This window comes from Janthinobacterium sp. EB271-G4-3-2 (assembly GCF_020858035.1).
Classification (GTDB): domain Bacteria; phylum Pseudomonadota; class Gammaproteobacteria; order Burkholderiales; family Burkholderiaceae_D; genus Janthinobacterium; species Janthinobacterium aestuarii.
Genome location: NZ_JACYMG010000003.1, coordinates 288358 through 344807 on the forward strand (window position 1 = coordinate 288358; position 56450 = coordinate 344807).

Sequence of the window (56450 nt, forward strand, 5' to 3'; positions counted from 1 at the left end):
CCGCGAATCGTTCAAGACCCCGCGCATGGACGCCTACGAGCGTTTGCTGCTCGACGTCCTGCGCGGCCAGCTGACCCTGTTCATGCGCGGCGACGAACTGGAAGCGGCCTGGGAATGGGTCGAGCCGATTCTCGACAACTGGGAACAGAACGACAGCGCGCCGATTCCGTACACGGCAGGCACCTGGGGCCCCGCGGCCGCCAGCGCACTGATCGGCCGCGATGGCTTGCAGTGGCGTGAAGAAGCATTACCCGAGGATTAACAGGCAAAACAGGGGCCTGCCCGCAGATGGGCAGGCCCTTTACCTATTATCCCCACATTCCTGAACACCTACCAGAAGACTACCCTGATGCTGCTTGATTCCATTCGCACCCAGCTCGATTCGCTCTCCAAGTCGGAGAAAAAGGTCGCGCTGGCCGTGCTTGACCAGCCTAACCAGACGGTCAGCCAGAACATCACGGCGCTGGCGAAAAGCGCGCAGGTGTCGGAACCGACCGTGGTGCGCTTTTGCCGCACCCTGGGCTATGACGGCTGGCATGAATTCAAGCTGAAGCTGGCGCAGGGCCTGGCCCTGGCCATGCCCGGCGCGAACGAGCAGCCGGCGCAGGACGACCTGGCGGCCGACCTGGTGAACAAAATCTGCAGCCGCTCGATCAACACCCTGCTCGACCTGCGCAACAACCTGAATCCGGAAGCGATCCAGCGCGCGCTCGACATCCTGTCGCGCGCCAGCAAGATCGAATTCTATGGCCAGGGCACGTCGGGCATCGTGGCGGCCGACGCGCAACACAAGTTCTTCCGCTCGGGCGTGCCGACGGTCGCCTACAGCGATCCGAACATCCACAGCATCGCCGCGGCCCTGCTGCGCGGCGGCGACTGCCTGGTGGCCATCTCGCAGCGCGGCAACAGCCCCGCCCTCGTGCGTTCCGTGAAACTGGCGCGCCGCGGCGGCGCCGACGTCGTCGTGCTGGCCCCATCGGGCACGCCGCTGGCCGACCTGGCAACCGTGCTGATCCCGATCGACCTGGTCTTCAACACCGACCCCTACACCCCGATTTCCGCGCGCCTGGCCTACCTGGTCGTGATCGACGTGCTGGCCGTGGGCCTGGCCCTGCAACGGGGACCGGAATTCCGCAAGAAGATGCAGAATGCGCAGAAAGCGCTGCAGGAATTCGACATGCAGTTCGATTCCTTCATCGGCTGATACCCTGCCGGCTCCCGCCTTGCCGGAGCCGCTCCTTTACGAACCTTTCCATCGGACCATGGTGGCATATGGGATGCGTTTTGCTACGTCCTCCTGCATTTGGCACAACAACTCTCACCTCGGATCAGCTTGACCTACACCGTCTTCGCCTCCTCCACCGCATCGGCAGACCTGTGATGGGTCATCGCGATAACGCGCTGTTCCGTATGCAAGGCAGGCGGCATTCCCGCGTACTGAGCCCCCGCAGGCTTGAAACTATCCGATCCCATGTAAACCCGCCGGAAACGCAAATAACCACCGCCCATGAGTTTACTCTCGCGTCCGCCCTTGTCCGGCTCGATCGCATCCATTTCATTTTCAGTGCCTTTGACGGCTTTGTATCGCAGCAATTGCTCTTTTTCCTTATTGCTCAAGCTATAGGGATTTGGTTTGCCAGGATCGGCATTCGTTCCGTTCTCCCAGTCACGAGCTCGCTCTTCCTGAGCCACCAGCAATTCCAGCGCATACCACAAGTCTGGAATGTCTTTCCCCAGCGGTTTGAACCACGCGCGGGAATCATGCACGAACTGCTCGAAAAAGTTGCTTACTTCGACGGGTGGCACCGGCTTGTCCCAAAATTCGGCGATAGGTTTCCATTCAGGATTACGGGGCTGCGCTCTACTGCTGTTCGTGCGCTGATCGGCGCACCACTTCTCAAAACTCGCAACCTCTTCCTCCAGCTCCTTGTCCGCCATCGTGAGATCAGTAAAATCAAATTTCCCGCTTTTATAGCTTGTTGCCAGATTCTTGACATTCGGCAAATCTCCCATCTTGCCAAGCACTTTCTTGCGCCATTGTACGTACAGCATGTGCTGGAATTCCATGACCCTATGTAGCCGCAATGATGGCTCGGCTCCTTGCTGCGCATGGCAAAAGCCGATATACGCATTGAAGGTGGCTATTGTGCGCGGATCGATGCGAAAGGCCCGCTTTGTCGCTTCACTGGCCTCTTCCAGCTTCAGCGGCACCCCGGCCAGGCGCGCAGCCCGATACATCGTGGCCAAGGTAATGCGCGACATCAAGTCGCCTCCGCTTGGATCTGTACCGCGCCCTTGTTCCTGCGGCAGATAACCACCTCCGATGTCCGAATGAACGCCAGGGAAAACAATTTCCGTGCAATTAGGGGGAATATTGCCCAGGTGAGCAACGGAGTCCAAGGGAAAAGACCGGCGCACTTCATGCGCCGACACCAGATGCAGGCACTTGCTTGGTCCCGGTGATGTAGGTATTCTGAGCGACACTTCGGTGTCGGCCCAGCCGCCATGTCCGTCCACCACCACGTTCAGGATGGGCGCTGAAGCTGCCAGGCCAACCGAAGCGACGGTATCGAACAGGCCCATAAAGTCGAACGTTACCTCGATCGTGCCAATACTTAACTGGCGAGCCTTGACGCCCTTGCTTGCGGTCAGTTGCGCATCGAGCTTGCATAACCAGATGAACCAGTTGGCAAACGAGCGCGCTTCGGCCGCGCCACGCGAGAAACCGAACATCGACACGAAGATATTGAGCACCTTGCCTTTATTGACGCTTTTCGCCGGCCCATCGGTTGGCACAAATGGCCGCAAATTGCTGTGCAACTTTTGCAAGGCCTGCGTGAAAGCGTTCGCCAGCGCCTGTGAAGGCTGCACTTTGCTGGGCAAATTGAGCGTATTGAAGTCCTTCTTAAACGTCTTGTCATCCACCAAGGGAGCATCCGTATAATATCTGTGCACATTATTGAGTGCCTCCACCAATGCCCATATGATGCGATTTTCTCCCTTGTAGGCAAAGGCCAGGCCACGCGCCCGGTCGCTGGTGAGAGCGCTAAATCCCTCTCCCGTATCGCCCACCTCGTCGAAACGTGTGCCCACTCCGGGTACGTAAGTGCGGAAATAACTCTTGTGGTATTTTGCCTCCAAGTCCGGCCAGGCCTCGCTGCCATGCGTATCTTTACCGCCGGGAAATGCACGATACAAACGCGCCACGTTGCTGTGCGAATGAAACGGCACATCCCGCTGCATATTATTGTTGGTGCCGTCGAAGAAGAAGCCGAAAAACAGATTCGCATCGCATGAGGGAGGAAAACCTGGGGCAGGGCATTCACGAGCTTTGGTAAATTTAACAATTTCTTTCATCTCACCAATTCCGTCAAAAAAACGGTCATGATCAGATGGGTCAATTTTTTCAATGGAATAGATTTTTGACAAGAAGGCAGTCATGGATTTCCTTCCAGACTTTGGATGAGCTTTCTTTGGAATTCAATGATTTCTTGAGTCTCCTTTATGTCATCAACTGACATAACATTGACGTCACGCAACAATCCCCTTTCCAGCGTAAGTAAGGTCGCCTTTTCCCTCTTCAATTTCTGCCTACGGCGCTCGTCCCGATACTCCTTCGTCGGCACCGGATACCCTTTGATTTTCCCCGGCCACTCCGGCAGGCTCGGTCCGTAATGCGACACCACGGCCCCCACGCTGCCATCTGCATAGACGATCAGCCAGATATCGCCCGCCTTCCCATTCGGATACGGCGGGATGCTGACCGTCTCGCGGTGCAGGGTGGGGTCGGGATAAAACTGATAGGCCACCACGACCTTCAAATCCGCATGCCACTTCTCCGGCACGCTGAAACAGCATATCGTGCCGCCTTGGCCATAAGGATCGATCGCATCGCCACCGCCGCCGCTGTTGGTATTACCCGGATTTTCAACCGCGATGTAATTGACTTCGCGCGAAGAATAATTCAGCGCCTGAATGCTCGCAGCCATGGCGACGCCGGGTAAACATGCGGCCAGCAAGATACCTCGCCGCAGCCACTGCCTGAACAGGATAATCATGACTTTGTCTCCACTGATAACGTCGGCACCTCGGCAGAGGATCGCTCAGCCATCCATCGTTCAAACAATGCGGCTGGCACTTGTACCCGTGCAGGTTCGGCTAGCCAGGACGCAAGTTGCGGCCGCGCTTCCAGGCCCGGGTTTTCGAGGCCAAATAGGCATACGTCAAAGCGATCTGGCGGTGCTTCGAGCCGCGCATGATCGGCACAAGCGAGCCAATATTCGACCAAGGCATGGGCATGCCCGGCAGGATGTGGTTTTAACAAGCGAGGGCTGGTCGCGCGCACTTGAAACAGGATGCCGTCGGCTTCCGCTGTACGCATCAGTTGAGCGCATTGCTGCTCGCTGAACGATATGCCAACCGCCGCCGGGAGCGCTTCGCCAGGCAAGGCCAAATCACTCCAGTCGGCTTTACGCGTGACATATTGCCAATGGTGTGCCGGTCCGCAAAACTGGCCCAACTGCTGCGCCGTCAAGGTCTTGAAAAGCTGCGGCAAAACGCGGGTATCGGCAAACGACAACGCCACCGTATAGTCTGCGGCATCGACGATGCACCATGGTGCCAAGCGAGCAGCCAGTTGGTTCAACGGCTCCGGCGTGACAATCAAACTGAGCGCCGGATGGCCATTCGTTTTCTCAAGTAGTCGTTCCCAAGTAAAACGACCTGCATCGTCAAATTCAACCAGAAGCGGCGAGATGGACAAAGTTTCTTCATTCGCACCTGGCGTACCGGAAAACAACGCCTCATATCGCAGATGCTGCGTGCGCTTAAGCAATGGATAACACGACTCGTCAAAAACACCATCGATCAACGCATAAATGTGCGCCTCGGGAAACTGACAGCGAAACGCCTGCAAGCACATGTGCAATGACACTTTCCAGCCAGAAGGAAACATATTGATACCCACTTGATCATGCTCCTCTAACTGTTGTTTTTGGCTATTCACTCTTCCACCATGGAAAAAGGCGAACCTGATTCGGCGGCGCTACGCCTGCATCGTTTACATATGGAACGGGAAAATCTGGGCAATGGATAAGCCAGCCGTTCAGGACCAATAAAACTCTTCTTGCCGGCATGTACCGTGATCTTGCCCGGACACTGCACGGTGATGTTGCCGCCCTCGATGGTGATATTCGCCCCGCCCGCCGTCGACAGGCGGATGCTTTTCGCCGCCGCCCAGTCGATGTGCGCGGCGGCGCTGACGATGTTGACTTCCTCGCGCGCCTGCACGTTGAGCACGTCGGCCTGCGCCTCGAACTCGATCGCCTGTTTCGCGGCGATCAGTTGCAGGCCGGTATTGTTCTCGCCCGCCTTGACCACGCCGGCCAGCGCGCCGATGGCCTGGCCGCTGTGCACGCGCAGCTGGCCGCCGCCGACGAACTGGGTGTCCTGGCCGCTCATCAGGGAGGTTGTTTCGCCATTCGCCAGCTGGATATCCTGGCCCGCCAGCACGCCCAGGCCGGCGCGGGCGGCGATGGCGATGATGGCGTCGCTGCTGTGCGGCAGCTTGTCGTCGCCGGGACTGGTCGGCTTGCCCGCCGCGTCGCGCCGCGCGGCCGCCGTACTGTCCCGGCTCAGCATGCCGGAGACGCTGGTCAGGAACGCCGGCAAGGGCGCCGCCTTTTCGTCGAGCACGCTGGCATTCGCCTTGGCCACGCCCAGGTGGCCGGCATACGCGACCGTCTTGTGCGTGACGGCGGCGGCGCTGAAGGTTGCGCCCAGCTTGGCCGCCTGCTTGAGCAAGACCATGCCCGGCGCATTGTCGCCGGCCGGATCGCGCGCCTGCGCGTCGTGGTTGACGAGGTAGCTGGAAATCAATAGCCCGGCCCCGCCCCGCACGGCGCCGTAATCGTCGGTGCGCAGTTCCGCGCCCATGCCGCGCAGGCTGCCCCGGTAATTGTCGGCCGCATGGATCAGGTGGCCAAGACCGAGCGCGCTGGCCGCATGGCTGCTCTTGAGCTCGATGCGCCCCTGCTGGTCCGTATCGTCGAACAGCAACTGGTTGTAGCCGGCGGCGCCGAATTCCTTGCTGCGGATGCCCCATTGCGCCGCGCCGTTGCGGTGGCCGGCGCTGCCGCCGGCCGCGCCATGCCAGAGCGGGCTGTTGCCGCCCGCCACGTTACCCTGCGCCGAGGGCGCATGGTCGCGCGCCGGCGCGAATACGCTGGCGTCCGCGGGCTTGTCCGTGACGCCGCCCGGCGTGGGCGCGACACCGCCCTCGCCCTGCCCGTTGTACAGGGCGCCGACGATGAGGGGCCGGTCGATGTCGTTTTCGAGGAATTGCACCAGCACTTCCTGGCCGATGCGCGGCAGGAACTGGCTGCCCATGCCGCCGCCGGCCGCGCGCTGCGCCACGCGCACCCAGCAGGTGGCGCTGCCCTCAAGTTGCCAGTGGAAACGGATGCGCACCCGGCCCAGCCTGTCGCAATGGAGCTCGCTGCCGCCGCCGGCGCTGGCGCCGCCATCGGCACCGACGACGATGGCGCTCTGGCTGCCGCGGGCCGTCGGATTCGGATGGTGGCGCGCATCGTTGTCGCCATGCACTGGACGCCATGGCGTTGCAGCGGCAATCATCTCGATGCAATTGGCGTAACCGCTGGCTTGCGCCTGCGCGATCGCGGCAGCAAAATCGGAAAAGCCGCCGCCCAGCTCCGGCATGGCTTCGTCCAGCAATTCGTGCACTGGGCCGAACAGTTCTGCCAGCGCCTGCGAGGCGGGCGCCGGCAGGTTGTTGATGCCGATGCTGGCCACCCGGAGCACGACATATTCCGGCGCGGCACCATCAGCCTGCGGCAACGGCCCCTGCGTCAGGGTAAACCGCGTGCCGGCGCGCAAGGTGCGCACGGTCGAACGCGCCTGCCACAACTGGGCGCGCGCTTCGTGGGCCTGCATCAGCAAGGCGGCATAGCGCTGTGCCTGCGCACCATTCGCATACCAGTACTGGCCCGGCGTATCGTAACTTTCCAGCACGGGGGCATGCGTGCCACCGATGGCCATATTCGTCGGCACGCTGGCGGAGACCGCCTTTTTGGCCTTGTAATCGTAGCTCAGCACGCTACTCAGCCCGACGTGCAGGCTGCGCCGAGCGCACAGCGCCTGCACGCTGTCACTCGCTTCGCCGGCCCTGGCGCCATGAAAGCGCAAACCGCCCCCTTGCGCGCTGCTGGCGTCCTCGGGCGTGGCGCACGGCTGACTGCTGTCGGCGAAAAAAATCAGTGTGTGCACCTCGAAGCGCCAGGCGATGCCCTCTTCCGTCAGCAGCCGGCGCACGAAATCGAAGTCCGACTCCCGGTACTGGCAGCAATAGCTGCGCTCGCCCGCCTGTTGCATGCACTGCACCATCTCGTCGCTCCATTGCCACAAGGCATGCGGCGCATAGGCTTGCAATACCTCGTCGACGATGGCCGTCACGCTCCGATCTTGCCAGACGCGGCTGTTACGCACTTGCGTCAGCAGCCACAGCCAGGGCGTGATGCGCAGCCGGTAGCGTGCCAGGCCGCCGTTGCTGCCCAGCATGGCCGCTGCGCTGATATAGCCGGAAAACTGCGTGCGCTTGCCATCGGCCAGGCTGATATGCAGGCTGGCCGGCTGGCCCAGCAGAGATGCCAGCGCAACATGGGCGCTGGTGGACAAGGCGATAATCTCGCGCGCGCCAAGCTCCTGCAGCCTTTCGTCGGCGGCAAAGGCCTCGACCAGCAAGCCGCTGTCCTGGCCACCGTTGCCGATGGACAAGGCATACAGGCGTGTCGCGCCGTTGAAGGCGGCTACCGCGCTAACGATATCTTGTGTCAAAGGATATGCTCTTCATCTGGAAATGGCATCGCACATTGCTTATCAAAACAATGTGCAAAATAAACAAGTCCAGGCAATTATGCGCGAGTTCTCAAAAAAGCAAGATTCAATTGGGCAAGTAGTGCGCGGGCAAGCCAATAGTCAGTGCTTCAGGCAGTGAATTCGGTACAATACCCCGGCAAGCCCATTCACTCTTTCCCGTGCAGCCATGAACCAACTCGAACAACTGAAGCAATTTACTACCGTGGTGGCCGACACCGGCGACTTCCAATCGATCCAGGCCTACACGCCGCGCGATGCGACGACGAATCCGTCGCTGATCCTGAAGGCCGTGCAGAAGGATGAATACAAGCCGCTGCTGGAAAAGGCCGTGCGCGACCATCCGAACGCCTCGACCGCCGAAATCATCGACCGCCTGCTGATCGCGTTTGGCGTGGAAATCCTGCAAACCATCCCCGGCCGCGTCTCCACCGAAGTCGATGCGCGCCTGTCGTTCGACACGGAAGGCACGGTCGCCAAGGGCCGCGACCTGATCGCCCTGTATTCGAACGCGGGCATTCCACGCGAGCGCGTGCTGATCAAGATCGCCTCCACCTGGGAAGGCATCCGCGCCGCCGCCATCCTGGAAAAGGAAGGCGTCCGCTGCAACATGACCCTGCTGTTCTCGCTGGCCCAGGCCATCGCCTGCGCCGAAGCGGGCGCCCAGCTCATTTCGCCGTTCGTCGGACGCATCTACGACTGGTACAAGAAATCGACAGGCATCGACTACATGGGCGCGGAAGATCCGGGCGTGCAATCGGTCCGCCGCATCTACAATTACTACCGCAAGTTCGGCTACAAGACCGAGGTGATGGGTGCGAGCTTCCGCAACACGTCGCAAATTCTCGAACTGGCCGGCTGCGACCTGCTCACCATCAGTCCCGACCTGCTGCAAAAGCTGGCCGACAGCGATGCGCCGGTGGAACGCAAGCTGAGCGCCGAGGCGGCGCCATCGACCAACGTCGTGCAAATGTCGCTGAACGAAGAAGCGTTCCGCTTCATGATGAATGAAGACGCGATGGCGACGGAAAAACTGGCAGAAGGCATCCGCGCTTTCTGCGTCGATTCCGGCAAGCTGAAACAGATGATCTCGGCACTGCGTTAATTCCGGCTCACGAAAAAAAGCGGCGTCCGTGCATTGCACGGACGCCGCTTTTTTCATGCCCGTGCGATCAAGAACAGCGGAAGGTGGCCACGCCCTGGTAATTGGTGCCATTTGCCAAGACCACCTTGTAGCCGCCCGTGACGAGGTAGCTCCCCGTACCGCCGTCGCCCAGCGCCAGCAGCATGCCCGAGCTGCCGCCCAGGAAGCCGCCGCTGATGACCGTCATGTCCGGCGTGTTGATCGTGCCCGTGCCGCTGGCCTTGCCGGCGCTGCCGCCGGCCGTGGCATCGACCGTCATGGCCAGTGTGGCGCCTGCCGCGCCGAAGGACAAGGTGGCGCTGCCGCTGGCCGTGCCGAAATAGCCGCCCTGCTGCACGCTGGCGCCGCCCGTATAGCTGGGCGCCGTGAACTTGCCCGCATCGCATTGGAAGGCGCCGGTGAAGGGCAAGGCCGCCACCGTGTTGTAGACGCTGTAATGGGCGCTGGCATTATTGCCGCTCATGACCGTGCTGCCGCCGCTGCGCGTGATGGTGCCGGTGAACCAGCGTCCCTGCGCAAATGCCGCGTCGCCGCTGATGTCGCGCGTGATGGCGGGTGTGCCGCTGAAGCTGGCGCCGGAGATCTCGCTCAGGGCGCCGGAACCGTCTTGCGCAACGCTGCCCAAGGTGCCGTAGGCCTGGCTGGCAACGGCCAGCAGCAGGTAGCGCGGGCTCAGTCCCTTCGCAAACGGTGCGCTGACGCCGCCCGTGTCGCTGCCGGCGGACGGCGGGGTGACCGGTGTCACCGGGGGCACTGGATTGACAGGCTGGGACGGATTCGCGGAGACCTGGGCATCGGAAGAGGAAGAGCCGCCGCCGCAGGCGCTGAGAGTGGCGGCCAGCAAAACTGGCAGAACAAGGCAGGAGGCGCAGATTGGTTTTTTCATGTATCTCTTATCAGTCAAAAAAGGCAAGGACGGCACGCTTGCAAAAGCATCTTTAGTTTTTAAATAATATTGCTTTTTCCTCTCAACTGTCGCACGCCTGCCACCGCCCTTTGGCGCGGCATGACGCTACAATCGCTACAATAAGCAACCGCCACCAGCCTCCACGCGCATGTCCTTCCCCCTGCCGCTTTCATCCGCCATCACCATCCGCCTGGGCCGCCGCGCCCGGGCGCGCATCGCCGACAACGGGGTGCGCGCCAGCGATATCGCCATCGTCCCTGCCGCCGCAGGCGGGCCGAAAGGCTTGATCCTGCACCAGCTCGATTGCTGGCTGTTCGGCGACTTCCTGCCGCAGGCGCCGCGCCCGCGCCACTTCGTCGGCGCCTCGATCGGCGCCTGGCGCATGGCCGCAGCCGTGTTCCCCGACCCTGTCGCCGCGCAGCGGCGCCTGGTGCGCGAATACGTGGGCCAGCGCTATCCCGACAAACCCGAGGCGGCGCACGTCAGCCGCACCTGCCGCGCCCTGCTCGACGCCGTCCTCGATGGCCAGGATGCGCAGCTGCTGCGGCACGAGCGCCACAGCCTGTCGGTGCTGGCCGTGCGCGGCGTCGGCGCGCTGGCGCAGCCGGGCAAATGGCGCGACCGGCGCGGCTTCCTGCTGGCCGCCGCCGGCAACGCCGTGGCGCGCGCGCGCCTGGCCGCCTCGCTGGAACGCGCCGTGTTCCATGCCGGACCGGACGGCGCCAGTTGGCTGCGCTCGCGCTTCGACGCCTTTCATTCCCATTTCGTGCCGCTGGCGCAAGACAACCTGCGCGACGCACTGCTGGCCTCCGGCTCCATCCCGCTGGTGCTCGACGCGGTCACGGACATCGCCGGCGCGCCGCCCGGGCGCTACTGGGACGGCGGCCTGGTCGACTACCATCTGCACCTGCCCTACCAGCGCGAACCGGGCCTGGTGCTGTACCCGCATTTTGCCGACCATATCGTGCCGGGCTGGCTGGACAAGGCCATGCCCTGGCGCCGCGCGCGCAGCGGCGACAGCGCACTCGACAACATGATCCTCGTCTCGCCCTCGCCCGCCTTCGTGGCCAGCCTGCCCAATGGCAAACTGCCGGACCGGCGCGACTTCCCCCATTACGGCCAGGACCACGCGGCACGCATGCGCGACTGGCGCCGCGCCATCGCGGAAAGCGAGCGCATGGCGGCCGCCTTCGCCCGCTGGGCCGAGCAGCCGGACTTGCGCCAGGCGGGCCATCTGTAGCACGGGCGTGGCTGCAACAGACGCCAAAACAAGCGTGCGTTTCGCTCGCCTCTTGGTCACTTCTCAGTGCATACTATGTCGCACAGGCAATTAAATCCCCTCTGCGACAGGAGTTCCAACCATGCACGCCCTTTCCCACCTTCGTATCGGCACGCGCCTGGCTGCAGGCTTCGCGCTGGTGCTGCTGCTGTCCGTGATTTCCACCTCGTACGCGCTGTACAGCGCCCACGTGAATGCCGAAGCGACGCGGCAAATGATGGAAAAACCGCTGGCCAAGGAACGCCTCGTATCGGACTGGTACGTGCTGATCTATTCGGCCATCGCGCGCACCTCGATGATCGCCAAAAGCACGGATGAAACACTGTCCAACGTGTTTGCCGACACCATCGCCGACAGCACGAAACAGGGCAGCGAACTGCTGAAGAAAATCGAGGCGCTACTCGACAGCGATGAGGAAAAAACCATCTTCAAGGCGTCCATCGCCGAACGCGTCAAGTACCAGGACGCCAAGACCCTGGTGATGAATGCGCGCAAGGCCGGCGACGCGGCACAGGCGGAAAGCACCTACCGCGACAGCTTCGCTCCGGCCGCCGCCAAATACCAGAACAACGTCAAGGCCCTGCTGTCGCAGCAGCGACAGGCCATCGACGCCACGGCGCAAGCGATCGAGGCGGCCAACGGGCGCAGCTTCACTCTGCTGCTGACCTTGTGCGCGCTGGTGGTGGCGCTGGGCAGCGTCTGCGCCTGGCTGATCACGCGCTCGATCACCGTGCCCCTGCAGGCGGCCGTGAAAGTGGCCGAAACGGTCGCTGCGGGTGACTTGCGCACGCATTTCGGCAAGGCCGCCAGCGATGAAATCGGCGATCTGATGCGCGCACTGCACGGCATGAACGAGGCGTTGCGCAAGGTGGTGTCGGAAGTGCAGACGGGCACCAATGCGATTGCCACGGCGTCGGGCGAAATCGCCGCCGGCAACCAGGATTTGTCGGCCCGCACGGAGCAGCAGGCCAGCTCGCTGGAAGAGACGGCGTCGTCGATGGAAGAACTGACCAGCACCGTCAAGCAGAATGCGGACAATGCGCGCCAGGCCAACCAGATGGCGGTGGCCGCGTCCGGCGTGGCCGAACGGGGCGGCAGCATCGTCAGCCAGGTGGTCGACACCATGGGCGCCATCGATACGGCATCGACGAAAATCGTCGACATCATCGGCGTCATCGACGGCATCGCCTTCCAGACGAATATCCTGGCCTTGAACGCGGCCGTCGAAGCGGCGCGCGCCGGCGAGCAAGGGCGCGGCTTTGCCGTCGTCGCCACGGAAGTGCGCAGCCTGGCGCAGCGATCGGCAGCGGCGGCGCGCGAAATCAAGACCCTGATCGGCGACTCGGTGGAACAGGTCAACAATGGCACGCGGCTGGTGCAGCAGGCGGGCAGCACCATGGGTGAAGTGGTCGACAGCGTGCGCAGGGTCACCGACATCATGGCCGAGATCACCGCCGCCAGCGCCGAACAAAGCCTGGGCATCGACCAGGTCAACCAGGCCATCGCGCAGATGGACCAGGTGACGCAGCAAAATGCGGCCCTGGTGGAAGAAGCGGCGGCCGCGGCCGAAAGCATGCAGGACCAGGCGGCGCGCCTGGCCCAAGTGGCGGCCGGCTTCCAGCTCGACCACGTGGCCACGGCGGCGCCCGTGCGCGCCGCGCGGCCAGCGGCCACCCAGCTGACCAAGCCGGCGGCCAGGAGCAGCACCGCCAGGCAGCCCGGCATCGCGGCCAGGAGCGCGCCCGCTGCGCGCAAGCCCCAGGCGCACGTGGCTGGCGAGCAGGATTGGGAAGAGTTTTAAGACTGGCAACAGGGCCGTCAAAAGGGTTTGACAGCGCCGTGGCGCGCGAGGATACTAGTTTCAGGTGGCATGGCGCACCACCGGCAGCAATACGTGTTGCGCCTGACATCGTTCTGCGGGAGCATGAACATGAAAAGCATCAGCGGCATCAGCGAACAGCTGCGCCTGGGCCTCCTGTTCCCCTTGCTGCTGTGCGCAGCCCTTGCCGGCTGCGCCACGGCGCCCGCCACTCCGCCTCCGCCCGACCTGTTCAACGATGCCAGCTTTGCCGCGCCAACCGTGCCGGTCGATCCGCAGCAGGCGTTTGCCATGAACGACGCCATGCGGCGCTACGTGCGTGTCGATATCGCGCGCGAGGCACGCACCAAAAATCCCCGCCGCGCGCTCGCCGATGCCCTGCACAACCGGGCCGGGCTGCAGCTGGAATATGATGCCGCCATGACCCGCACGGCGGCACAGGCGTTCGATGCGCGCAGCGGCAATTGCCTGTCGCTGGTGCTGATGACGGCCGCACTGGCCAAGGAAATGGGACTCGATGTGCACTACCAGGTGGTGCTGGGAGAGGAAAGCTGGAGCCGCAGCAGCGGCATGTATTTCGTTGCCGGCCACGTCAATCTCACGCTGGAACGCCGCGCCATCGGCAATACCGTCGGCTACGAGGCCGATGCCATCCTGCTCATCGACTTCCTGCCTGGCGAAGACCTCACCGGCCAGCGCACGCAGGAAGTGCGCGAAGCAACCATCCTGGCCATGTACCTCAACAATCGCGCCGCCGAAACCATGGCCAGCGGCGAGCTCGATCAAGCCTACTGGTATGCGCGCGCCGCCATCCTGCAAGACCCCACGTTTGCGGGCGCCTTCAATACCCTGGGCATCATCCAGCTGCGCCACGGCGACGTCGAGCCGGCGCGGCGCACGCTCGCTTACGCGCTGGAACGTTCGCCATCGAACCCCGTGCTGCTGTCCAACCTGGCGCAAGCACTCGAGGGCCTGGGACGCGCGGACGAAGCGCAGCTGCTGCGGCGCAAATTGCTGGCCCTGCAGCCAGAGCCGCCGTTCCACTTTTTCAACCTGGGACAGCGCGCCATGGAAACCGCCGACTACCAGGAAGCGGCACGCCTGTTCAAGCGCGAGATCGCGCGCGACCCCTACTACCATGAATTCCACTTCTGGCTGGCGCAGGCGTATGCGCGCATGGGCCAGCTGGCGCAGGCCGGACGCCAGCTGGAACTGGCGATGGACAACAGCACCACGCGCCGCGAGCACGGGTTGTACGCGGCCAAGCTGCAGCGCCTGCGCGCCGCCACCGCGCATTAGCGCATCGGGCAGCGTCAGTCTTCCAGGAACATCTGCTGCAGGTCGTTCAGGAAGCACAATCCCCGTTCCGTCGGGCGGATGACCTGGTGGTCGCGGTACAGCAAGCCTTTCGCTTCGGCCGCATTGAGCGGCTGCTCGATGGCGTTGAGGGCCAGGCCCGTGCGCTCGGCGAACAGGTTTGGCGAAAAGCCCTGCGTCAGGCGCAGGGTATTGAGCATGAATTCAAAACCCATTTCCTCGCGCGCCAGTTCGCGCTCTTCCTGCACCGGGTTACCGGCCAGTACCGCGTCCATGTAGGCGCGCGGCTGCTTGTAGCGGGCCTGGCGCAGCACGCGGTGCGGGAACGATATCTTCGAATGCGCACCCGCGCCGATACCCAGATAGTCGCCGAATTCCCAGTAATTGCGGTTGTGCCTGGCCTGGCGGCCCGGCTGCGCATAGGCCGACACTTCATAGCGGCCGTAGCCCGCCTGCGCCGCGCGCGCGGCGACCATGTCGGCAATGTCCGCGCTCTCGTCGTCGTCCGGCAGCACGGGCGGATACTTGGCGAACAGCGTGTTCGGCTCCAGGGTCAGGTGATACAGCGACAGGTGCGGCGGCGCGAACGACAGCGCTGTTTCCAGGTCATGCCGCGCCTCGTCCAGCGTCTGCGTGGGCAGCGCGTACATCAGGTCGAGATTGAAATTGTCGAAATTGGCGTGCGCGATCTCCACCGCGCGGCGCGCCTCGTCGTCGTCGTGGATGCGCCCCAGCGCCTGCAAATGGCGGCCATTGAAGCTCTGGATGCCGATCGACAGGCGGTTGATGCCGCTGGCCCGGTAGGACTTGAATTTTTCCGCTTCAAAGGTGCCCGGATTGGCTTCCATGGTGATTTCGCAATCGGGCTCCAGCGGCAGCAGGGTGCGCACGTCCGACATCAAGCGGTCCAGGCCCGCCGCCGACATCAGGCTGGGCGTGCCGCCGCCGATGAAAATCGTGTGGATCTTGCGGCCCCAGATCAATGGCAGCGCCATTTCCAGGTCCAGCCGCAGGGCGGCCAGGTATTCGGCTTCCGGCAAGTCGCCGCGCACCTCGTGCGAATTGAAGTCGCAGTACGGGCATTTTTTCACGCACCACGGAAAGTGAATGTACAGCGACAGCGGCGGCAGGGCCGTCAGGTTCAGCGCGCCCGGCTGCAGGTACTTCAGGGCCGCCCCGGCCGCGCCGGAAATGCCTTCCTGCGGCGCGGGGGCGGCTCCGGGCCTGGCTGCCGACTTGGCAACGGCGCCCACCAGTTTGATCGGGATCATCGCAGCTTTTCCACCAGCGCGCGCAGGGCCTGGCCGCGGTGCGACAGCGCGTTCTTGTCATCGGACGTCAGTTCGGCCGCGCACTTGCCCAGCGCGGGAACATAGAAATGCGGATCGTAGCCGAAGCCGCCGTTGCCGCGCGGCGCGGCGATCATCTCGCCATTCCAGCGGCCGTCGGCGATCACCGGCTGCGGGTCGTCCGCATGGCGCACGTACACCAGCACGCAGTAGTAATACGCGGACTTGTCGGCATGCGCCTCGAGGTCGGCGATCAGCTTGGCGCTGTTGGCCGCATCCGATTTCGGCTCGCCCGCATAGCGGGCCGAGTACACGCCCGGCGCGCCGCCGAGCGCATTGACGCACACGCCGGAATCGTCGGCCAGCGCCGGCAAACCCGTCAGGCGCGACGCGTGGCGCGCCTTTTGCAACGCGTTTTCAACAAAGGTGTGGAACGGCTCGTCGCTTTCCGGGACGTCATACTCGCCCTGGGCGTGGACGGAAAAACCGATGGTCGAGAGCAGCTCGTTGAATTCCTTGAGCTTGCCGGCGTTGTTGGAGGCGAGGATGAGGCGTTGGGTCATGTCAGTAGTCCGGTTGAAGTGCCGACATTGTAAACCTTTTGCGCTCCCCTCACCTTGGCCCACCGCCACGCTCGACGGCGGCAAAAGCGGGCTTGTTGCCCGGCGCGGCGGGCGGCGATGTGTAAATCTGTGTAAAGATCAGATCCCCAAAGCCTGCTTCTGCATGGCGATCAGATCGGCGATGCCGCCCTGCGCCAGGTCCAGCAAGCGGTTCATGCCGGCGCGGTCGAACGCGGCGCCTTCTGCCGTGCCCTGCACTTCGATGAAGTGGCCCGCTTCCGTCATCACCACGTTCATGTCCGTGTCGCAGCCCGAGTCTTCCACGTAGTCGAGGTCCAGCACCGGCATGCCCTGGTAGACGCCCACCGAGATGGCGGCGACGAAGCTTTTCACGGGAATGGCGGTGATCGCGCCGCGTGCCTGCAGCTGGGTAAACGCGTCATACGCGGCCACCATGGCGCCCGTGATCGAGGCCGTGCGCGTGCCGCCGTCGGCCTGGATCACGTCGCAATCGAGGTGCAGGGTACGTTCGCCGAATGCCTGCAAATCGAAGGCGGCGCGCAGCGAGCGGCCGATCAGGCGCTGGATTTCCTGCGTGCGGCCCGACTGCTTGCCGCGCGCCGCTTCGCGGTCCATGCGCGTGTGCGTCGAGCGGGGCAGCATGCCGTACTCGGCCGTCAACCAGCCCTGGCCCTTGCCCTTCAGGAAACCCGGCACCTTGTCTTCGATGCTGGCGGTGCAGATGACCTTGGTGTCGCCGCACTCAATCAGCACCGAGCCTTCGGCATGCTTGGTGTACTGGCGGGTGATGCGGATGGCGCGCAGCGCATCAACGGCGCGGCCGCTCGGGCGGGATTCGAATGTCATGGGGATGTCCTGTGTGATTGGGGTTGCGGCAGCGATTCTACCACCGCGCGCCCGTCTATTTGCGGCCATGCAACAGCGCAGAGCGCAATGGCGGGCGGCGCACACATGATCCATACAATCCTGCCCCGCCAAACACAATTTTCTTTACAATGCCGTAAAACGCACACTATTCAGCAATTTTCAGGCCATCGGGCACTTCGGTCCTGTTTTGCGGCGCGGGCGGTATTGCCTGCGCTGGCTGATTAAGTGTATAAGTGACTGTATACAAGACCAAATCGGGGAATCCTTTGAGCATTTCAAGCATGACAGGCTACGCGGTTGCCACCAGCGAAGGTGCTGCAGGCACACTGACAATTGAAATCAAGAGCGTCAACTCACGCTTTCTCGACCTGCAATTCCGGATCAACGACGATCTGCGGGCCCTGGAGCCTGATTTGCGCGCCGCCGTCATGTCCGCCATCACGCGCGGCAAAGTCGAGGTACGCCTGAGCTTTGGCCGCAAGGCCGCGACGACCGGCACGCAAGCGCTGAACCTGCCCCTGCTGACCGAACTGGCGCGCCTGCAAAACGAAGTGGGCCAGCATTTTGTCTCCGCTCCCGTCATGACGGTGGCCGAACTGCTGCGCTGGCCTGGCGTCATCGAAGAAGCGCAAGTGGGACAAGAGTCCTTGCAGGCGGACGTGGGCGCGCTGACCCGCCGCACCGTGGCCGCCTTCGTCGACAGCCGCAAGCGCGAAGGCGCGGCGCTCGAAGCGGTGCTCGTGTCGCGCATCGAAGCGATGGAAGCCATCGTCAAGCGCATCACGCCATTGATACCGCAAGTGGTCGCGGCTTTCCAGCAAAAAGCCATCGAACGCATGCAGGACGCGCTGGGCCTGGCCAGCCAGGGCTCGAATTCGGCCCTGTCGCGCCAGGACGCCATGGAACGCATCCGCCAGGAAGTGATTTTGTACGGCATCCGCATCGATGTGTCGGAAGAACTGGCGCGCCTGTCGGCCCACCTGGGCGAAACGCGCCACATCCTCACCAAGGGCGGCCAAGTGGGCAAGCGCCTCGACTTCATGATGCAGGAACTCAATCGCGAAGCCAACACCTTGGGCGCCAAGGCCTCCGTCAAGGAACTGGCCGACGCCTCGATGGACTTGAAGCTGCTGATCGAGCAGATGCGCGAACAGGTGCAGAACCTGGAATAAGGGCCAGCCTGGCCAGGCATCCTCCATGCCGGCCGCTTTGGGACTGGCTCGCCGCCTTGCCTCTTGGTAAAATACCGGATTGGGCGCCGCTTGCGCAAGCACCGGCGCCAACAACACGATTATTGAAAGATCCGCATGAGCCACCCTACCGCCTTCTCCGGCAGCCTGTTCGTGGTTGCCGCGCCATCGGGCGCCGGCAAATCGACACTGGTCAATGCATTACTGGCGCAAGAGCCCGGCATCAAATTGTCGATCTCGACCACCACGCGCGCGCCCCGTCCGGGCGAGCAGCATGGCCGCGAGTACTATTTCACGACGGCGGAAGACTTTGTCGCGCGCGCCGACCAGGGCGAATTCCTGGAATGGGCGGAAGTGCATGGCAATTACTACGGCACCTCGCGCATCATGGTGGAACAGCAAATGGCCGCCGGCACCGACATCCTGCTGGAAATCGACTGGCAGGGCGCGCGCCAGGTGCGCAAGCAATTTCCCCGCGCGGCCGGCATTTTCATCCTGCCGCCGTCGATCGATGCGCTGGAAGAACGCTTGAACAAGCGCGGCCAGGACGAGCCGCACGTGATCACGCGCCGCCTGCTGGCGGCCGGCGGCGAAATCGCACACGCTCCCGAGTTCGAGTATGTTATTATCAATGAAGAGTTTACGGTCGCTTTGTCCGAACTGAGCGCGATCGTGAGAGCGGCCCGTTGCCGGTTTGCGCAACAAGCGGCCCGCAACGCATCGTTATTCGCCCAGCTGGGCCTGCACGCAGAATAATCGTCTCTGCACGCCAGTTCACACAGCACCACGCACACAAATTTAGGAGTTACCATGGCCCGTATCACAATCGAAGATTGCCTGAAGCAGATCCCTAACCGTTTCCAGCTGACCCTGGCTGCGACCTATCGCGCACGTCAGTTGTTGCAAGGCCACACCCCGAAGGTGGAAGCCAAGGACAAGCCTACCGTTGTCGCACTGCGTGAAATCGCTGCCGGTAAAGTCGGCATCGAAATGCTGAAAAAGGTCCCGATGTAATTGGGAACCCGCGTGCCGGAACAGTGCTGACCCCTGGTTCTACCGTATCCTTTATTCACACTGTGAAGCAACGCGACGTTTTATGAGTCTGACCCCAGCCGACACGACTTCCGCAGCACTGCCGCCCCTGGCCCCGCGCCAGGCGGCAAAATCGCAGGGCGCTTCCGCGCCCGGCACCGGCACGTCCGGCGGCAACACCCCCGCAGCACCGCCAGCGCCCGCCCTCGGCGTGGCCTCCGTCAGCCATCTGGCCGACAAGCTGGCCGAATACCTTTCCCCCGCCGACCTGAAAAAAGTCAAGGAAGCCTACCGCTTCTCCGACGAAATGCACCTGGGCCAGATGCGCCGCTCGGGCGAGCCGTATATCTCGCATCCGATCGCCGTCGCCGAAATCTGCGCCGACTGGAAGCTCGACGCGCAAGCCATCATGGCCGCCCTGCTGCATGACGTGATGGAAGACCAGGACGTCAAGAAGGATGAATTGATCGAGCGCTTCGGCGCACCGGTCGCGCACCTGGTCGACGGCCTGTCGAAGCTGGAAAAGATCGAATTCCAGAGCCAGATCGAAGCACAGGCGGAAAACTTCCGCAAGATGCTGCTGGCCATGGCGTCCGACGTGCGCGTGATCCTCATCAAGCTGGCCGACCGCCTGCACAATATGCGCACGCTGGACTTCATGACGGCGGCGAAAAAGCGCCGCATCGCCAGCGAGACCATGGAAGTGTACGTGCCGATCGCGCACCGCCTCGGCCTGAACAACATCTACCACGAGCTGCAGGACCTGTCGTTCTCGCACCTGTACCCGATGCGCTACCGCACCCTGGCGAAAGCCGTCAAGGCGGCGCGCGGCAACCGGCGCGAAGTGGTCAACAAGATCATGGAAGCGGTGAAAAGCACCCTGTCCATGGCCGAACTCGAGGCCGACGTCACGGGCCGCGAAAAGACCCTGTACGACATCTATAAAAAGATGCGCAGCAAGCATTTGTCGTTCTCGCAAGTGCTGGACGTGTACGGCTTCCGCGTGGTGGTGGGCAGCTTTGCCGACTGTTACGTCACCCTGGGCACCCTGCACAGCCTGTACAAGCCCATGCCGGGCAAGTTCAAGGATTACATCGCGATCCGCAAGCTGAACGGCTACCAGTCGCTGCACACGACCGTCATCGGTCCGTACGGCACGCCCGTCGAATTCCAGATCCGCACGCAGGAAATGCACCGCACGGCCGAGTCGGGCGTGGCGGCGCACTGGCTCTACAAGAGCGGCGAATCGAATCCGTCCGACCTGCAGCAGCGCACGCATGCGTGGCTGCAATCGCTGCTCGACATCCAGCAGCAGACGGGCGACTCGGCCGAATTCCTCGAACACGTCAAGGTCGACCTGTTCCCCGATTCCGTCTACGTGTTTACGCCGAAGTCGAAGATCATCGCCCTGCCGCGCGGCGCCACGGCCATCGACTTCGCCTACTCGATCCACACGGGCATCGGCGACCAGACCGTGGCCGTCAAGATCAACAACGAAACCTCGCCCTTGCGCACCGAGCTGCACAATGGCGACATCGTGGAAATCATCACCGATTCCTCGTCGCGCCCCAGCCCGACGTGGCTGTCGTTCGTGCGCACCGGCAAGGCCCGTTCGGCCATCCGCCACCATCTGCGCACGATCAACCTGCCCGAATCGATCGCCCTGGGCCAGCAGCTGCTGTCGCAGGCGCTGCACACCCTGAACATCGACGCCGACCTGCAAGCACCGCTGGTCGAACGCCTGCTCAACGAATCGAGCGCCAATTCCATGGACGAGCTGTACGCGGACATCGGCATCGGCAAGCGCATGGCCACCCTGGTGGCACGCCACATTTTTGGCTTGATCGGCGGCGAAGCGGCCAGCATGCCCGTGGAACACAACAGCGGCAGCGAACTCGACCCTGTCACCATCTGCGGCAGCGAAGGCGTCTCCGTGCAACTGGCGCCATGCTGTTTGCCGATTCCGGGCGACCAGATCATCGGCCAGCTGCGCCGCGACCAGGGCTTGCTCGTGCACACGAGCGACTGCTCGCAAGCGAAACGCCAGCGCGCCAAGGAACCGGACCGCTGGATCGCAGTGCGCTGGGGAACCGAACTGAACCGCCGCTTCGACTGCCGCATCAAAGTGCTGATCAACAGCGAGCGGGGCATCCTCGCCCGCGTGGCCGCCGAAATCGGCGAATCCGACGCCAACATCATCTATGTGGGCATGGACGAAGACAAGGACAACGTCCTCGACCAGCTGCGCTTCACCGTGCAGGTCAAGGACCGGGTCCACCTGGCGGCCCTGCTGCGCAATGTGCGCCGCGTGGCTGGCGTGAACCGCATCCTGCGCGAGCGTAACTGATTCACGCGGCAAAAAGCTGGGATCAGACCCGCCGGGTCTGACCCCGGATCTCCGCTGCGGGCTACCGGTTCAGTTCCGCAACGCGTCGTAAAAACGCCTGATCCCCCACCGCAAATTCAGCATTGACTGCTTCTCGCAGTTGTCCGATGCAGCGATCGCCTAATTCATCCTGAAATAACGATTGGTATGTCTTTTGCCGCTCAAGCACATCACATCCAAGTTGCATATATAAAGAATGCGGAGACAGCAGATCATCATGCACGCCCTGCGCATTGCTTCGATAACTGGACCAGCAATATTGACCAGGCAATGCCACGATACCGGCCCTGACAGGGTTAAGTTCGATATAGCGCTGGCAAATCAATAAATAACGCTCGCCCTGTACCAGGCAAGATTTGTAGCGGCCCTCCCACAAACTGCCGGTGCGGCCATAACGCCAGTTGAAATACTGCACATAACGCTGGTTCAGCATTTTCATCAGCAACGACAGGGACGTTGTGCTTTGCGTGGAAAGCAATAGATGCACATGATTACTCATCAGCACATACGCATGCAGATGGCATGGTGCAAGCGCCAAACAACTGTGCAGATAATCCAGATAACGCTGCTTGTCTTGCCCATCAAGAAAGCAGGCTTGGCGATTCACGCCACGTTGCACCACATGTAAGGGAACGCCGGGCAAGACGAGCCGAAGGCGACGGGGCATGGCAACTCCTGATACCAACTGAATGGTCAGTGTGCCAGCGCGCGCCTCTGGCGTCCTGCGTCACCGCAAGCTTACCCCTCCCCCGGCGCCGGATACGTCACTTCCAGCAACTCCAGTTCCTGCTCGCCCAGCGGCGTGGTGAGGGTGATCACGTCGCCTTCGCGCGCCTTGGTGATGGTGCGGGCCATGGGCGAGACCCAGCTGATCTTGCCGTTCAGGGGATCGAACTCGTCGATGCCGACGATGGTGATGGTGTGCGTTTCGCCGTCGCTGGTGCGGTAGCTTACCGTGGCGCCGAAGAAGACCTGGTCGTTGCCATGGTGCACGCTGGGGTCGACGATGGCGGCCAGGTCCATGCGTTTGGTGAGAAAGCGGATGCGGCGGTCGATTTCGCGCAGGCGGCGCTTGCCGTAGATATAGTCGCCATTTTCCGAACGGTCGCCATTCGACGCCGCCCAATGGACGATGCGCACCACTTCCGGACGGTCGACGTCGATCAGCTGCAGCAGTTCTTCCTTGATGCGCTGATAACCGGCCGGCGTGATGTAGTTCTTGGCGCCGGCGGGAATGGCCAGCGCCAGCGCGGCCGCTTCTTCATCGTCGTCGTTGTCGGATTCTTTTACAAAGGCTTTATTCATCCGCCTATTGTAGCCCCGCCAGGGAGCCGCAGGCACACGGGATGCGGGGCGGGCCGGCTTTTTTGACGTATCATCGTGGCAATCGCGGCAAACCTGCGCCGCACACGGAGACGGATGAAAAAATTCTACAGAGTCAGGCGCTGGCTGTTCGCGCCGCTGGTCTACCTGGCCGCCATCTTCCTGCTGATCGAGGAATGGCTGTGGGCGACCGGGGCCCGCATCATGCAGGTGATCGCGCAGTTTCCGCCCCTGCATGCGCTCGAAGCGTGGATCAGGCGCCTGCCGCCGTACTGGGCGCTGGCCATCTTCGTGCTGCCGGCCGTGCTGCTGTTTCCCGTCAAGCTGCTGGCCCTGCTGGCGATCGCGCGCGGCCATGCGTTTTCCGGCATCGGCGTGATCGTCATCGCCAAGCTGGGCGGCGCGGCCGCCGTGGCGCGCCTGTACAGCCTGACGCGCCCTACCCTGCTCAGTTTGCCGTGGTTTGCGCGCTGGCATGGCTTGTTCATGGAAACCAAGGACCGCTGGATCGCCCGCCTGCGCGCCACGCGTCCATGGCGCCGAGTCAGCCGGCTGTCGGCCGCGCTGGGCCGCGCCCGCCGCGCCTGGTGGCAGCGCTTGCGCAAAGGTACGCCAGGGCGCCATAATTCCCGCCCTGCCAGGGTGCTGCGCCGCTTCGCCGCCTTCTGGCGCGCCCGCCGCTGATGAAAAAAGGCCACTCCATGCACGACACTCCCCGGCTGGCGCCCGCCCTGCGCGCGGCGGCGCCGGAGATCTACCTGTACGACGCGTCCAGCTTGCAATTGCTGGACGCCAACGATGCCGCCTGCGACAACTTGCAGTACGCGCGCAAGCAATTGCTGGCGCTGACGCCCTTCACGCTGGCGCCGCAGCTCGACGCGCAGCAGCTGGCCGCCGTGCTGGCCACCCTCGACGACAGCATCGGCGCGCAAGCGCTGCTGCACGTGCAGCAGCGCCGCCGCGACGGCAGCCTGTATTCGCTCAGCCTGCATTTGTCGCGCGCCAACCGCCACGGCCGCGCCCTGCTGCTGGCCGAGGGCGAGGACTTGCGCACGCCGCAGGCGACGGCCGCCGCCCTGGCGCAGGTGCAGTCGCGCTTCAACGCCATCGTATCGAATACGCCGGGCCTCGTGTACCAGTTCTGCCTGCATGCGGATGGACGGGCATCGTTTGCCTACCTGAGCGACGGTTGCCAGGCCCTGCTGGGCCTGAGTCCGGCACAGCTGCACGCGCGCCCGGAACTGTTTTACCAATTGATACTGGCCGACGACCGCGCCTCGTATCTTGAATCGATGCAGGCGTCGAAAAACGCCTTGTGGAGCTGGAACTGGGAAGGCCGCATCTGGATCGATGCCTGGAAGGACGTCAAATGGATCAACCTGCGCTCCACGCCGCGCGCGCTGGCCGACGGCACGGTGCAGTGGGAAGGCATCATGACGAATATCACGGAAAGCCGGCTCGAACAGATCGAAGTGCGCCAGTCGCGCGCCCGCCTGGCCGAGCTGACCGCGCATATCGACAAGGTCAAGGAGCACGAACGCACGCGCCTGGCGCGCGAACTGCACGATGACCTGGGCGGCAACCTGACGGCCATCAAGATGGCCTTGGCCATGCTGGCGCGCCGCCTGCCGCCGGACGACCCGCAGTTGCAGGAAAAGGCCGACTATGTCGACGCCCTGGTCGACCGCAGCATCGATGCCGTGCACCGCATTTCTCTGGACTTGCGCCCGTCCATGCTGGACCTGGGCCTGGTCGCCGCGCTGGACTGGCAAGTCAAGGAATTCGCGCGCCAGGCCGGCATCGAGTGCCAGTTCATTTCGAACCGCCAGCACATCGACCTCGAACTGGACCAGGCGACCAGCCTGTTCCGCATCGCCCAGGAAGCGCTGACGAATATCGCCAAGCATGCGCAGGCGAGCAAGGTCAGCGTGCGCCTGGCCCGGCAGCGCCAGCATATCAGCCTGTCGATCGCCGACAATGGCGTCGGCATGCGCCTGTCCGACCGCGCCAAGCCGCAATCGTTCGGCATCCGCGGCATGACAGAACGGGCCAGCGCGCTGGGCGGCACCCTGAGCCTGATGGATGGGCCGGGCGGCGGCACCATCTTGAGCATAAAAATCCGGCTGACCACGGCGCGAGAGGCGATAATAGCGGCTGCAGCCAGTGCGCCAGCGCACAGCGGGCCGCCGCCAGACGCGGCCTAGTGGGTGAATCAGATAGGAAACAACGCAGTCATGAAAGAAAAAGCCACCATCCGGGTATTCATCGCCGACGATCATGCGATCGTGCGCGAAGGCTTGAAGCAAATCCTCGCCGACACGAAGGACATCATCGTGGCCGGCGAAGCCGAAAATGGCCACGACGCCATCAAACTGTTCCGCGGCTCGAAATGCCAGGTGTTGCTGCTCGACATCTCCCTGCCCGACCGCAGCGGCATCGAGGTGCTCAAGCAGATCAAGAAGGAAAAGCCGGAACTGGCCGTGCTGATGCTGTCCATGCACCGCGAGGACCAGTACGCCATCCGTTCGCTCAAGGCGGGCGCGGCCGGTTACCTGACGAAACAGAGTGCGCCGCGCGAACTGGTCACGGCCATCCGCCAGGTGGCGCAGGGCCTGAAATACATCAGCGCCTCGCTGGCGCAGGAACTGGCCAACACGGTGGGCGAAGACCACGAAACGGCCTTGCACGACACCTTGTCTGACCGCGAATACCAGACCCTGGTCATGATTGCCTCGGGCAAGGCGGTAGGCGCCATCGCCGAGGAGCTGAAATTGTCCGTGAAAACCATCAGCGAATACCGCGCCCGCTTGCTGGTCAAGATGAAACTCAAGAATAGCGCCGAACTGACGCACTACGCCATCCGCAACCAGCTGGTGGATTGACGTAAAGCGGCATGCCCGCTGGCATCGGGCGAATTGGCAGGACTTCTCCTTGCTTCTCGCACAATAAGTTCTTTGCCAACTCGCATATCATGAGGATAATGAGAAATATCTGAAAAGGCTGTGCCTACATGTCCAGTAAATTGCCATCTTCCCCAGCAAGCGCTCCCGCTGGCGCCACGAATACCGCCGCCGCGATGAACCCGGCCGATATCGCCCGCGAAGCGTTTCGCCGCCTGGCCACGCGCCGCATCGCCCCGACGCCGAGCGCCTACCGCGATATCTACAATGAAATCGCCGGCATCAGCGAAGCGGCGGACAGCCCTGTAGCGCCGGGTGCCGTGCTGGCAGCGAGCGCACCCACGGAGAGCGGCGCGGAAAACGTCCTGACGCAATTTGCCGCCAAGATGAGCGAATCGGCGGGCGAACTGGGCGACTTTGGCAAGCGTTTCCAACGCGCACTGAAAGCGCGCGACTGGGACAGCTATGCGCGCACCCTGGCGCAGCTGGCGGAAAAACAGGTGAAGAAAGGCGGCGGCATCGAATTGCCGCCCCTGCCGGACGGCGAACAGACGCGCACCCTGCGTGAATTGCTCAGCCGCACCCTGGGCTTTGCCGTCGCCACATTGCTGACGGGCACGCCCGCGCTGGTGGAGGAGGCGGAGTCCTTGGGCGCGGCCATCAAGCTGGCGCACACGGAAGAAGCGCTGAACGAAGCGGCCCTGCGCCTGAAACAGCTGTGCTACCAGATCGAACTGAAAAGCGGCGACACGGCCGAGCAGCAGGAATTGCTGCTGCGCCTGTTCAAGCTGCTGCTCGACAACGTCAGCCAATTGCTCGACGACGACAGCTGGCTGCGCGGCCAGGTCGATGCCGTGCAAAACCTGATCGCCGGCCCGCTCGACCAGCGCGCGCTGGAAGACGCCACGCGCAGCCTGAAGGAAGTCATCTACAAGCAAAGCCAGCTCAAGCACAGCCTGTCCGACGTCAAACTGACGGTCAAGAACATGATGATGACCTTCATCGACCGCCTGGGGCAAGTGGCGGCCAGCACGGGCGACTTCCATGAAAAGATCGGCGGCTATTCGGAAAAGATCAGCCAGGCGGAAAATATCAGCGAGTTGAACAGCGTTCTCGACGAAGTCTTGCGCGAAACGCGCATGGTGCAGAACGAGGCCTTGCGCGCGCGCGACAAGATGGTGCTGGCGCGCCAGGAAGTGCAGGATGCGGAACAGCGCATCCACACGCTGGAAGCGAAGCTCCAGCATATGAGCGAACTGGTGCGGGAAGACCAGCTGACGGGCAGCCTGAACCGCCGCGGCCTGGACGACGTGTTCGAACGCGAGACGGCCCGCTCGGACCGCCGCGGCACGCCGCTGTGCATCGCCATGCTGGACCTGGACGATTTCAAGCGCCTGAACGACACCTACGGCCACCTGGCCGGCGATGCCGCGCTGAAGCACCTGGTGAAAATCGTCAAGGAAACCCTGCGCTCGATGGACGTCATCGCCCGCTTTGGGGGCGAGGAATTCCTCATCCTGCTGCCGGAAACGACGGTCGAGGCGGCCTCATCGACGATGACGCGGCTGCAACGCGAACTGACCCGGCATTTCTTCCTGCACGACAACGAAAAAGTCTTGATCACCTTCTCCGCCGGCGTGGCCCTGCGCCTGCCCAATGAAGACCAGGCCGAGCTGGTCAAGCGCGCCGACCGCGCCATGTACCAGGCCAAGCAGACGGGCAAGAACCGGGTGGTTGTGGCGGACTGAACCACTACATACGGTACGTGCCAACGAAAATGCCGCTCATCGAGCGGCATTTTTGCATTCCGGCGCCACTGGGGCGCCTGGCGCGAGCATCAACGGTACGGATGCTCGTCGGCAAAGAAATCGATCAAGCCGCCTTCGTGCTCGATCAGGATGGACTTGGCAACGATGCCCTCGCGCGCCATTTCGGCCGCGATATCGCGCGCGCGCCACTGCGTGGGGATGATGACCACGTCGACGGGATCTGTTTTCAGCACGTCGCGGTAGACGATTTGCTGGCCCAGGCCCGGCACGAAGGTGCCGGCCTTGTCCGGATCGGAATCGACCACCAGCGGGAAGCGCTGCGCGTCGGCGCCGAACTGGTGCATGAAGGCGGCGGCCTTGCCCGTGCCCCCCCAGATGGCCACGCGCTGGCCGCCGCTAGACAATGTGTCGAGCTGGGCGGCAATGTTCTTGCGGCTGCGCTGGGCGGCGACGGCAAACGCATTGCTGTGGCGCACCTGCTCGCGCAGGGCCTTCGGAATCTGCAGGCGCACCAGCGCATACACCACTTCACCGTCATAGCCATGCGCCAGCTGCACCACCTCGCCTGCGCGCTGCATCAGGGTGCGGAACGATTCCGTCGTGAAATGCGACATGTGTTCATAGAAGAAATCGGCCAGGCGGCCTGTGGCGAAGACCCGGTCGATGCACGGCACTTCGGCAAACAGCCAGATTGGCTTGTCCGAGCGCGAAGCAGCCCACGCCATCTGCTCGACCAGCGAAGCGGGATCGGTCAGGTGTTCCAGCACATGGCGGATCACCAGCGCATCGGGCGCGAACTCGGGTACGTCCTGCAGCGGCTGGAAATAGCGCGCGTGAAACTCCACGCCGCGGCCCGTTTCCGGCGTGGCATTCGGATCGAAACCGATGAAACGCCCCTGCTCGCCGCGGACATCGGCCAGCGCGCGCACGAAATGGCCTTCGCCGCAACCGATGTCGATCACCGTCGGCGAGGCCGGCAGCTGGGCCAGCAGCACGTCGCGCGTATCGGCCAGGTGGCCCTTCCAGATGCCGCCCTTGTTGAACATGCGGTTGGGATTGTTTTGGTAGGGAATGGCGTCATAGGAAAACGCGCGGTTCCATACGTGCGTGCACTGCGGGCATTGCACGAAATCATGCGGTTGCACGGCCATTGCCTGTGCTTCGGCCGCGCTGGCTGGCCAGCCCAGGGTGGCCAGCGCCTGCTGGCCGCCATCGAAAAACGCCGCCGCCACGCTATGCGCGCAGACGGGACAGACTGCCGGGACTAATTGCTGTTTCATGCAAAGATCACTTTCTTGAAGTAGGCGATGGTTTCTTTCAAGCCATCATGCAGGCTTACCGCCGGTTCCCATTCCAGGGCGGCGCGCGCCTTGGCGATGTCGGGCTGGCGGCGCACGGGGTCGTCGGCCGGCAAGGGGCGGAAGACCAGTTCGCTTTTCGATTCCGTCAGGCGCAGCACCAGCTCGGCCAGTTCGCGGATGGTGAATTCGGCGGGATTGCCCAGGTTCATGGGGCCGATTTCCTGCGTCTGGTTCATCATGCGCACCATGCCTTCGATCAAGTCATCGACATAGCAGAACGAGCGCGTCTGCTGGCCGTCGCCGTACAGGGTGATCGGGTCGCCGCGCAGCGCCTGCACGATGAAGTTGCTGACCACGCGGCCATCGTTCGGATGCATGCGCGGGCCATAGGTATTAAAGATGCGCACGACGCGGATATCCACGGCCGACTGGCGGTGGTAATCGAAGAACAGCGTTTCGGCGCAGCGCTTGCCCTCATCGTAGCAGGCGCGCGGGCCGATCGGATTGACATGGCCCCAGTAATCCTCGCGCTGCGGATGCACTTGCGGATCGCCATACACTTCCGAGGTGGACGCCTGCAGGACGCGCGCGCGCTTGCGCTTGGCCAGGCCCAGCATGTTGATGGCGCCCAGCACCGAGGTCTTGGTGGTCGAGGTCGGATCATTCTGGTAATGCACGGGGCTGGCCGGGCAAGCCAGGTTGTAGATGCGGTCCACTTCCACGTACAGCGGCAGCCACACGTCGTGGCGCAGCAGCTCGAAGCGCTTGTGGCCCAGCAGGTGGCGGATATTGTCCTTGCTGCCCGTGTAGAAATTATCCACGCACAGCACGTCGTGGCCATCGGCGATCATGCGGTCGCACAGGTGCGAGCCGAGGAAGCCGGCACCGCCGGTAATCAGGGTAGTACGGGCCATCATTGTTCTCCTGCGTTGTCAATCACAGCCATCCGCGCCCGCCACATGCCCCACATGGCGTCTTCGAAATGGCGCGCAAAACGGGGCGCGTCGTACAGGGGCGAGGCCAGCACCTGGTCGCGCAAGCCGGCGCGCAGGGCGGCCAGCTGCGCCAGGTCGCCGGCTTTCTGGGCTGCAATGGCCACATAATCATCATCGTTCGTGGCAACCCAGTCCGGCAAGCCCGCATTGTGCATGACAGACTCGCCCAGATGCGACAGGAAGCATTCGCCGCAACGCGTAACGATGGGCAAGCCCATCCATAATGCTTCCATGCTGGTCGTGCCGCCCGGATACGGGAAGGGATCGAGCACGATGTCGGCTTGCTGGTAGGCGGCCAGCAGCTCGGCGCGCGGCGCGGAACCTTCCAGGCGCAGGCGTTCGGCGCCGATGCCATGGGCGGCAAAACGTGCCAAGGTGCGGCTGCACACGCCGGCGTCAGTCAATTGCAATGTTTTCAGGAACAGTCGGGAACCGGGCACGGCGTGCAAAATCCGGGCCCATACGGCCACCACGCCATCATTCATCTTGTTCAGTTTATTGAAGCAGGCAAACGTGACAAAGCCATTTTCCAGAGCGGGCAACGGGCTGACGGAAATATCAAAGGCCGGCGGACTGAAACACAGATAACTGTCCGGCATGTGCCACAGTGTTTCCGTGAAGGCCGCACTTTCTTCCAGTGGCGCGACAAAGCGGTCGCCCAGCAAATAATCCATCTGCTGCACGCCCGTGGTAGCGAAGTAGCCGAGCCAGGTCGCCTGCACGGGGGCGGGTCGCCAGGCAAACAGCGGCAGGCGGTTATCGGCCGTATGGCCGGCCAGGTCGAGCAAAACATGCACGCCATCGGCTTCGATCATTTTCGCGGCTTCCTCGTCTGTCTTGTCGACAAGAGGACGCCAGGCGGAAAAATAAGGAGCGATGCGGTCCGTCAATTCATCCACCTTGATCACGGTGGGATAGGCAATTATTTCGACTCGCCGCGTGTTCAGCGATGCCAGCATGCTTTCCAAAAAATACCCGACCGGATGCTTGCGCAAGTCGCCCGAGACGACGCCGATGCGCAAGCGCGCGGCATCGCGCCGACACGACCAGGTTTTGAAGGGCTTGCTGGCACAGGACGCCACGGCTTTGCCATAGCGCCTGGCTTCAGCCAGATGGCGGCCGGCCGCACTCATGGCACTGTAACTTTGCAGCATCAGCAGATTGCTATGCGCACTGAAAAATTCAGGCATCATGGTGATCGCCCGGCGATAGCTCAATTCAGCGGGGCCGAGCCGTCCCAATTCCTGCAGGACCAATCCCATATTGTTCTGCACTTCTACATCGCGCGGCAATAAGCGGACGGCTTTCTGCATGCATGGCAAGGCAGGCCTGAGGCGCCCCTGCATCAACAACGCAAGGCCAAGCATCTTCCAGGCCACACCGTCATTCGCCTTGCGGCGGGTCAACGAGCGCGCCTCGCGCTCCAGCTCCGGATACCGTTGCTGGTCAAACAGGATCGTCATGGCTTCCGAGCGCGGCCTCTCCGATGGAGCTGCCACATTTTCTGGCTCAGGCTGTGGTGATGCGGTGGGCCCTGGCACGCCATTCATGCGCGCGGTCAATTCCTGCTGCAGGCGGTCGGTGTCCAGGCTGTCGAGACCATGCTGGCGCCCGAGCGCCAACATTTGCTGGGCTGTTTCATATTGCTCAGCCACTGTCAGTGCTTCAATATAATCAAGCCAGCTCGTGGCCTGGTCCGGGTGTGCGCCCAGCACGACAGCAAAATAAGGCACGGCAGCGGCCGCATCGCCGACCCGCATGGACAACAAGCCAAGTTGACGATTGGCAAATGGTTCCTGCGGCGCCAGTTCCAGTACTGCCAGAAACAATTGTGCGGCCACGTCCAGTTCGCCGTCACGCAAATGCTGCTGCGCCATCTGCAGCGCCGCATCGATGGTCTGTGCCACTTCGTGCCCCTGCGGCGCGGGGGTGGAGCTGTTTGAGTCCATTTCAGTCGTTGTCATAAAAACCCGAGGTTAGGCCACGTAACGCTGCCACGACAGCCATGGCAGGCGGAATGTGCGATATGGAAACAATATTACCAGTTGCTCCATGGCGCAAGACGACGAGCATAGGGGGAAAGGGGCGGCTTATAGATGCTTTACAGAATGGCGATACTGGCCAGCCTGGCCGGCCAGGCGGGGAAACAGGGGCGCGAAAAGGTGAAAATAAATCTTTTTACGCCCTCAAGTTTTGTTTTTTCCTGCCGTCTAGCGTGCCGCACTGCGGAAAAATGAGGGTAAAAAAATAAAATAAAGAATGTTTTTCCCTATCAACTTTTTCAGGCAGCCACCGATAAACATTACAACGACGGTTTGATTGCTTCAAAGTACAGAGGCAGACCAACGTGAATAGCACATAGCGCAATGTAATACCTGTCTGGAGAATTAAAATGGCTGCAGTAATTAACACCAACATCGCTTCCCTGAACTCGCAACGCAACCTGTCGACCTCGCAATCGGCCTTGACCACCTCGCTGCAACGCCTGTCCTCCGGTCTGCGTATTAACAGCGCCAAAGACGATGCCGCCGGCCTGTCGATTTCGGACCGCATGACGTCGCAAATCAACGGCATGACGCAAGCCACCCGCAACGCCAACGACGGCGTATCGCTGGCGCAAACGGCCGAGGGTGCACTGTCGAGCTCGGGCGACATCCTGCAACGCATCCGCCAACTGGCCGTGCAATCGTCGAACGCCACCAACTCGGCCAGCGACCGTCAAGCGCTGCAAACCGAAGTCGGCCAGCTGAACTCGGAACTGAACCGTATCGCCACCACCACCTCGTTCAACGGCCAGGCTTTGCTGGACGGCACGATGGGTACGGCCAACTTCCAGGTCGGCGCCGATGCCAACCAATTGATTTCGGCCAATGGCGCGAACTTCCTGACCAGCACCTACGGTAACAACCGCGTGGAAAATGCTGCAGTGCAAGCATCGACGGCCAGCAACGCTATCGCTTCCGGCAAGCTGGCAATCTCGGGCAAGTTTGGCGCCGCCACCGTCGACACCACGACCACGTCGTCGGCCAAGTCGGTTGCCGCCGCAGTGAACGCCAAGACCGCCAACACCGGCGTGACGGCTGAAGCCCGCACCGACGTCAACCTGAACCTGGGCGCTGAAGCGTACTCGTTCAAGATTGCCTCGGACAATGCTACTGACGTGACCGTATCGTTCGCCGTCACCGGCGCCGCCAACACGGCCACCGACTTTGCCGCCGGTATCAACGCGATCAATGCGCAAACGGCCAAGACAGGCGTGACCGCCCAGTATGATGCATCGCAAGGCGGCATCAAACTGAGCAACGCTACCGGTGCGGATATCAAGATCACCAACGGCACCAATGCCAACGTCAAGCTGGAAGTATCCACCTACGATGCGGCTGGCGTAAAAGTGGCTACCCCCTTCACGGCAGCTACCGCAGCTAACGGTGTTGCAACTGCCAACGGCCGCGTCACCTTCGACGGCGACAGCAGCTTCTCGGTCAGCGAAACAGCCGCAACCGGCCTGAAACTGACGGGTGCAGCCGCTGTGGGCGCCAACCAGGGCTCCACCCTGAAAGCTGTCTCGACACTGGACGTCACCACGTTCGAAGGCGCCCAGCTGGCACTGAAGATCACGGATGCAGCCTTGTCCACGGTCAACAGCCAACGCGCCCAGTACGGTGCTTTGCAATCGCGCTTCTCTTCGGCGATCAGCAACCTGCAATCGACGACGGAAAACCTGTCGGCTTCGCGCAGCCGCATCGTCGATACCGACTTTGCTGCAGAAACGGCCAGCATGACCCGTGGCCAGATTCTGCAACAAGCTGGTACCGCCATGCTGGCGCAAGCGAACTCGCTGCCAAACGGCGTGCTGAGCCTGCTGCGCGGCTAATCTTCGATTAGCAACGCTACATCGCTGGACTCAGGTTCCCCTGCCGGATTTCTTCGGCAGGGGAATTTTCACTAGGGGAGCAACATGACTATCGACACCATCGCTGCCGCCTCCGCAGCGCGCATCGACAAGAACTACCCATCCGCGGAACCGGCCACCACGCGCCCGCAGGCGGCACGTAACGCGAGCACCGGCATCGACGCGACGACCAGCAAAACCAAGGAACCGAGCCGCGAAGAGCTGGACCAGGCCGTTTCGGAACTGAACCAGTCGCCACAGGTCAAAACCCAGGGCTTGCAATTTTCCATCGACGAAGACAGCCAGCGCACCGTGGTCAAGATCATCGACCAGGAAACGCAGGAAGTCCTGCGCCAGATCCCCACCCGGGAAGCGCTGGAAATCGCCAAGTCCTTTGCTTCGGCAAAAGGCCAGCTGATCAGCCAAAGCGCATAATCCATGCCGACAGCAAGCGCAGGGCCAGTGCAATATAGCAACATAGCAACGGAACCGCGAACAAGGGCCAGCCAGCCACACCTGGACTGGCCCTGTTTTTTAGTGCACTCCACATAACAAAACCCCGCCATTGCGCCCCGCCTGTTCTGCCAGCTGAAAACAGGACCATAAAAGCCCCTCTCAAGTCCTGATTGATTCTGCCGATAACAGCTTATATTAGTGTTTTCCTAGGAGCATGTAGTGGCCATCTCACCAACCTTATCCTCCCCAGGCATCGGCAACAGCACGCTGGACGTCACCGCCCTCATCGATAAGCTGATGACAGCTGAAGCACTGCCCCTGGCATCGTATGACAAGAAAACCGCTTCCTACCAGGCCAAGCTGAGCGCGCTGGGCACGCTGAGCGGCGCCGTGGGCGCCTTCCAGACCTCTCTCTCGGGCTTGAGCAACAGCAACAGTTTCCGCGCCGTCTCGGCGATGCCTGCCGACCCTCTGGTGTTCACGGCCTCGGCTGGCGCCAAGGCCGTGGCCGGCAATTACAATATCAATGTCAGCCAGCTGGCGCAGTCGCAAACCTTGACCTCGGCCGGCTACGCCAGCAAGATTTCCACCATCGGCTCGGGCGCCAAGACCACCATTTCCTTCCAGTTGGGCAATGTTACCGGTGGTATCTTCGGCATGAAAGGTACGGCGCTCAGCGGTACCACTTTGCAAAACGGCATCAACAACGGCTCCCTGACCCTGAATGGCACGGCCATTCCCACCGATAGCACGACCAAGAGCACGCGCGCGCTGGCCGAAGCCATCAATGCCAAGAGCAGCACCACGGGCGTGACGGCAACGGCGCAGCCGGCCGCCAGCAACGCCACCCTGTTCGCCGGCTATGGCAATGTTGCCACGGGAGCCGACGGCACCTATGCGCTGTCCGTCGGCGGCGTCAATATCGTTACGCAAGGCAATGGCGTGGCTGCGGGTGCCGGTATTACGGGCGCCTCGCTCGACACCACCCTGGCCGGCCCGAACGCCGTCTCGAACGCGCTGGCAGAAGCGAACATCACCGTCACCGGCAAGGCTGCCGACGGCACCCTGCAATTTACGCGCGCCGACGGCTCCAACATCCAGATCGAGGAAGTGGTCACGGGCGACGTCAAGGGCGGCATCGGCCATGCGTCCACGGCCACCAACACGGGCTTTAATGTCACCGTCGCCAGTTCCATCACGCTCGCCTCAACCAATGGCAGCCCCATCACGGTTGCCGGCAGCAATCCGGCGGCGGCCGGGCTGACGGCCGGTGCCGGCGGTGCGTATATCGGCAGCGGCTTTACCCAGGATGCGACGCAGGCGACCGGCACGGTGGTCATCGATTCGACAAACAACTCGCTGCAAGGCATCCGCGACGCCATCAACAATGCGGGCCTGGGCGTGACCGCCAGCATCGTTTCCGATGGTTCGGACAAGCCGCACCATCTGGTGCTGAGCTCGTCGAAGTCGGGTGCCAACTCCTCCATGAAGATTTCGCTGAGCGGCAGTGAGGGCCAGCCCGCCGACAGCGCGCTGAGCGACTTGCTGTCCTACGACGCGTCGGGCACGCAAAACCTGAAACAGAACAGTGCCGCGCAGAACACCATGCTCAGCGTCAACGGCATTCCCATCACGAACAGCTCTAACAGCATCGACAGCGCCATCGAAGGCGTGACCCTGAACGTGCTGAAGGTGGGCAACAGCTCGCTGTCCGTGTCGAAAGACACGTCGACGGTGAAGACCGGCGTCACCGCCTTCGTCAAGGCGTACAACGACTTGAACGCGTCGATCGCCAAAATGACGTCATACAACGCGGAAACCAAGCAGGCTGGCGTCATGCTGGGCGATTCGACCACGCAGTCGATCCAGTCGCAGCTGCGCAAGCAGTTGAGCACATCGATCACTGGACTGGCCGGCAACCTGAAGACCTTGGACCAGGTCGGCATTACCTTCCAGAAAGACGGCAGCCTGGTACTCGATTCGGCCGTGCTGGACAAGGCCATCAGCGCCAATTTCTCCGACGTGGCCGGCCTCTTCTCTGCCCTGGGAAAAACCACGGACAGCAACGTCAGCTTCACCAGTTCGACGGCCGCCACCAAGCCCGGCTCGTATGCGCTGAACATCACCAACATGGCCAGCCAGGGCACCCTGAACGGCACCCTGACCTTGCCGGCATCGACGACGATTGCCAGCGACACCACGTGGAGCGTCACGCTGAACGACACGGAACCTGCGGCGGCCAAGAATACGGCGACCGTGACCATACCTGCTGGCAACTATACGCCGGCCCAGCTGGCCGGCATGATCCAGTCGTCGATCAACGGCGTGAAGACCTTCAGTGAAAACGGCGGATCGGTGACAGCTTCGATCGACGGCAATGGCCGCCTGGTAGTGGCGTCGGCCCGTTACGGCTCCGTCTCCAACCTGGCCGTGGCCAGCGTCACCGGCACGGGCGTGGAATCGCTGATCGGCGCCGGCGTCACGCCTACCAAGGGGACGGACGTGGCCGGCACCATCGGCGGCCAGGCCGTCATCGGTTCGGGCCAGACCTTGACGGGCGCGCCCGGTTCGCCTGCCGACGGCCTGAAGATCGAAGTGACGGGCGGCGGCCTGGGCGACCGGGGCACGGTGAGCTTTTCGCAGGGCTACGCCTACCAGCTGAACAACCTGGCCACCTCCTTCCTCGGCACGGACGGCCTTATCACCGGCCGCACCACAGGCATCAACAAAAGCATCAAGGATGTGGCCGACCAGCGCCAGCGCTTTGCAGACAAGCTGACGGGTATCGAAGCGCGCTACCGCGCCCAGTACACGCGCCTGGACGTGACGCTGAGCAAAATGGCGACCACGCAATCGTATTTGACCCAGCAGCTGGCCGCCCTCGCCGCCAACCGTTAAGCCCAATCATCAGGAGAACATATGTTTGGAACCCAACAACGCGGCGTCAATGCCTATGCCAAGGTCGGCCTGGAAACGGGTATCGTCTCGGCCTCGCCGCACAAGCTGATCGTGATGCTGTACGACGGCGCCCTGGTGGCTGTGCTCAGCGCGCAGATGCACATGAAATCGGGCAATGTGCCGGAAAAAGGCAAGTCCATCTCGAAAGCCATCCAGATCATCGACAATGGCTTGCGCGCCAGCCTGGACAAGGAAGCGGGCGGCCAGATCGCGGAAGGCCTCGACGCCCTGTATGAGTACATGAGCGCGCGCCTGCTGACGGCCAACCTGAACAACGATATTACCCTGCTGGAAGAAGTGCAGCGCCTGCTGACCGACCTGCGCGAAACCTGGAACGCCATAGGCGCCACTCCCGCCGCCATTCCCGGCGCCGATCTGAAACGTATGCCCAGCATTGCGAGCGCCTGACCCATGATGACGAATCAAGAAGTCCTGACCACCTACGAAGCCATGCAGTCCCTGACGGGCCAGATGGTAACCGCCGCCACCAACGCCGACTGGGACGAGCTCGAAGCGCTGGAACAGCGCATCAGCGCGCATGTGGCCACGCTGAAGGCGAATGAAGAAAAAGTCGTGCTGGAGACCGCCGGCCGCCAGCGCAAGGTCACGCTGATCAAGCAGATGCTCGAAGACGACCGCAAGATCCGCGACCTGACCATGCCATGGATGGCGCAATTGTCCAAGCTGATCAACAGCACCGGCACTGAACGGCGCCTGGCCAACGCCTACGGCGCGTAAGCGCACACGGGGGCGCCATGTTGCCGAAGATGGATGCGATCGGCATGACGCCCTTGACCCCGGTCAAGACCACGCGGGCGGCCGATGCCGTCGCCGACCCGCGCCAGGCCGAGTTCCAGCGCTCGCTGCAGGGACTCATCGGCAAATCCATGCAGGGACAGGTACTGGCCCGCATGGGCGACGGCAGCTTCCTCGTGCGCGTGGCCGGCACGCCGGCGCGCATGCAGTTGCCCGCCGGCGCCCAGCCGGGCACGGAAATCCCGCTGACCTTGATCGGTATCAATCCCCGCCCCTCTTTTCAAATCGGCAATAACCGCGACCAGCCCGCCAGCGCCCTGCTGACATATGCGGACGCGGAAGCCGAGCCCGAAGCAGCCGACCTGCGCGGCCCCCAGGCCGGCGCCGCCCAGGCCGGCACGCGCGCCAGCAGCACGGCCGCCACCCTGCTCAGCCGCGCGCCCCTGACGCCGGCCAACCTGCTGCCCGCCCTGGCCGGCGACACGCCCGCGCCAGAGCTAAGCACCACCGCGCGCGCCATCAGCACTGTGCTCAGCCAGGCGGAAAGCGTGCCCGGCGCGCCCCTGTCGGTGGTCGGCAAGACGCCGCTGATGGCCACACCGGGCGCCGCTCCGGCCCAGGTGGCCCAGAACCTGCGCGATGCGGTCGGCAGCAGCGGCCTGTTCTATGAATCGCACGTGGCCGAATGGGCCGAAGGCAAGCGGCCGCTGGCCTCGCTGCTGCTGGAGCCGCAAATGCAGAAGGCGGCACAGGGCGACATGGCCAGAACGGGCACCGACCTTGCTTCGGCGCAACTGATCAATTTGCAGCTGCATACGCACGAACAGGCGCGCGTGCAGTGGCAGGGCGAAGCCTGGCCCGGGCAGAAGATGCAGTGGGATATCAGCCGCGATGCGCCGGAAGGACAGCAGCACGAAGGACGCGAGGGCGACGAGGAAGCGACGGCCTGGCGCAGCAATGTGCGCTTCCAGTTCCCCCTGCTGGGCGACCTGGCCGCGCACGTGGTCTTGCAGGGCGGCAGAGTGGCGATCCAGTTGCAAGCGGGCAGCGAAGGCAGTGCCGACACCTTGCGCCAGCATGCGGCGCGGCTCGAAGCGTCGCTAGCCGCGGCCGGATGGCCATTGTCGTCGTTGACGATCGCCGGCAAGCCGGAGGCGGCGGCTGGAGAAGACGATGCTTGACGACACCAAACGCAAGGTGCCGCAGACGGCCGTCGCGCTGGCCTACCAGAGCGGCACGCCGGCGCCCAAGGTGGTGGCCAAGGGGAGCGGCCTGATCGCGGACCAGATCATCAGCACGGCACGCGAACACGGCGTGTTCGTGCATGAATCGAAGGAATTGGTGGCGCTGCTGATGGATGTCGACCTGGACCGCCAGATTCCGCCCGGCCTGTATCGGGCGATTGCGGAACTGCTGGCCTGGTTATATCATATTGAATCTGCGAATGGCGGGCCGATTCCGCCGCCGCCCGACACCAGCGTCAACCTCACCGATACATAGACAGGCATCAATGCAAGCACATATTATGGATTCCGGCCTCGAAAACTGGCATGATTTTGAAGTGGAATCGCGGCGGGAAATCATTGCCTTGCTGCGCGGCATCAGCGAAAAGAACCAGCTGATCCGCATGCTGATCCACGGTGAATCCGATGTGTGCGTCACGTCCATCCTGGAAGTCGATGCGGACCGCAACACCGTCATCCTCGACCGTTCCGTGAACGCCGACCAGAACCGGCGCATGCTGGCCGCCAAGGGCATTTCGTTTGAAACCTCGCTCGACAAGATACGCATCCTGTTTGCCAGCGCCCTGGTGGAAGAGTGCAATTACGGCGGCACGCCCGCCTTGAAAATTGCCATACCAGAAACACTGATCCGCTTGCAGCGGCGCGAGTACTACCGCATGACGACGCCCGTGAGCAATCCCGTGCGCGTTTCGATTCCCCTGCCGCCCTCGCTGGGCGGCGCCGACACCCTGTTTCCGCTGGCCGACATCAGCTGCGGCGGCATCGCCATCCTTGACAATAAACTGATGCTGGGCGAGACGATCGGCAGGGACTATCCCGGTTGCCGCATCGACTTGCCCGACGTCGGCATCGTCACCGCGACTTTGCAAATTCGCAATTCGCTGGACATGACCCTGCTGAACAACAAACTGAACCGCCGCCTCGGCTGCCAGTTCGTCGACCTGCCGCGCAGCATGCTGGCGCACGTGCAGCGCTATATCACGCGGCTGGAGCGTGAGCGGAATGCACGGATGGCAGGGTTGGGCTGATCATAGTTAACCCAAAACGCAAGGGCCGGGGCCGGACCCGGCGGGTCCGACCCCAGTCTTCGTTTTGGGTTCTCAACAGTTAAACCTGCATATTCATGATCTCATGATATGCAGCAACTAACTTATTACGCACCTGCACGGTCGCCTGGAATTCGATGCTCGACTTTTGCATCGCTACCATCACGTCCGACAGGCTGACCTTTTCATCGCCCATGGTAAAGCGCTGACCCAGCGCCGACGAAGCCTTTTGCGCGCCGCTCACGGAGTCCAGCGCGCTCTTGAAGGCATCGGCAAAATTCACCTTCGCCGCCGGCATCTCGGTCTGGATCGCCGGTATTTTCGCCTCCGGCCGCGTGGCCGCCGACTTCAGTTGCGCGATCATCGCCTCGATCCTGCTGCTATCGATACCGCCTGTTTTCACTTTGCCTCCCGATTCTGGTCTATTCCTGCCTGTTGCACCCAGAGAACAAAACCCTGGCTTGCAAGGCAACGACGGGTACAATAACTTCCGTCACATGTTGCCAGGGTTCCACAATACCAGCGCCAACGCCAGCCGCTCGGCCGAGCAGGCGGCAAAAGCGCCTTCTATTTGGACGATTGAAGCGCGTGACAGTGGCGGATAATTCTGCATATCGCCCCCTCCTCCAGTGGAAGCGGCCCCCACTCATTAGCAAACATACGCGCCCCGGAAGGCAATCATGGCTGTAGCCGAAGAAATCGATGTGAACCGCATACCGCCGGAACCGGCGCCTGCCCGCTCGCCCGTGGAGTCCGTGCAAGCGTTCGCCAAGACGCCGATGGGCAAGAATTTCCTGCGCGGCCTGGGCGTGGCGGCACTGATCGCCATCGGCGTGGCCCTGTACATGTGGAACCAGCCGCCTGAATACAAAGTCCTGTTCTCGAACTACACGGACCGCGACGGCGGCGCCATCACCGCTTCGCTGGACCAGCTGGGCATCAAGCACAAGTTTTCCGAAGGCGGCGGCGCCATTCTCGTGCCGTCCGAGCAAGTCCACGACGCGCGCCTGAAACTGGCCGCGCAAGGCTTGCCGAAAGGCGGCAACGTGGGCTTCGAGCTGATGGAAAACCAGAAGCTGGGTGTCTCGCAATTCCTGGAACAGGTCAATTTCCAGCGCGCACTGGAAGGCGAACTGGCCAAATCGATCGAATCCGTCTCCGCCGTCGATACGGCGCGTGTCCACCTGGCCCTGCCCAAACCGTCCGTCTTCGTGCGCGAACAGCAAAAACCGACGGCTTCCGTACTGCTGAACCTGCATCCGGGCCGCGGCCTCGATCAGTTGCAGGTGAGCGCCATCGTCCACCTGGTGGCGTCGAGCGTGCCGGAATTGCTGCCGATCAATGTCACCGTGGTCGACCAGGCCGGCACCTTGCTGTCGAATCAGGAAAAGGACAAGGACCGCGCCAACGGCATCAAGAGCCTGGACCCGAACCAGCTGAAGTACGTGCAGCAATTGCAGCAAAGCGTGATCAAGCAGGTCGAATCGATCCTGCTGCCCATCGTCGGCGAAGGCAATGTACGCGCCGAAGCGACGGCCGACGTCGATTTCTCGCAAAGCGAGCAGGCGGCCGAAACCTACAAGCCGAATTCGCCGCCGGAAGCGTCCACCATCCGCAGCCAGCAAACGAGCGAATCGACGGGCGCCGGCAATGCCAACCCGTCCGGCGTGCCGGGCGCGCTGTCGAACCAGCCGCCTGGCGTGGCCACGGCGCCATTGACGGCCGAGGCGCCGGGCGCCCCGGGCGGCGCGCCGACGGCGCCGACCCAGAAGGAATCGACGACCAATTATGAAGTCGACAAGACCGTGCGCTACGAACAGAAATCGATGGGTGGCCTGCGCCGCCTGTCGGTGGCCGTCGTCGTCAACTACCGCCGCAGCTTCGACAAGGATGGCAAGGTCACGGTCAAGCCGATTTCCCCTGCCGAAATGGTTCAGATCAATAATCTGGTCAAGGAAGCGATGGGCTACAACAAGGAACGCGGCGACAGCTTCAGCGTGGCCAACTCGCCCTTCGACGGCATCGACCGCGCGCCGGAAGGCAAGCTCGAATGGTGGCGCGACCCGGCCAACTTGCCGCTGGCCAAGGAATTGGCGAAATTCCTCATCACGGCCCTGATCCTGCTGTATATCTTCATCAAGATCGTGCGTCCGATGCTGCGCCCCGTGATGCGCAAGATCGACGATTTCGGCGCCCCGCCGCCCGTCATCGAGCCGGAACTGGCGAAAACGGACGAGGAAAACGAGGTCCTGCTCAGCGAGGCGGAACTGGAAGAGCTGGAAGAAGATACGGCCCGCGGTTATCGCGAAAACCTGGCGATGGCCAGGAAACTGGCCCAGGAAGACCCGCGCGTGGTGGCCAACGTAATCAAAGCATGGATAGGCAATAATGACTGAGACAACGGGACTGCAAAAAGCATCGATCCTGATGCTGGCACTGGGCGAGAGCGAAGCGGCCGAGGTCATGAAATTCCTCGGCCCGCGCGAGGTGCTGAAACTGGGCGCCGCCATGGCCACCATGAAGGGCATCGCGCACGAGCAGGTGGTCGAGGTGCTCGGCGACTTCCGCGCGCAGACGGAACTCAACTCCACCGTCGGCCTCGATTCGGACGAATATATCCGCCAAGTCCTCACCAAGGCGCTGGGCGACGACAAGGCGTCCGTGCTGCTGTCGCGCATCCTGGGCGGCAAGGATGCGTCCGGCATCGAATCGCTGAAATGGATGGATTCGCAATCCGTGTCCGAGCTGATCCGCAACGAGCACCCGCAGATCATCGCCACCATCCTCGTCCACCTGGAGCGCGACCAGGCTTGCGAAATTCTCGGCCATTTCACGGACCGCCTGCGCAACGACGTGGTCTTGCGCATCGCCACCCTGGACGGCGTGCAGCCGGCCGCCTTGCGCGAACTCAACGACGTGCTGACGAAACTGCTGTCGGGTAACGAAAACATCAAGAAATCGTCGCTGGGCGGCGTGCGCGCGGCAGCCGAGATCCTGAACTTCATGAGCGGCGAGCAAGAAGGCTCCGTCATGGACAACATCAAGAACTACGACAACGACATGGCGCAAAAGATCATGGACGAAATGTTCGTGTTCGACAACGTGATCGATATCGACGACCGCGGCATCCAGCTGCTGCTGCGCGAAGTGCAGTCGGAAATGCTGATCATCGCCCTGAAAGGCGCCTCGCAGGAGCTGCGCGACAAGATCTTCAAGAACATGTCGCAGCGCGCCGGCGAGATGATGCGCGAAGACCTCGAGTCGAAAGGCCCCGTGCGCCTGTCGGAAGTGGAATCGCAGCAGAAACAGATCCTGCAGATCGTGCGCCGCCTGGCGGACGAAGGGCAGATTGTCTTAGGTGGAAAAGGCGAGGATTCGTTTGTCTAATTTGATTCCCAAAGAGCAGCAAACCGCCTACCAGCGCTGGGAAATGACCTCGTTTGGCGACGAGCGCCCCAGCGTGGTGGCGGCGCGCAAGCTGCTGGAACCGGATCCCGAGCCCGAGCTCGACCCGTTTGCCGAACTGCACGAGGAAGAGCTGGCCCCGCCGCTCGAATATCCGACGCAGGAAGAGCTCGACGCCATCCGCGAGGAAGCGCGCGCCACGGCCTTTGAGGAAGGCCGCGCGGCCGGCTATGCGGAAGGCCATGCGGCCGGGCATGCCGACGGCCATGCCGAGTCGTATGCGCAAGGCAAGGCGGCGTCTAGCGTGGAACTGGCGCATCTGCAAACCATCGCCGTCGACTTCGGCACGGCCGTGCACCAGGCCGACGAACTGATCGCCAACGACGTGATGGAACTGGCGCTGCAGCTGGCCAAGGGCATGCTGAAAACTGCCTTGCCCGTGCGCCCCGAGCTGATGTTGCCGATCGTGCGCGAAGCCATCGAATACTTGCCAGTGTTGCAACAACCAGCCTTGCTGATGCTCAACCCGGAAGACGCGCAAGTGGTGCGCGACGGCATTGGCGATGAGCTCGACAAGGGCGGCTGGCGTGTCATCGAAGACCCGAGCGTGGAACGCGGCGGTTGCAAGATCGACACGGCCAGCAACCAGATCGACGCGCAGGCGTCTACCCGCTGGCACCGCCTGACGCATGCGCTGGGCAAAGACATGGACTGGCTGGCGCCGTGAGCGAGCCCGTCAAAGGCCCCACTGCCCATGCGGCGCGCTGGCGCGCCTACCTGAGCGACTGTTCGGCCGTCGTCGGCTTTGTCGAACCGATGCAAATTTCAGGCAGGGTCACGCGCGTGGCCGGCCTGGTGATGGAAGCCGTGGGTTTGCGCCTGGCCGTCGGCGCCGCCTGCACCGTGCCGCTGCCGAATGGCGGCCGGGTCGAGGCGGAAGTCGTCGGCTTCGAAGGCGACCGCCTGTTTTTGATGCCGCAAAGCGACGTCGAGGGCATCGTGCCCGGCACGCGCGTATTTTCCGTCGAACCGGCCATCCCCCGCCCGGGCAGCGTGGCGCACCCGCGCCGCCGCCCCAGCGACCGCGCGCGCCACCTGCCCGTGGGTCCGCAACTGCTGGGCCGCGTGCTCGATGGCGCGGGCCGGCCGCTCGACCAGCTGGGCCCGCTGCACACGACCGACAGCGCTCCCATCAACGTACGCCCCGCCAATCCGCTGGGCCGCGCGCCCATCGTCGATACGCTCGACGTGGGCGTGCGCTCGATCAATGCCATGCTGACCGTGGGCCGCGGCCAGCGCATGGGCCTGTTCGCAGGTTCCGGCGTCGGTAAAAGCGTGCTGCTGGGCATGATGGCCCGTTACACGGAGGCGGACGTGATCGTCGTCGGCCTGATCGGCGAACGGGGACGCGAGGTGAAGGAATTCATCGAACAGATTCTCGGCGCCGAAGGCCTGGCCCGCTCCGTCGTCGTGGCCGCGCCGGCCGACACGCCGCCGCTGATGCGCCTGCAAGGGGCCGCATATGCGACGGCGATTGCCGAACATTTCCGCGACCAGGGGCAAAACGTGCTGCTGATCATGGATTCGCTGACCCGCTACGCCATGGCGCAGCGCGAAATCGCCCTGGCCATCGGCGAACCGCCCGCCACCAAGGGCTATCCGCCCTCCGTCTTCGCCAAGCTGCCCGTGCTGGTGGAGCGGGCCGGCAATGGCGAGGAAGGCGGCGGCTCGATCACGGCCTTCTACACCGTGCTGACCGAGGGCGACGACCAGCAGGACCCGATCGCCGACTCGGCGCGCGCCATCCTGGACGGCCATATCGTGCTGAACCGCCGCCTGGCCGAAGCGGGCCATTATCCGGCCATCGACATCGAGCAATCGATCTCGCGCGCCGCCCACTCGATCACCACGCACGAGCACCAGCAGCAGGCACGCAAGCTGAAACAGCTGTATTCGCGCTATGAGCGCAGCCGCGACCTGATCAGCGTGGGCGCCTACAGCGCCGGCACCGACCCCGTGCTGGACCAGGCCATCGCACTGCATGAAAAGATTGAAGCGTTTTTGCAACAGCAAATCACGGAGCGGGTCAGCATGGACGAGAGCTTGGGGCAACTTACCGCTCTATTCGACTGATTAGGACTTGCATAGCGGGAATATAATCAGCCATGGCTTCTCCTTCCCAACTTGCAACCCTGATCGACCTCGCCCAGCGCGAAACGGACGACTGCGCCAAGCGCCTGGGCGCGGCCCTGAAAGCGCTCGATGATTGCCGCCAGAAGCTCGACATGCTGTCCGGCTACCGTGACGACTATGCCCAGCGCTTCGAGGCGAGCATGAGCAACGGGATCACGCCGATGGCGTACCGCAATTTCCAGGCTTTCATGGCCAAGCTCGACAGCGCGATCATGGGCCAGCAGCAAGTGGTCGAGCATGCGCAAGCGCGCAGCGACAATGAAAAGATGCGCTGGCAGCTGGCCGAACGCAAGCGCATGTCGTACACGACCCTGAACAACCGGGCGCAGGAACAGGCGCTGAAGCTGGAAAACAAGCGCGACCAGAAAGCAATGGATGAGCACGCGGCGCGACAAGCCTATTACAAACGCTAAGCAACACTGAGGCAGCATCATGCAAACCCAGCCAACCCCGATTTCCCAGATTATCTCGCCGAACGCCACGCCGGGCGCCGCCAACCGCAGCCAGCCGTCCACCAGCGGCGCGGCGGGCGACTTCCAGCGCACCCTGAACCGCCAGATCGAGCAACGCCAGGCCAGCCGCAATATGGCGCAAACGCAAGCAGCTGCGCCAGCGGCGGCGCGCCCCGCCAGCCCGGCGGCCGCGCCAGCGCCGGCGACGCCGGCACCCTCCAGTGAAGCGAAGCCGGCGCAAGCGGGCACCGAACAGCCGGCCAGCAGCGAACAGCCGTCCGCGCCAGTTGCCGAGGCGGCCACACAAGCCAGCGGCGATGGTTCCAGCGCCACGGCCGAGGCCAGCGTCCCTGCCGTCCCCGACGCGACAGTCACTCCGCCAGCCGATCCGGCCGCCGAGATGCTGGCCCTCGTGGGCAGCATCCAGCTGGCCATCCAGCCGCCAGCGGCCAAAGCCATGCCGGAACTGCCCGCGCGCGCCGGCGTCAAGGCCGACGGCAAGGGCTTGGCAACGGGGCCGTTGCTGGCAGCCGGCCAGGGCAGCGGCAAGGCCGCCGCCACCGTCATCGCGCAAGCGGACGGCGGCGACTTTGCCGACAGCCTGGGCCAGGCCCAGGGCAAGGCGGCCGCCACACCAGGCGCCAGCGTGCCGGCAGGCAAGGCCGAACCGGGCAAGCTGGCCATCGACGCCCAGCTGGCAGCGACCGCCAAGGCGGGTACCGCCGTGGCCGAACCGGTCATCAAGGAAACACCAGCCGACCTGAGCCGCCTGGCGGCCCAGCTGCAGCCGGGCGCGCTGCAGCAGGCGGCGGCCGCCGTGGCCGTGCCGGCCGACAAGCTGACGGGCCGGGTCGGCTCGCCGGCCTGGGACCAGCAACTGGGGCAGAAAGTCGTGTGGATGGCGGCCGGTGGCGACCAGAGCGCCACCCTGACCCTGAATCCGCCCGACCTGGGCCCCGTGCAAGTGGTCCTGACGGTCACCAATGACCAGGCCGACGCCGCCTTCATGTCGGCCCAGCCGGAAGTACGCCAGGCGCTGGAAGCGGCCATGCCGCGCTTGCGCGAAATGATGAGCGAAGCGGGCATCGCCTTCGGCAGCGCCACCGTCTCGGCCGGCACGCCGGAACAGCAAAACAATGGCGAACGCGCCGCCTCGGGCGAACGCCGTGGCAATGGCCAGGGCGGCGGCGCCTCCGGTGGCGAGATCGCCATCGCGCCGGCGACGGCCGGACGCAGCCGGCCCAGCCTGAGTGCCGTGGATACCTTTGCCTGAGGACAATTCGTCGTCCGCAGGCCACAGGCGCCTCCCACGGCATAACTTTTCGTATAAAAACAGCGAGTTGAGGGCGCTTCCGCCCTCTTTTCACTGCATCCTTCTGCGCAGAATTTGCCGATAATGACATAATGGCGTCGTGATCCACTTCCATGCACCCGAGTACCATTGAAAGCAAATCCAAAAATGAAAGCAGATCCGAAAGCAGATGCAGGCCTGGCTCCCGCCGGCGCCTCGAAAAAGAAGCTTCTGATCATTGTGCTGGCCTCGGTGCTGGTGGCCGGCGGCATCGGTGGCGGTGCCGCCTGGTACTTCTTGCATGGCAAGGCCGATAAAGAAGAATCGGCGCCGAGCAAGAAAAAGCATGCCGCTTCCAAGGCTGGCCCCCCCGTTTTCGTGCCCGTCGACGCGTTCACCGTCAACTTGCAGCCGGAAAATGGCGAGCAATATCTGCAGATCGCGTTTACCCTGCAGGTGAGCAGTCCGGAAGAAATGGACTCGATCAAGCTGAACATGCCAAAAGTGCGCAGCCGCTTGCTGTTGCTGCTGTCCGGCAAGAAGGCGTCCGAACTCAATACCGTGGAAGGCAAGCAGCAGCTGGCGGCCGAAATCATCAACCAGGTGAACCAGCCGTTCGAGGACAAAGGGCCGGAGCAGGACGTGACGGACGTATTATTTACCGCATTCATCATTCAATAAGCAGCCATGGCCGATAATTTCCTCTCCCAGGAAGAAGTCGATGCCCTTCTGAAGGGCGTCAACGGAGACCAGGACGACGCGCAGGCGCCGGAAGACGTCACGGGAGTTCGTACCTACAACCTGGCAACCCAGGAGCGCATCGTGCGCGGCCGGATGCCAACGTTGGAAATTATCAACGAGCGTTTCGCCCGGTTGCTGCGCGTGGGCCTGTTCAACTTCCTGCGCCGCAGCGCCGAAGTGTCGGTCGGTTCCGTGCGCGTCTCGAAATACAGCGAGTTCATCCGTAATCTGGTGGTGCCGACCAATCTGAACCTGGTGCACATGAAGCCCCTGCGCGGCACGGCCCTGATGGTCTTCGATCCAGGCCTCGTCTTCCTGCTGGTCGACAATCTGTTCGGCGGCGACGGACGCTTCCATACGCGCGTCGAAGGGCGTGACTTTACGCAGACGGAGCAGCGCATCATTCTGCGCATCCTCGACATCGTCTTCGAAGCCTATACCAAGTCGTGGGAGCCGGTCTTCCCCGTCGAGTTCGAATATATCCGTTCGGAAATGAACACGCAGTTCGCCAACATCGCCACGCCGAACGAGGTGGTGGTGGCATCCACGTTTACGGTGGAATTAGGCTCCGTTTCCGGACAAATCCACTTCTGCATGCCGTATTCGATGATCGAGCCGATCCGCGATTCGCTGACCTCGAGCCTGCAGGGCGAGGCGCTGGAAGTGGACAAGCGCTGGATCCGCCTGATGACGCAGCAGATCCAGATCGCCGAAGTCGAGCTGGTGGCTTCGCTGGGCACGGCGCGCGTGTCGTTCGATGAAATCCTGAACATGAAGGTGGGCGACATCATCCCGCTGAATATTCCCGAACTGATCGCCGCCACCGTCGATGGCGTGCCCGTGATGGATTGCACGTACGGCGTGTTGAACGGACAATATGCATTGAAGGTGGAGAAACTCCTCGCCAATGCCGATAACATGAATAACCACTAAAGAATACCCGGGCCGCTGCGGCCCGCATCTGTACAACAGGAGAAACACATGTCTGACAACCAAGACGACCAAAGCGCGGAAGACGATTGGGGCGCGGCCATTGCCGAGCAGGCCAAGGCGGAAGCCGAAGCGCTGCAAAACCAGGCCGCCAATACGGCCAGCGCCGCCAGCGCCGCCGTGTTCAAGGACTTTTCCAAGCAGGCATCGAAGTCGGAAACGCACAACGATATCGATTTCATCCTCGATATCCCCGTGCAGCTGACGGTCGAACTGGGCCGCACCAAGATCGCCATCAAGAACCTGCTGCAACTGGCGCAGGGTTCCGTGGTCGAGCTCGACGGCCTGGCCGGCGAACCGATGGACGTGCTGGTGAACGGCTGCCTGATCGCCCAGGGCGAAGTGGTGGTGGTCAATGACAAGTTCGGCATCCGCCTGACCGACATCATCACGCCTTCCGAACGCATCCGAAAATTGAATAAATGAAGCCTGGCCTGTTGATTTCCACCATGCTGCCGCTCATGGCGGCATGCAGCATTGCCCTGGCTGAAGCGCCAGCCGCATCCATGCCGGCGGCCAGCGCCGCCAGCGCTTCCGTCGCCGTGGCAAGCGAGACACCGCCTGCCGCCGCAACGGCGCCAGCAGTTTCTTCGGCTGCCTCGCCGGCCGCCGCCCTGCCCGCCATGCCGCCAGGCGCACCGGCAACGATGGCGCCAACAAGCTCGGCCGGCAGCCTGCTGCAAACCATCCTCGCACTGATGTTCGTGCTGGCCCTGCTGATCGGCCTGGCCTGGTTCATGAAGCGCTATGGCCCCAAGGTCATGGGCGGCAACAACAAGATGCGCGTCGTCAGCTCGCTCAACCTGGGCGGACGCGAGCGCATCGTCCTCGTCGAAGTGGCCGACCAGTGGATCGTCGTCGGCGCCTCGCCCGGCCGGATCAACGCGCTGGCCACCATGCCGCGCCAGGAAGGTGATCTGCCGCAACTGGCCACGGCGCAAAACGGCCCCGCGGCCGCCAATTTTTCCGAGTGGCTGAAACAGACCATCGAAAAACGCAATGGGAAATAAGCAGCAGATGGCATGGTCCACCTTGAAGACTCCCCTGACCTGGCTGCTGGCGGCCATTGCCCTGGCCTTGCCGCTGTGGGCCATGGCCCAGCCTGGCATCCCGGCCTTCAACAGCACGCCGGCGCCGGGCGGCGGCCAGAATTATTCGCTGCCGGTACAGACGCTCATCCTGATGACGTCGCTCACCTTTTTGCCGGCAGCCCTCTTGATGATGACCTGCTTTACGCGCATCATCATCGTGCTGTCCCTGCTGCGCCAGGCCATCGGCACGCAATCGGCGCCGCCGAACCAGGTGCTGGTGGGGCTGGCCCTGTTTTTGACCCTGTTCGTCATGGGCCCCGTGTTCGACAAGATCTATACGGATGCCTACCAGCCCTATCAGGAAAACAAGATCACCATGCAGCAGGCGTTGGACAAGGGCGTCGATCCCCTGAAAACCTTCATGCTCAAGCAGACGCGCCAGGCCGACCTGGCCCTGTTCGCCAAGATGTCGCGCTCGGCGGCCTTGCAAGGTCCGGAAGACGTGCCGCTGCGCATCCTCGTGCCCGCCTTCGTCACCAGCGAACTGAAGACGGCGTTCCAGATCGGCTTTGCCATCTTCATCCCGTTTTTGATCATCGACATGGTGGTCGCCAGCGTGCTGATGTCGATGGGTATGATGATGATGTCGCCCGCCACGATCTCGCTGCCGTTCAAGCTGATGCTGTTCGTGCTCGTCGATGGCTGGCAGTTGCTGCTGGGTTCGCTGTCACAGAGTTTTTACTAGGGGAACCAGATGACACCCGAAAGCGTCATGACCCTGGGCCGCCATGCGATGGAAATCACCCTGATGGTGGCCGCGCCCATGCTGCTCGTCGCCCTCATCATCGGCCTGATCGTCAGTATTTTCCAGGCGGCCACGCAGATCAACGAGGCGACCCTGTCCTTCATCCCCAAACTGGTCGGCATCTTTGTCGCCATCGTCGTGGCCGGTCCGTGGATGCTGTCCGTCATGCTCGACTACATGCGCCAGGTGTTTACGGGCATCCCGAACCTGGTGGGCTAGTGCCGCGATTGCTGCCATGCTGACCCTGTCCAGCATCGAACTCAATACGTGGATCGCAGCATTGCTGTGGCCGCTTAGCCGCATCCTCGGCCTGATCGCGGCCGCGCCGCTCTTTGGCAACGCGGCCCTGCCGGCCAGCGTCAAGGTGACCCTGGGCGCGCTGCTGGCCATGATCATCGCCCCCACCGTTCCGGCCTTGCCGGCCGTCAACCCGATGTCCCTGCCCGGCTTGCTGATCCTCACGCAAGAGATGCTGGTGGGGCTGGCCATGGGCTTTTCCATCCGCATCGTGTTTTCCGCCATCGAAATGGCCGGCGAACTCAGCAGTCTCACCATGGGCCTGGGCTTCGCCTCGTTCTTCGATCCGCAAACCAAGGGCAGGTCGTCCGCCATCAGCCAGTTCCTTGTGATGCTGGCCACCTTGATGTTTTTGACCGTCAACGGCCACCTGGTCTTGCTGGCGGCGCTGGCGGAAAGCTTTGTCAGCCTGCCCATTTCGGCTAGCCCCATCAGCGGCGGCGGTTTCCAGCAATTGGCTGCCTGGGGCGGGGAAATCTTCCGTTCCGGGCTGCAAATTTCGCTGCCCATCATCGCTGCCCTGCTGCTGACCAACGTGGCCCTGGGCATCTTGACGCGGGCCGCACCGCAGCTGAACATTTTCGGTATCGGCTTCCCCGTCACCCTGGGCGTGGGCTTGCTGGTGATCGGCATGGTCCTGCCCTACCTGGCCACGCCGTTCCAGAACATGTTCCTGCGCGGCATAGAAACGGCGCGTTTGCTGCCGCGCGGCTTTGCCACGCGCGACCGGCCACCGCCGCCCGCGCCGCCGAACCCCTTGCGCCCGGCACTGCCTGCGCCTGCGCCGCTGCCGCCCGCGCGCTGATCAGGTCTACCAGCCCAGCGCGTGGCGCAGCAGCAGCGCCGACAGCACGAACATGGTCACGCCGATCAAGCCATCGAGCACTTGCCAGGCCCGCGGCCGCGCAAACCACGGCGCCAGCCAGCGCGCGCCATAGCCGAGCGAGGCAAACCACAGCAGGCTGGCCGCGCTGGCGCCAACGATAAACCAGCCGCGCATTACGCCCGGCTGCTGGGCGCCAATGCTCCCCACCAGCAATACCGTATCCAGATAGACATGGGGATTGAGCAAGGTAAATGCCGCCGCCTGCGCCAGGATGGCTGCCAGGCCGAGTCCGGCACCGCCTTCGGCGGCGCGCAGCTGCTGGGGCCGGCACGCACGCCGCAGCGCTTGCCAACCGTAGACGGCCAGAAAAATGGCGCCGCCCAGCGCCAGCGCGCTGGCCAGCATGGGGCGCTGCCCCAGCGCACGGGACATGCCCAGGACGCCGGCGGCAATCAGCGCCGCGTCGGCCACGGCGCAAAACAGCACGATGGCGCCCACGTGTTCGCGGCGCAAGCCTTGCCGCAAGACAAAGGCATTTTGCGAGCCGATGGCAACGATGAGGCCCAGGCCCAAGGTCAAGCCCTGGAAAAAGACGGAAAAAACGAGTGGTGTGGTGGCGGTCGAGAGTGTCATGCGGCGATCTTGCCAGCCGAACGAAATGAAGGCAAACTACCTTTTCTACAGCAAGTTAAGGAAAACTTCATTCATGCTCGATTATGCCGCCCTCGCCGCGCTGGCTTCCGTCATCCGCGAAGGCAGTTTCGAGCGCGCGGCGCGCGCCTTGCACGTGACGCCATCGGCCATTTCGCAGCGCATCCGCCTGCTGGAAGAGCGCGTCGGCTGCGCGCTGGTGATACGCGACCAGCCCTGCCGCGCCACGGAAACGGGCCGGCGCTTGTGCCAGCATGTGGACCAGGTGCAACTGCTGGAGCAGGATTTGCAGGGCACCTTGCCGGCGCTGGCAGCCCAGGGCATGTCGCGCGCCAGCGTGCCCGTCGCCGTGAACGCCGACAGCCTGGCCACCTGGCTGGCGCCCGCCATCGCCGCCTTCGCGGCCGCGCACCCCGTGCTGCTGCAAGTGGCCGTCGACGACCAGGACCATACGGCAGAGTGGCTGCGCAGCGGCGCCGTGCTGGCGGCCGTCAGCGCCACGGCCCGGCCCGCTTCCGGCTGCAACAGCCGTCCGCTGGGCGCCATGCGCTACCTGGCGGCCGCCAGTCCCGCCTTCCTGCAGCGGCATTTTGCCCAAGGCGTCGGTGCCGCCAGCCTGGCGCTGGCGCCCAGCCTCGTCTTCAATACCAAGGATGAGCTGCAGGCGCGCTGGGTGCGCCGCCTGTGCCACCGGCACGTGGAATTGCCGCGCCATACCCTGCCCTCGTCGCACGCCTTCGTCACGGCAGCGCTGGCCGGCATGGGCTGGGGCTTGCACCCGCAAGCGCTGATCCAGCCCTGTCTCGACAATGGCAGCCTGGTCGAACTGCTGCCCGCTGCGCCATTGGACGTGCCCCTGCACTGGCATACGGCGCGCGCCGCCTCGAGCCTGCTCGACGGCCTGAGCGCAGCCATCCTGGCCGCCGCCCGCACGGGCCTGCTGCCGCCCTGACAGCTGGCGTCAGTGCTGGTCGCTGCTGAATGCGAAGCGCCAGCGCCGCACGTCGACGTTCAAGCGCAACTGGTGATATTTGACCAGGTAGCGCACGCCGACGAGAGCCGCCGCCAGGCCGGACAAAGCGCCGATGCCCAGCGCCCAGCGCGGGCCGAAGGTGTCGGCCACCCAGCCCACGATGGGTGCGCCCAGCGGCGTGCCACCCGCCGAAATGGCCAGCACGATGGCCATCACGCGGCCCCGCATGGCGGGTGCCGTCGACAGTTGCACGCTGCTGTTGACGCTGGTGGTAAAGGTTTGCGCGGCGATGCCGATGACCACCAGCATCATGCCGAACAGCCAGTAATTGGGCATCACGGCGGCCAGCGCGCACGCCAGGCCGAACAGCGCGGCCGCGCCCAGCAGCAAGGCCAGGGTGGGCTGGCCGCGCCCCGCCGCCAGCAAGGCGCCGGCCACGGAACCGCAAGCCATCACGGAACTGAGCACGCCATACTGGCCGGCGCCCGCATGGAAAGCCGTCACGGACATGGTCGACAGGAAGATGGGGAAGTTCAAGCCGAAGGTGCCGATCAGGAACAGCATCAGCAGGACGGCCATCAGGTCGGGCCGCTGGCGCACGTAGCGGAAACCCTCGCCCAGGCTGGCGCGCGTGGCATTCAGGCGCGGCGTGCGGCGCAGCAATTCCACGCGCAGCAGCAACAGCGAACCGATCACGGCGGCAAACGAGACGGCGTTGATGATGAAGACCCAGCCGCTGCCGACGCTGCTGATGAGCAAGCCGGCCACGGCCGGGCCCAGCATGCGTGCCGCATTGAACGAAGTGGAATTGAGCGCCACGGCATTGGTCAAGTCTTCCTCGCCGACGATCTCGGCAACGAAGGTCTGGCGCACGGGCGAATCGAAGGCCGTCACGCAACCGAGCAGGAAAGCAAACACATACACATGCCACAGTTGCACGAGGCCGCTGATGCACAGCAAGCCCAGTCCCAGCGCCAGCAATCCCATGGCCGCCTGCGTGCACAGCAGCAGCTTGCGCCGGTCGAGCAAATCGGCCGCCATGCCCGTCAGGGGCAGCAACAGCAGCTGCGGGCCGAACTGCAAGGCCATGACGATGCCGACGGCGCTGGCATTGTGCTGCGTCAATTCGCTGAGCACCAGCCAATCCTGCGCCGTGCGCTGCATCCAGGTGCCGATATTCGACACGAGGGCGCCGCCGGCCCAGATACGGTAATTGGGAATGCGTAGCGAACGGAATGTGTTGTTCATCTGGGCGTGCGGGCTCCTTGCCGGGTGTTAAGGTCTAGCAGCGGATCATTCCGCCAAGCGTTTGAGTAATGCCACCGCATGGTTCAATTCGGTGACTTCGTCCGGCGTGAGCCGGGTTTCAATGGTGCGCGCCAGCCAGTCTTCGCGCGCGGCGCGGCTGGCCGCGATCCAGGCGCGGCAGCTGTCCGTCAGGGTCAATATCGTTTGCCGTCCGTCAGCCGGATCGGGCGAACCCGTCACCATCTGTGCTTCCGTCAAGGCTTGCACGGTGGCGGCCATCGACTGGGGCCGCATGCCTTCGGCGCGCGCCAGGCTGCTGGCCGTGGCCGGGCCGTCGCGCTCAAGACGGCTGAGCACGGATGCCTGCGACATGCTGACGTCCCCCAGGTGCGCCTCTTCGCGCAGGCGGCGGCGCAAATTGCCGATCAGGATGCGCAATTCGCCGGCCAGTTGCAGGACTTGTTCGTGGTCTTCTTGTGGGGTGTGCATGGGGAGCGAAAGTGGATCAACGGCCCCTACTATAACAGATACACAGGTAGACTGCACAGTTTGCCTGCATATCTTGTCCAAGTGACCAGATTGCGGACGCAAAAAAGCCGGGGCCGGAGATGTCCTCCCTGCCCCGGCTTGCCGGTCGTCCTGCCGATGCCCGTTCTTAGCTGATGTAGTTGAACAGCGACAGGCCCGAGATCGAGGTGAACGATTTCTGCGCCGCCTGCAGGGTTACCTGTTGCTGACTGAAGGTGGAAATGGCTTTCACCATGTCCAGGTCCTGCAGGTCCGACAGAGTGGTGGCGTACTGGATGTCGAGGTCGTCACCGGCGCTGTCAAGGTAATCGAGTTCCTTCAGGCGCGACCCGACTTCCGAGCGCACCGACAGCACGTTGTCGTAGGCCGTGTCGAGCAGATCGTGCGCCGTGTTCAGGCTGGCCGTCAGCCGTGCCTGCCCCGCGTCACCCGTCGCCGGCTGGCCCAGTGCGCCGATCAGGTTGGTAATCGTGGTAAAGATCGATTCCTTGCTGCTGGGCTCAAGGGTGAACTTGTCCAGGTCGGCTGGCTTGCCCGCGACATTGACTTGCTGGCCGTCAAAGTTGATGGCGTCGCCCGATTTATAGGCCACCGGCACGGCCGGATTCGGAATGGTCTGGCCCAGGGTCACATCCGTCACGGTATAGGTCGTCTTGGCATCCGTGCCCGTGCCCG

General features: G+C 63.2%; 55 protein-coding genes (2 of these 55 only partly in view). 37 read left to right on the top strand and 18 right to left on the bottom strand.

The window, feature by feature from the left end:
* On the top strand, positions 1-262 hold the final stretch of the coding sequence (zwf, locus tag IGS55_RS09115) for a glucose-6-phosphate dehydrogenase (protein WP_034750861.1). The gene continues 1211 nt to the left of window position 1, outside the view; only the last 262 of its 1473 coding nucleotides appear in the window; its start codon lies beyond the left edge, outside the window; it ends in the stop codon at positions 260-262.
* Positions 263-349: 87 nt separating this feature from the next.
* Positions 350-1204 carry an SIS domain-containing protein gene (locus tag IGS55_RS09120; RefSeq protein WP_034750862.1) on the top strand — a complete coding sequence of 285 codons (855 nt, stop codon included), beginning with the start codon at positions 350-352 and terminating at the stop codon, positions 1202-1204.
* A 134-nt stretch (positions 1205-1338) separates the two neighbouring features.
* Here IGS55_RS09120 and IGS55_RS09125 read toward each other — a convergent pair whose 3' ends face one another.
* From IGS55_RS09125 to IGS55_RS09140, 4 genes are read right to left on the bottom strand one after another with little or no spacing between them, the layout of a single operon-like run.
* Positions 1339-3441 (bottom strand): T6SS phospholipase effector Tle1-like catalytic domain-containing protein, encoded by a 2103-nt coding sequence (locus tag IGS55_RS09125; RefSeq protein WP_230519157.1) that lies wholly within the window; start codon positions 3439-3441, stop codon positions 1339-1341.
* Positions 3438-4058: a DUF3304 domain-containing protein gene (locus tag IGS55_RS09130; protein ID WP_230519156.1), complete on the bottom strand. Its 621-nt coding sequence runs from the start codon at positions 4056-4058 to the stop codon at positions 3438-3440. The genes IGS55_RS09125 and IGS55_RS09130 overlap by 4 nt, the downstream gene beginning before the upstream one ends.
* A complete protein-coding gene (locus IGS55_RS09135) occupies positions 4055-5005 on the bottom strand; it encodes a DUF4123 domain-containing protein (RefSeq protein WP_230519155.1) in 951 nt (316 codons plus the stop codon). Before IGS55_RS09135 ends, IGS55_RS09130 begins: the two co-directional genes overlap by 4 nt.
* The gene (locus IGS55_RS09140; RefSeq protein ID WP_230537190.1) at positions 5002-7851 is read right to left on the bottom strand and encodes a type VI secretion system Vgr family protein; all 2850 of its coding nucleotides are present in this window, start codon (positions 7849-7851) and stop codon (positions 5002-5004) included. Before IGS55_RS09140 ends, IGS55_RS09135 begins: the two co-directional genes overlap by 4 nt.
* 208 nt (positions 7852-8059) lie before the next feature.
* On the opposite strand from IGS55_RS09140, the gene tal reads away from it, so the two are divergent.
* Positions 8060-8995: a transaldolase gene (gene tal / locus IGS55_RS09145; protein ID WP_230517273.1), complete on the top strand. Its 936-nt coding sequence runs from the start codon at positions 8060-8062 to the stop codon at positions 8993-8995.
* Between the two features lie 67 nt (positions 8996-9062).
* On the opposite strand, the gene IGS55_RS09150 is transcribed toward tal, so the two are convergent.
* Positions 9063-9779 carry a hypothetical protein gene (locus IGS55_RS09150; RefSeq protein ID WP_230517272.1) on the bottom strand — a complete coding sequence of 239 codons (717 nt, stop codon included), beginning with the start codon at positions 9777-9779 and terminating at the stop codon, positions 9063-9065.
* Here IGS55_RS09150 and IGS55_RS09155 point away from each other — a divergent pair.
* From IGS55_RS09155 to IGS55_RS09170, 4 genes are all read left to right on the top strand, one after another.
* Positions 9766-9987 (top strand): hypothetical protein, encoded by a 222-nt coding sequence (locus IGS55_RS09155; RefSeq protein ID WP_230517271.1) that lies wholly within the window; start codon positions 9766-9768, stop codon positions 9985-9987. The two genes, IGS55_RS09150 and IGS55_RS09155, sit on opposite strands and share 14 nt — an antisense overlap.
* Before the next feature lie 102 nt (positions 9988-10089).
* Positions 10090-11181: a patatin-like phospholipase family protein gene (locus IGS55_RS09160; protein WP_230517270.1), complete on the top strand. Its 1092-nt coding sequence runs from the start codon at positions 10090-10092 to the stop codon at positions 11179-11181.
* 121 nt (positions 11182-11302) lie between these two features.
* Positions 11303-13021: a methyl-accepting chemotaxis protein gene (locus IGS55_RS09165; RefSeq protein ID WP_230517269.1), complete on the top strand. Its 1719-nt coding sequence runs from the start codon at positions 11303-11305 to the stop codon at positions 13019-13021.
* 129 nt (positions 13022-13150) lie between these two features.
* The gene (locus IGS55_RS09170; protein WP_230517268.1) at positions 13151-14338 is read left to right on the top strand and encodes a tetratricopeptide repeat protein; all 1188 of its coding nucleotides are present in this window, start codon (positions 13151-13153) and stop codon (positions 14336-14338) included.
* Positions 14339-14352: 14 nt separating this feature from the next.
* On the opposite strand, the gene hemW is transcribed toward IGS55_RS09170, so the two are convergent.
* The 3 genes from hemW to rph form a co-directional block, all read right to left on the bottom strand.
* Positions 14353-15627, bottom strand: coding sequence for a radical SAM family heme chaperone HemW (gene hemW / locus IGS55_RS09175; RefSeq protein ID WP_230517267.1), 1275 nt, complete (start codon positions 15625-15627; stop codon positions 14353-14355).
* Positions 15624-16208: an RdgB/HAM1 family non-canonical purine NTP pyrophosphatase gene (rdgB, locus tag IGS55_RS09180; protein ID WP_230517266.1), complete on the bottom strand. Its 585-nt coding sequence runs from the start codon at positions 16206-16208 to the stop codon at positions 15624-15626. The genes hemW and rdgB overlap by 4 nt, the downstream gene beginning before the upstream one ends.
* A 138-nt stretch (positions 16209-16346) precedes the next feature.
* A complete protein-coding gene (gene rph / locus IGS55_RS09185) occupies positions 16347-17075 on the bottom strand; it encodes a ribonuclease PH (RefSeq protein ID WP_102294882.1) in 729 nt (242 codons plus the stop codon).
* A gap of 302 nt (positions 17076-17377) precedes the next feature.
* Here rph and IGS55_RS09190 point away from each other — a divergent pair, with 302 nt between their 5' ends.
* The 4 genes from IGS55_RS09190 (at position 17378) to IGS55_RS09205 (ending at position 21665) form a co-directional block, all read left to right on the top strand.
* Positions 17378-18268 (top strand): YicC/YloC family endoribonuclease, encoded by an 891-nt coding sequence (locus IGS55_RS09190; RefSeq protein WP_230517265.1) that lies wholly within the window; start codon positions 17378-17380, stop codon positions 18266-18268.
* Between the two features lie 135 nt (positions 18269-18403).
* Positions 18404-19042: a guanylate kinase gene (gmk, locus tag IGS55_RS09195; protein ID WP_080753685.1), complete on the top strand. Its 639-nt coding sequence runs from the start codon at positions 18404-18406 to the stop codon at positions 19040-19042.
* A 54-nt stretch (positions 19043-19096) separates the two neighbouring features.
* The gene (rpoZ, locus tag IGS55_RS09200) at positions 19097-19300 is read left to right on the top strand and encodes a DNA-directed RNA polymerase subunit omega (RefSeq protein ID WP_010400723.1); all 204 of its coding nucleotides are present in this window, start codon (positions 19097-19099) and stop codon (positions 19298-19300) included.
* Positions 19301-19382: 82 nt separating this feature from the next.
* Positions 19383-21665 (top strand): RelA/SpoT family protein, encoded by a 2283-nt coding sequence (locus IGS55_RS09205; protein ID WP_230517264.1) that lies wholly within the window; start codon positions 19383-19385, stop codon positions 21663-21665.
* A gap of 61 nt (positions 21666-21726) precedes the next feature.
* Here the strand turns inward: IGS55_RS09205 and IGS55_RS09210 are convergent, their stop codons facing one another.
* Together IGS55_RS09210 and greB are read right to left on the bottom strand one after the other, a co-directional pair.
* Positions 21727-22371 carry a transposase gene (locus IGS55_RS09210; RefSeq protein WP_230517263.1) on the bottom strand — a complete coding sequence of 215 codons (645 nt, stop codon included), beginning with the start codon at positions 22369-22371 and terminating at the stop codon, positions 21727-21729.
* Positions 22372-22442: 71 nt separating this feature from the next.
* Positions 22443-23009, bottom strand: a complete 567-nt coding sequence (greB, locus tag IGS55_RS09215) for a transcription elongation factor GreB (RefSeq protein WP_230517262.1) — start codon at positions 23007-23009, stop codon at positions 22443-22445.
* 114 nt (positions 23010-23123) lie between these two features.
* On the opposite strand from greB, the gene IGS55_RS09220 reads away from it, so the two are divergent.
* From IGS55_RS09220 to IGS55_RS09235, 4 genes are all read left to right on the top strand, one after another.
* A complete protein-coding gene (locus IGS55_RS09220) occupies positions 23124-23711 on the top strand; it encodes a hypothetical protein (protein ID WP_230517261.1) in 588 nt (195 codons plus the stop codon).
* Between the two features lie 17 nt (positions 23712-23728).
* A complete protein-coding gene (locus IGS55_RS09225) occupies positions 23729-25231 on the top strand; it encodes a sensor histidine kinase (RefSeq protein WP_230517260.1) in 1503 nt (500 codons plus the stop codon).
* A 30-nt stretch (positions 25232-25261) separates the two neighbouring features.
* A complete protein-coding gene (locus IGS55_RS09230; RefSeq protein ID WP_230517259.1) occupies positions 25262-25909 on the top strand; it encodes a response regulator in 648 nt (215 codons plus the stop codon).
* A gap of 194 nt (positions 25910-26103) precedes the next feature.
* On the top strand, positions 26104-27675 hold the full coding sequence (locus IGS55_RS09235; RefSeq protein WP_230517283.1) for a diguanylate cyclase: 1572 nt from the start codon (positions 26104-26106) through the stop codon (positions 27673-27675).
* A gap of 89 nt (positions 27676-27764) precedes the next feature.
* Here the strand turns inward: IGS55_RS09235 and IGS55_RS09240 are convergent, their stop codons facing one another.
* From IGS55_RS09240 to IGS55_RS09250, 3 genes are read right to left on the bottom strand one after another with little or no spacing between them, the layout of a single operon-like run.
* The gene (locus IGS55_RS09240) at positions 27765-28976 is read right to left on the bottom strand and encodes a class I SAM-dependent methyltransferase (protein WP_230517258.1); all 1212 of its coding nucleotides are present in this window, start codon (positions 28974-28976) and stop codon (positions 27765-27767) included.
* Positions 28973-29914: a UDP-glucuronic acid decarboxylase family protein gene (locus tag IGS55_RS09245; protein ID WP_230517257.1), complete on the bottom strand. Its 942-nt coding sequence runs from the start codon at positions 29912-29914 to the stop codon at positions 28973-28975. Before IGS55_RS09245 ends, IGS55_RS09240 begins: the two co-directional genes overlap by 4 nt.
* Entirely contained in the window at positions 29911-31941 is a 2031-nt protein-coding gene (locus IGS55_RS09250) for an O-linked N-acetylglucosamine transferase, SPINDLY family protein (protein WP_230517256.1), read from the bottom strand. The genes IGS55_RS09245 and IGS55_RS09250 overlap by 4 nt, the downstream gene beginning before the upstream one ends.
* A gap of 443 nt (positions 31942-32384) precedes the next feature.
* Here IGS55_RS09250 and IGS55_RS09255 point away from each other — a divergent pair, with 443 nt between their 5' ends.
* The 8 genes from IGS55_RS09255 to IGS55_RS09290 all read left to right on the top strand — a co-directional run bounded on the left by IGS55_RS09255 (position 32385) and on the right by IGS55_RS09290 (position 40326).
* On the top strand, positions 32385-33866 hold the full coding sequence (locus IGS55_RS09255; RefSeq protein WP_230517255.1) for a flagellin N-terminal helical domain-containing protein: 1482 nt from the start codon (positions 32385-32387) through the stop codon (positions 33864-33866).
* A gap of 84 nt (positions 33867-33950) precedes the next feature.
* The gene (locus IGS55_RS09260; RefSeq protein ID WP_230517254.1) at positions 33951-34319 is read left to right on the top strand and encodes a flagellar protein FlaG; all 369 of its coding nucleotides are present in this window, start codon (positions 33951-33953) and stop codon (positions 34317-34319) included.
* A gap of 240 nt (positions 34320-34559) precedes the next feature.
* Positions 34560-37238: a flagellar filament capping protein FliD gene (gene fliD / locus IGS55_RS09265; protein WP_329958137.1), complete on the top strand. Its 2679-nt coding sequence runs from the start codon at positions 34560-34562 to the stop codon at positions 37236-37238.
* Positions 37239-37259: 21 nt separating this feature from the next.
* A complete protein-coding gene (fliS, locus tag IGS55_RS09270) occupies positions 37260-37706 on the top strand; it encodes a flagellar export chaperone FliS (protein WP_230517253.1) in 447 nt (148 codons plus the stop codon).
* A 3-nt stretch (positions 37707-37709) separates the two neighbouring features.
* Positions 37710-38036: a flagellar protein FliT gene (locus IGS55_RS09275; RefSeq protein WP_230517252.1), complete on the top strand. Its 327-nt coding sequence runs from the start codon at positions 37710-37712 to the stop codon at positions 38034-38036.
* 17 nt (positions 38037-38053) lie between these two features.
* Positions 38054-39235, top strand: coding sequence for a flagellar hook-length control protein FliK (fliK, locus tag IGS55_RS09280; protein ID WP_230517251.1), 1182 nt, complete (start codon positions 38054-38056; stop codon positions 39233-39235).
* Positions 39228-39554 carry an EscU/YscU/HrcU family type III secretion system export apparatus switch protein gene (locus IGS55_RS09285; RefSeq protein ID WP_035821344.1) on the top strand — a complete coding sequence of 109 codons (327 nt, stop codon included), beginning with the start codon at positions 39228-39230 and terminating at the stop codon, positions 39552-39554. The genes fliK and IGS55_RS09285 overlap by 8 nt, the downstream gene beginning before the upstream one ends.
* Positions 39555-39579: 25 nt before the next feature.
* Positions 39580-40326, top strand: coding sequence for a flagellar brake protein (locus IGS55_RS09290; protein WP_230517250.1), 747 nt, complete (start codon positions 39580-39582; stop codon positions 40324-40326).
* Between the two features lie 79 nt (positions 40327-40405).
* Here the strand turns inward: IGS55_RS09290 and fliE are convergent, their stop codons facing one another.
* Entirely contained in the window at positions 40406-40708 is a 303-nt protein-coding gene (gene fliE / locus IGS55_RS09295) for a flagellar hook-basal body complex protein FliE (RefSeq protein ID WP_230517249.1), read from the bottom strand.
* Between the two features lie 316 nt (positions 40709-41024).
* Between fliE and fliF the strand changes: the two genes are divergently transcribed.
* From fliF to fliR, 13 genes are all read left to right on the top strand, one after another.
* Positions 41025-42740 (top strand): flagellar basal-body MS-ring/collar protein FliF, encoded by a 1716-nt coding sequence (gene fliF, locus IGS55_RS09300; RefSeq protein ID WP_230517248.1) that lies wholly within the window; start codon positions 41025-41027, stop codon positions 42738-42740.
* A complete protein-coding gene (gene fliG / locus IGS55_RS09305; RefSeq protein ID WP_034754023.1) occupies positions 42733-43731 on the top strand; it encodes a flagellar motor switch protein FliG in 999 nt (332 codons plus the stop codon). Before fliF ends, fliG begins: the two co-directional genes overlap by 8 nt.
* A gap of 43 nt (positions 43732-43774) precedes the next feature.
* Positions 43775-44476, top strand: coding sequence for a flagellar assembly protein FliH (locus IGS55_RS09310; RefSeq protein ID WP_230517281.1), 702 nt, complete (start codon positions 43775-43777; stop codon positions 44474-44476).
* An 89-nt stretch (positions 44477-44565) separates the two neighbouring features.
* Positions 44566-45882 carry a flagellar protein export ATPase FliI gene (gene fliI, locus IGS55_RS09315; protein ID WP_230517280.1) on the top strand — a complete coding sequence of 439 codons (1317 nt, stop codon included), beginning with the start codon at positions 44566-44568 and terminating at the stop codon, positions 45880-45882.
* A gap of 32 nt (positions 45883-45914) precedes the next feature.
* Positions 45915-46355: a flagellar export protein FliJ gene (gene fliJ / locus IGS55_RS09320; RefSeq protein ID WP_139092279.1), complete on the top strand. Its 441-nt coding sequence runs from the start codon at positions 45915-45917 to the stop codon at positions 46353-46355.
* Positions 46356-46374: 19 nt separating this feature from the next.
* Positions 46375-47667, top strand: a complete 1293-nt coding sequence (locus IGS55_RS09325; protein ID WP_230517247.1) for a flagellar hook-length control protein FliK — start codon at positions 46375-46377, stop codon at positions 47665-47667.
* 186 nt (positions 47668-47853) lie between these two features.
* A complete protein-coding gene (fliL, locus tag IGS55_RS09330) occupies positions 47854-48366 on the top strand; it encodes a flagellar basal body-associated protein FliL (protein ID WP_070259366.1) in 513 nt (170 codons plus the stop codon).
* A gap of 6 nt (positions 48367-48372) precedes the next feature.
* A complete protein-coding gene (gene fliM, locus IGS55_RS09335; RefSeq protein WP_034754035.1) occupies positions 48373-49359 on the top strand; it encodes a flagellar motor switch protein FliM in 987 nt (328 codons plus the stop codon).
* A 48-nt stretch (positions 49360-49407) separates the two neighbouring features.
* A complete protein-coding gene (gene fliN / locus IGS55_RS09340; protein ID WP_034754038.1) occupies positions 49408-49842 on the top strand; it encodes a flagellar motor switch protein FliN in 435 nt (144 codons plus the stop codon).
* Complete coding sequence (gene fliO / locus IGS55_RS09345; protein WP_230517246.1) at positions 49839-50426, top strand: flagellar biosynthetic protein FliO; 588 nt, start codon at positions 49839-49841, stop codon at positions 50424-50426. Before fliN ends, fliO begins: the two co-directional genes overlap by 4 nt.
* Positions 50416-51192 carry a flagellar type III secretion system pore protein FliP gene (fliP, locus tag IGS55_RS09350; protein WP_442908153.1) on the top strand — a complete coding sequence of 259 codons (777 nt, stop codon included), beginning with the start codon at positions 50416-50418 and terminating at the stop codon, positions 51190-51192. Before fliO ends, fliP begins: the two co-directional genes overlap by 11 nt.
* Positions 51193-51201: 9 nt before the next feature.
* Complete coding sequence (gene fliQ, locus IGS55_RS09355) at positions 51202-51471, top strand: flagellar biosynthesis protein FliQ (protein ID WP_034754044.1); 270 nt, start codon at positions 51202-51204, stop codon at positions 51469-51471.
* Positions 51472-51487: 16 nt separating this feature from the next.
* The gene (gene fliR, locus IGS55_RS09360) at positions 51488-52354 is read left to right on the top strand and encodes a flagellar biosynthetic protein FliR (RefSeq protein WP_230517245.1); all 867 of its coding nucleotides are present in this window, start codon (positions 51488-51490) and stop codon (positions 52352-52354) included.
* Positions 52355-52360: 6 nt separating this feature from the next.
* Here fliR and IGS55_RS09365 read toward each other — a convergent pair whose 3' ends face one another.
* Complete coding sequence (locus tag IGS55_RS09365; protein WP_230517244.1) at positions 52361-53008, bottom strand: LysE/ArgO family amino acid transporter; 648 nt, start codon at positions 53006-53008, stop codon at positions 52361-52363.
* Between the two features lie 73 nt (positions 53009-53081).
* Here IGS55_RS09365 and IGS55_RS09370 point away from each other — a divergent pair, with 73 nt between their 5' ends.
* Positions 53082-53978 (top strand): LysR family transcriptional regulator ArgP, encoded by an 897-nt coding sequence (locus IGS55_RS09370; protein WP_230517243.1) that lies wholly within the window; start codon positions 53082-53084, stop codon positions 53976-53978.
* A 9-nt stretch (positions 53979-53987) separates the two neighbouring features.
* On the opposite strand, the gene IGS55_RS09375 is transcribed toward IGS55_RS09370, so the two are convergent.
* From IGS55_RS09375 to flgL, 3 genes are all read right to left on the bottom strand, one after another.
* Entirely contained in the window at positions 53988-55247 is a 1260-nt protein-coding gene (locus IGS55_RS09375) for an MFS transporter (RefSeq protein ID WP_230517242.1), read from the bottom strand.
* 45 nt (positions 55248-55292) lie between these two features.
* Complete coding sequence (locus tag IGS55_RS09380; RefSeq protein WP_230517241.1) at positions 55293-55736, bottom strand: MarR family winged helix-turn-helix transcriptional regulator; 444 nt, start codon at positions 55734-55736, stop codon at positions 55293-55295.
* 166 nt (positions 55737-55902) lie between these two features.
* Positions 55903-56450 carry the 3' portion of a flagellar hook-associated protein FlgL gene (flgL, locus tag IGS55_RS09385; RefSeq protein WP_230517240.1) on the bottom strand. Its footprint extends 694 nt past the window's final position, so 548 of the gene's 1242 nt are visible here — the last part of the coding sequence; its start codon lies beyond the right edge, outside the window; its stop codon occupies positions 55903-55905.

What these genes read in the sequence shown, in the direction of transcription:
- IGS55_RS09120 (WP_034750862.1), top strand. Translation starts at nt 350, where the DNA reads ATGCTGCTTGATTCCATTCGCACCCAGCTCGATTCGCTCTCCAAGTCG.
- IGS55_RS09125 (WP_230519157.1), bottom strand. Translation starts at nt 3,441, where the DNA reads ATGACTGCCTTCTTGTCAAAAATCTATTCCATTGAAAAAATTGACCCA.
- IGS55_RS09130 (WP_230519156.1), bottom strand. Translation starts at nt 4,058, where the DNA reads ATGATTATCCTGTTCAGGCAGTGGCTGCGGCGAGGTATCTTGCTGGCC.
- tal (WP_230517273.1), top strand. Translation starts at nt 8,060, where the DNA reads ATGAACCAACTCGAACAACTGAAGCAATTTACTACCGTGGTGGCCGAC.
- IGS55_RS09160 (WP_230517270.1), top strand. Translation starts at nt 10,090, where the DNA reads ATGTCCTTCCCCCTGCCGCTTTCATCCGCCATCACCATCCGCCTGGGC.
- IGS55_RS09165 (WP_230517269.1), top strand. Translation starts at nt 11,303, where the DNA reads ATGCACGCCCTTTCCCACCTTCGTATCGGCACGCGCCTGGCTGCAGGC.
- IGS55_RS09170 (WP_230517268.1), top strand. Translation starts at nt 13,151, where the DNA reads ATGAAAAGCATCAGCGGCATCAGCGAACAGCTGCGCCTGGGCCTCCTG.
- hemW (WP_230517267.1), bottom strand. Translation starts at nt 15,627, where the DNA reads ATGATCCCGATCAAACTGGTGGGCGCCGTTGCCAAGTCGGCAGCCAGG.
- rdgB (WP_230517266.1), bottom strand. Translation starts at nt 16,208, where the DNA reads ATGACCCAACGCCTCATCCTCGCCTCCAACAACGCCGGCAAGCTCAAG.
- rph (WP_102294882.1), bottom strand. Translation starts at nt 17,075, where the DNA reads ATGACATTCGAATCCCGCCCGAGCGGCCGCGCCGTTGATGCGCTGCGC.
- IGS55_RS09190 (WP_230517265.1), top strand. Translation starts at nt 17,378, where the DNA reads ATGACAGGCTACGCGGTTGCCACCAGCGAAGGTGCTGCAGGCACACTG.
- gmk (WP_080753685.1), top strand. Translation starts at nt 18,404, where the DNA reads ATGAGCCACCCTACCGCCTTCTCCGGCAGCCTGTTCGTGGTTGCCGCG.
- rpoZ (WP_010400723.1), top strand. Translation starts at nt 19,097, where the DNA reads ATGGCCCGTATCACAATCGAAGATTGCCTGAAGCAGATCCCTAACCGT.
- IGS55_RS09205 (WP_230517264.1), top strand. Translation starts at nt 19,383, where the DNA reads ATGAGTCTGACCCCAGCCGACACGACTTCCGCAGCACTGCCGCCCCTG.
- IGS55_RS09210 (WP_230517263.1), bottom strand. Translation starts at nt 22,371, where the DNA reads ATGCCCCGTCGCCTTCGGCTCGTCTTGCCCGGCGTTCCCTTACATGTG.
- greB (WP_230517262.1), bottom strand. Translation starts at nt 23,009, where the DNA reads ATGAATAAAGCCTTTGTAAAAGAATCCGACAACGACGACGATGAAGAA.
- IGS55_RS09220 (WP_230517261.1), top strand. Translation starts at nt 23,124, where the DNA reads ATGAAAAAATTCTACAGAGTCAGGCGCTGGCTGTTCGCGCCGCTGGTC.
- IGS55_RS09225 (WP_230517260.1), top strand. Translation starts at nt 23,729, where the DNA reads ATGCACGACACTCCCCGGCTGGCGCCCGCCCTGCGCGCGGCGGCGCCG.
- IGS55_RS09230 (WP_230517259.1), top strand. Translation starts at nt 25,262, where the DNA reads ATGAAAGAAAAAGCCACCATCCGGGTATTCATCGCCGACGATCATGCG.
- IGS55_RS09235 (WP_230517283.1), top strand. Translation starts at nt 26,104, where the DNA reads ATGAACCCGGCCGATATCGCCCGCGAAGCGTTTCGCCGCCTGGCCACG.
- IGS55_RS09240 (WP_230517258.1), bottom strand. Translation starts at nt 28,976, where the DNA reads ATGAAACAGCAATTAGTCCCGGCAGTCTGTCCCGTCTGCGCGCATAGC.
- IGS55_RS09245 (WP_230517257.1), bottom strand. Translation starts at nt 29,914, where the DNA reads ATGATGGCCCGTACTACCCTGATTACCGGCGGTGCCGGCTTCCTCGGC.
- IGS55_RS09250 (WP_230517256.1), bottom strand. Translation starts at nt 31,941, where the DNA reads ATGGACTCAAACAGCTCCACCCCCGCGCCGCAGGGGCACGAAGTGGCA.
- IGS55_RS09255 (WP_230517255.1), top strand. Translation starts at nt 32,385, where the DNA reads ATGGCTGCAGTAATTAACACCAACATCGCTTCCCTGAACTCGCAACGC.
- IGS55_RS09260 (WP_230517254.1), top strand. Translation starts at nt 33,951, where the DNA reads ATGACTATCGACACCATCGCTGCCGCCTCCGCAGCGCGCATCGACAAG.
- fliS (WP_230517253.1), top strand. Translation starts at nt 37,260, where the DNA reads ATGTTTGGAACCCAACAACGCGGCGTCAATGCCTATGCCAAGGTCGGC.
- IGS55_RS09275 (WP_230517252.1), top strand. Translation starts at nt 37,710, where the DNA reads ATGATGACGAATCAAGAAGTCCTGACCACCTACGAAGCCATGCAGTCC.
- fliK (WP_230517251.1), top strand. Translation starts at nt 38,054, where the DNA reads ATGTTGCCGAAGATGGATGCGATCGGCATGACGCCCTTGACCCCGGTC.
- IGS55_RS09285 (WP_035821344.1), top strand. Translation starts at nt 39,228, where the DNA reads ATGCTTGACGACACCAAACGCAAGGTGCCGCAGACGGCCGTCGCGCTG.
- IGS55_RS09290 (WP_230517250.1), top strand. Translation starts at nt 39,580, where the DNA reads ATGGATTCCGGCCTCGAAAACTGGCATGATTTTGAAGTGGAATCGCGG.
- fliE (WP_230517249.1), bottom strand. Translation starts at nt 40,708, where the DNA reads ATGATCGCGCAACTGAAGTCGGCGGCCACGCGGCCGGAGGCGAAAATA.
- fliF (WP_230517248.1), top strand. Translation starts at nt 41,025, where the DNA reads ATGGCTGTAGCCGAAGAAATCGATGTGAACCGCATACCGCCGGAACCG.
- fliG (WP_034754023.1), top strand. Translation starts at nt 42,733, where the DNA reads ATGACTGAGACAACGGGACTGCAAAAAGCATCGATCCTGATGCTGGCA.
- IGS55_RS09310 (WP_230517281.1), top strand. Translation starts at nt 43,775, where the DNA reads ATGACCTCGTTTGGCGACGAGCGCCCCAGCGTGGTGGCGGCGCGCAAG.
- fliI (WP_230517280.1), top strand. Translation starts at nt 44,566, where the DNA reads ATGCAAATTTCAGGCAGGGTCACGCGCGTGGCCGGCCTGGTGATGGAA.
- fliJ (WP_139092279.1), top strand. Translation starts at nt 45,915, where the DNA reads ATGGCTTCTCCTTCCCAACTTGCAACCCTGATCGACCTCGCCCAGCGC.
- IGS55_RS09325 (WP_230517247.1), top strand. Translation starts at nt 46,375, where the DNA reads ATGCAAACCCAGCCAACCCCGATTTCCCAGATTATCTCGCCGAACGCC.
- fliL (WP_070259366.1), top strand. Translation starts at nt 47,854, where the DNA reads ATGAAAGCAGATCCGAAAGCAGATGCAGGCCTGGCTCCCGCCGGCGCC.
- fliM (WP_034754035.1), top strand. Translation starts at nt 48,373, where the DNA reads ATGGCCGATAATTTCCTCTCCCAGGAAGAAGTCGATGCCCTTCTGAAG.
- fliN (WP_034754038.1), top strand. Translation starts at nt 49,408, where the DNA reads ATGTCTGACAACCAAGACGACCAAAGCGCGGAAGACGATTGGGGCGCG.
- fliO (WP_230517246.1), top strand. Translation starts at nt 49,839, where the DNA reads ATGAAGCCTGGCCTGTTGATTTCCACCATGCTGCCGCTCATGGCGGCA.
- fliP (WP_442908153.1), top strand. Translation starts at nt 50,416, where the DNA reads ATGGGAAATAAGCAGCAGATGGCATGGTCCACCTTGAAGACTCCCCTG.
- fliQ (WP_034754044.1), top strand. Translation starts at nt 51,202, where the DNA reads ATGACACCCGAAAGCGTCATGACCCTGGGCCGCCATGCGATGGAAATC.
- fliR (WP_230517245.1), top strand. Translation starts at nt 51,488, where the DNA reads ATGCTGACCCTGTCCAGCATCGAACTCAATACGTGGATCGCAGCATTG.
- IGS55_RS09365 (WP_230517244.1), bottom strand. Translation starts at nt 53,008, where the DNA reads ATGACACTCTCGACCGCCACCACACCACTCGTTTTTTCCGTCTTTTTC.
- IGS55_RS09370 (WP_230517243.1), top strand. Translation starts at nt 53,082, where the DNA reads ATGCTCGATTATGCCGCCCTCGCCGCGCTGGCTTCCGTCATCCGCGAA.
- IGS55_RS09375 (WP_230517242.1), bottom strand. Translation starts at nt 55,247, where the DNA reads ATGAACAACACATTCCGTTCGCTACGCATTCCCAATTACCGTATCTGG.
- IGS55_RS09380 (WP_230517241.1), bottom strand. Translation starts at nt 55,736, where the DNA reads ATGCACACCCCACAAGAAGACCACGAACAAGTCCTGCAACTGGCCGGC.